Origin of the sequence: Janthinobacterium sp. 1_2014MBL_MicDiv (genome assembly GCF_001865675.1) — a bacterium.
Taxonomy (GTDB): Bacteria; Pseudomonadota; Gammaproteobacteria; order Burkholderiales; family Burkholderiaceae_D; genus Janthinobacterium.
Map to the genome: position 1 here is coordinate 3,417,214 of NZ_CP011319.1, position 57,671 is coordinate 3,474,884.

Below are 57,671 nucleotides of genomic sequence, written 5' to 3' on the forward strand. Positions count from 1 at the left end.
TTCGATGCCTTGCCGCCCAGTTTGACGCGCAGGATCTCTTCCGCACGGGCCATGTCGCCATCGGCTTCGGTCAGTGCTTTTTTGCATTCCATCATTGGTGCGTCGGTTTTGCCGCGCAATTCGCCTACCATCGCTGCTGTAATCGCTGCCATGTGTTTCTCCTGATTCGGTGAGTCGATAGTCGCGGCCGGGCTGACGCCTCGCCTGCGGTCACTATCGTTTTTTTGTTAAAAAAAAGGGGGAGCTGCTGCCACCCCTTTTCCCTTACTGCTGTGCTTACAAACGGCTATCCTGCGACAGCCTGGCCATTAAGCCTGTTCGTTCACTTCGACGAATTCGTCGCCAGCGGCTGCTTTAACCATTTCAACAACTTCGTTACCGGCAGCTGCACGGCCTTCGATGATTGCATCAGCAACACCGCGAGCGTACAACATGATGGCTTTCGAGGAGTCATCGTTACCTGGGATCACGAAGTTCACGCCTTCTGGGGAGTGGTTGGTATCGACAACGCCGATGACCGGGATACCCAGTTTAGCTGCTTCGGTGATCGCGCCTTTGTGGTAGCCGACGTCGACGACGAAGATTGCGTCAGGAATGCCGCCCATGTCCTTGATGCCGCCGATCGATTTTTGCAGCTTGATCATTTCGCGGGAGAACATCAGCGCTTCTTTTTTCGACAGCTTCTCGATCGAACCATCTTCAACCATGACTTCCATGTCTTTCAGACGCTTGATCGAGGTTTTGATCGTTTTGAAGTTGGTCAGCATGCCGCCCAACCAACGTTGATCAACGAAAGGCACGCCAGCGCGTTGTGCTTCAGCAGCGATGATTTCGCGAGCTTGACGCTTGGTGCCAACCATCAGGATGGTGCCACGGTTTGCAGCCAGTTGACGCACGTGCTTCATTGCGTCCTGGTACATCGCCATGGTTTTTTCCAGATTGATGATGTGGATCTTGTTGCGATGGCCGAAGATGAACGGTGCCATTTTTGGATTCCAAAAACGGGTTTGGTGACCAAAGTGGACACCGGCTTCCAGCATTTCGCGCATTGTTACGGACATTATTAACTCCAGGGTTGGGTCTGGAATCCGATCAGTCACCATACAGGCACCCTTGTCGACCGGATTCGCGTGTTTATATAAATTAAAGACACTGTTTTACTACATTGCTTAAAAGAGAATTCAAGCAACCCGGGATTCTACACCGAAATGCCCGCCGCATCAAGTCCGCACTGCAAATCGGGCGCCCAGGGAAAAGCCCCCGGCGCACCAGGCTGGTGCAGCGCGCGCTTTGCCGCACAAATCGCCGCCCGCCCCCAGGAAGGAGGCGGCGGATCATGGGCGCCTCGTTTATAATTTCGACATATTTGCAGACTTTTTCCGTTAACCGGGACGCGTCTGTGCTTTTCACCCGAATATCTTGCAGATTGCGAATAACATCATGTCCACCATCCGTATCAATTCCGCCGCCGACATCGAAGGCATGCGCATCGCCGGCAAGCTGGGCGCCGAAGTGCTCGACTACATCACGCCATTCGTCAAGGTCGGCGTCACGACGGGCGAGCTGGATCGCCTGTGCCATGAATACATGGTCAACGTGCAGGGCACCATCCCCGCCCCGCTTAACTATTGCCCGCCCGGCTACACGCCGTATCCGAAAGCCATCTGCACCTCCGTCAACGACGTCATCTGCCATGGCATTCCGGGCGACAAGGTGCTCAAGAGCGGCGACACCGTCAATCTCGACATCACCGTCATCAAGGACGGCTATCACGGCGACAACAGCCGCATGTTCCTCGTCGGCACGCCGACCATCCTGGCCAAGCGCCTGTCGGAAATCACGTATGAATGCATGTGGCTGGGCATAGACCAGATCAAGCCGGGCGCCCACCTGGGTGATATTGGCCATGCTATCCAGCAACATGCGGAAAAAGCCGGCTACAGCGTGGTGCGCGAATTCTGCGGCCACGGCATCGGCAAGGTCTTCCATGAAGAACCGCAAGTATTGCACTACGGCAAACCAGGCACGCTGGAACGCCTGGAAGCGGGCATGATCTTCACCGTCGAGCCGATGATCAACGCGGGCCGCCGCGAAATCCGCGAAATGAACGACGGCTGGACCATCAAGACCAAGGATCGCAGCCTGTCGGCGCAGTGGGAGCACACGGTACTGGTGACGGAAACGGGCTATGAAGTGCTGACCGTGTCGCCAGGCATGCCGCCGCCACCGGCCTTGATCCTGAACAAGGCTTAATTTTTTAATCGCACGCACCGCCACCCAGGGCCTAGATGAAAAAGCAAGTTCGGGAACAGCTGAAGCAGCAACTGAAAGCCGACCGCCAGGTCGTCATCGCCGCCTTCCACGCCGATGGCAAGCCTGAAAAACTGCTGCGCAGCCTGCGCCACAGCGTCGATGGCGTGCTGGCGCGCGCCTGGCAGGAAGCTGGCTTGCCGCCAGGCACGGCCCTGGTGGGCGTGGGTGGCTATGGCCGCGGCGAACTGTTTCCCTATTCCGACGTCGACCTGCTGATACTGCTGCAACAGGCGCCGGACCCGGCCACGCAGGAAAAGCTCGAGGAACTGGTGCAGCTGTTGTGGGACCTGGGCCTGGAAATCGGCCACAGCATCCGCACGGTCGATGAATGCCTGGTCGAGTCGAAGGCCGACATCACCGTGCAAACCAGCCTGCTCGAGGCGCGCCTCGTGTGCGGCAACGCCGAGCTGTTCGCGCAGCTGCAGCAGCGCTACGACGCGGCGATGGACCCGCAGGCGTTTTTCCAGGCCAAGACGGCGGAAATGCGCCAGCGCCATGCCAAGTATGAAGACACGGCCTTCAGCCTGGAACCGAATTGCAAGGAAAGCCCGGGCGGCCTGCGCGACTTGCAGGTGATCCTGTGGGTAGCCAAGGCGGCCGGCCTGGCCAATTCCTGGCGCACCCTGGCCACGGGCGGCCTGATCACCCTGACGGAAGCGCGCCAGCTGATGGAAAAGGAGCGCGCCTTCAAGGATATCCGCGTGCGCCTGCACCTGCACGCGGGCCGCCGCGAAGACCGCCTCGTGTTTGACGTGCAGACGGCCATCGCCGAATCGCTGGGCCTGCAAGCGACGGGCAGCGGGCCGCACATGCGCCGCGCCAGCGAATTCCTCATGCAGCGCTATTACTGGGCCGCCAAGACGGTGACCCAGCTCAACACAATCCTGCTGCAAAACATCGAAGCCCGCCTGTTTCCGCAAGACGATGTGCCCGTGCCCATCAACGCGCGCTTCAATGAGGTCAACAGCCTGATCGACATCAGCGCCGACGATACCTTCGAGCAAACCCCGTCGGCCATGCTGGAAATCTTCGTCCTGATGACGGAGCGTCCGGCCCTGAAAGGCATGACGTCGCGCGCCACGCGGGCCCTGTGGCACGAACGCTTCAAGATCGACGCCGCGTTCCGCCAGGACCCCGTCAACCGCGCCCTCTTCCTGCGCATCATGCAGGCGCCCGTCGGCATCATTCACGCGCTGCGGCGCATGAACGAAATGAGCATCCTCGGGCGCTACCTGCCGAATTTCCGCCGCATCGTGGGCCAGATGCAGCACGACCTGTTCCACGTGTACACGGTCGACCAGCACATCCTGATGGTGGTGCGCAATATGCGCCGCTTCACCATGAGCGAGCACGCGCACGAATATCCGTTCTGCAGCCAGCTGATGGCCGATTTCTCGCAATCGTGGCTGCTGTACGTGGCGGCCCTGTTCCACGACATCGCCAAGGGCCGCGGCGGCGACCATTCCAAGCTGGGCGTGGCCGACGCCACCCAGTTCTGCCAGGACCACGGCCTGTCGGCCGAGGATACGGAACTCATCGCCTTCCTGGTGGAAAATCACCTGACCATGTCGCAAGTGGCGCAAAAGCAGGACCTGTCCGACCCCGACGTCATCGCCGCCTTCGCCAAAGTGGTGAAGGACGAGCGCCACCTGACGGGCCTGTACCTGCTGACGGTGGCCGATATCCGGGGCACCAGCCCGAAAGTATGGAATGCGTGGAAGGGCAAGCTGCTGGAAGACCTGTACAAAATCACCCTGCGCGTGCTGGGCGGCGAACCGCACACGGCCGACCGCGAGCTGAAGAACCGCCAGCAGGAAGCGCTGGCCACCTTGCGCCTGTACGGCTTGCCGCCGGACGCGCACCTGAAGCTGTGGCAGCAGCTCGACGTCGCGTATTTCCTGCGCCACGACGCCTCCGACATCGCCTGGCAGACGCGCTCGCTGTATGACAAGCTCGACAGCAAGTTGCCGGTGGTAAAATGCCGGCTGGCGCCCATCGGCGAAGGCTTGCAGGTGGCCGTCTATATTCCCGACCAGCCCGACCTGTTCGCGCGCATCTGCAGCTATTTCGACCGCAAGAACTTCAGCATCCTCGACGCGAAGATCCACACGACACGCAATGGCTATGCGCTCGACACCTTCCTCGTCACCGAGCAGAACTTCGCCAAGAGCTATCGCGACATCATCAGCCTGATCGAGCACGAGCTGGGCGAACTGCTGCAGTCGCAGGCGCCGCTGCCGCCGCCGGGCAAGGGACGGCTGTCGCGCCTGTCGCGCACCTTCCCCTTCCAGCCGACCGTGGACTTGCGGCCCGACGAAAAGGGCCAGTACTACCTGCTGTCGGTGGCCGCCAACGACCGCACGGGCCTGCTGTACTCGATCGCCAATGTGCTGACCAAGTACCGCATCAACCTGCACACGGCCAAGATCATGACCCTGGGCGAACGGGTCGAAGACGTCTTCCTCGTCGACGGCCCCGCGCTCAACAATGCCCGTAACCAGATATTGCTGGAAACCGATTTACTCGATGCGCTGAAGGTCTGAAGCTTTCCGCGCAGCGCCTACTCTTATTGATTTAGTGAAACACAGACCATGACCGAAGAATTATTACGCCTGTCCAAACGCATGTCCGAACTGGGCCTGTGCTCCCGCCGCGAAGCCGATGAATGGATCGCGCGCGGCTGGGTCCGCGTAGATGGCAAAGTGGTGTCCGAACTGGGCAGCAAGGTCTATCCGAGCCAGCGCGTCACCGTAGAACGCCAGGCGGCAGCCGAGCAGTCGAAACGCGTCACCGTCCTCATCAACAAACCGGTCGGCTATGTCAGCGGCCAGGCCGAAGATGGCTACACGCCCGCCGTGGCCCTGATCAAGGCCGAGAACCGCTGGGCGGAAGACCGCAGCCCGGAACAGTTCCACCCCACGCAGCTGCGCAGCCTGGTGGCGGCCGGCCGCCTGGACATCGATTCCGTCGGCTTGCTGGTGCTGACGCAGGATGGCCGCGTGGCCAAGCAGCTGATCGGCCACGATACCGATATCGACAAGGAATACCTGGTGCGCGTCAGCTACACCAAGGGCGGCACCCTGCCCGACAGCGAATTGAAAAAGCTCAACCATGGCCTGTGGCTCGATGGCAAGCCGCTGCTGCCGGCCAAGGTGCGCTGGCAAAATGAGGATCAGCTGAGCTTTACCTTGCGCGAAGGCAAGAAACGCCAGATCCGCCGCATGTGCGAAGCCGTCGGCCTGAAAGTGCTGGGGCTGAAACGCGTGCGCATCGGCAAGGTCAAGCTGGGCGACCTGCCGACGGGCCAATGGCGTTATTTGAGCGCCGACGAACAGTTTTAATGGTAGCAGATCAAGATGGCATGCCGCGTGGCATGCCAGACTACACAAGTAGCAGGAATATAGTGGCACAAGGATAATTATTGTGATTTGCTTAGCAAATATTGCCCTGAACCTATACACTATTCCCCATTAGAACAGAAGAGATACGCCGTCGTGAACGATCCCATTCCCAATCCCCTGCGCAAAGGCGCGCCCAGCCTGGCTGACGTGGCCGAGCCGATGGCGCCCGGCACCAAGCCGCACCACATGAGCGACCCATGGGATATCGGCGAAACCCTGTGCAGCCTGGCTGATAACGGCGACGCCATTTCCATCTATCCCACGGAGGGCGAAGACGTCATCATGGCACGCATCCTGTCGGTGGACGATGACTTGCCGCAATTCGTGCTGGAACTCAACGAGGGCGCCACCCTGCCCCCGGGCGGCGCCACCTTCGTGTCGTGGGTGCAAAGCGCCAAGCTGCAATTCACCATCAATGGCGAATGGCAAGCCTATCCCGAGCGGCCCAACGTCTACCTGACGAACTTCCCCAGCCATTGCCTGGTGCTCGAGCGGCGCGAATCGACGCGCCTGGAAACGCCGCTGGGCGTGTACTACCTGGCCGCCTTCGTGCTCGAAGGGCGTCCCTACGAATTGCAGCTGTATGATTTTTCCGCCGGCGGCATCGGCATGCGCGCCCACCCGCGCGATACGGTCGGCCTGTACGTGGGGCGCAAGCTGTCGCGCGTGCGGCTGGAGCTGGGGCCGGACAAGGTCATGATCGCCGACCTGGAAATCCGCCTGTCGCGCACCTTCCGCTCCTTCCTGCTGGGCGAGCAGGTGCAGATCGGCTGCCGCTTCCTGAACTTGTCGGTCGCCATGCAGGAAGAATTGAAAATGCTGCTCGATAACATGGGCAGCGGACGCAAGGTACGCTAGGTACGCTGCACGCATGAAAAATGGCCGCCCAGCTGATACTGCGCGGCCATTTTTTGTTTAACAGCCAAAGTCACGAGGCGCCTGAAAAACGTTCAGGGCAAGGCGCATTGCCGAAGACAGTACGAATAGTACGGCGAGGCAATGCAACGCCGCCATGGACGTTTTCTCAGGCGCCGATCAATCGTCGTCGTTCGGGTCCAGGTCCGGAAACATCACTTCCGTAAATCCGAACTGCGTGAAGTCGACGATACGCATCGGATACAAAATGCCGTGCAAGTGATCCACCTCGTGCTGCACCACGCGCGCGTGGAAGCCGTCGCAGTCGCGGCTGATGGGCTGGCCGAACTGGTCGACGCCTTCATAGTGCAGCTCGCTCCAGCGCGGCACGCTGCCACGCAGGCCGGGCACGGACAGGCAGCCTTCGAAGCCCTCTTCCTTGCGTTCCGACAAGGGCGTCAGCACCGGATTGATCAGCACGGTTTCCGGCACTTGCGGCGCATCGGGATAGCGCAGGTTCTGCTTGAAGCCGTAGATCACCAGCTGCAGGTTGACGCCGATCTGCGGCGCCGCCAGGCCCGCGCCATTGGCCGCGTGCATGGTGTCGAACATGTCGGCGATCAGCGCATGCAGCTCGGGCGTATCGAATTCACGTACCGGCTCGGCCATGCGCAGCAGGCGCGGATCGCCCATCTTTAAAATTTCACGTACCGTCATTTGATATCCAGTGTCGATTGCAGTTCTTGCAGGTACAGGCGGAAGGCGGCCCCCGTTTCCGGATGCTTCATGCCCATCGCCGTCGTGGCTTTCAGGTAGCCGAGCTTGGAGCCGCAGTCATAGCGCTGCCCCGTATAACGGTAAGCCAGCACGCGCTCTTCGCGCATCAGGGCGGCGATGCCGTCCGTCAGCTGGATTTCGCCGCCGGCGCCCGTGCCCAGGTTTTCCAGGTGGTCGAAGATGCGGCTGGTCAGCACATAGCGGCCGACGACGGCCAGGGTCGATGGCGCCTCTTCCGGCGCCGGCTTTTCCACGATGGCCGACACCAGTTCCAGGTCGGGCTGGTAATGCTGGGCGCTGACGATGCCGTACTGCCGGGTTTCCGCGCGCGGCACATCCTGCACGGCCAGCAAGGAGCAATTCTCATACTGGAACACATCGGCCATCTGCGCCAGCACGGGACGCATGCCGTCTTCCACATCCATGAAGTCGTCCGCCAGCAGCACGGCGAACGGCTCGTCGCCGATCACGGGGCGCGCGCACAGCACGGCATGCCCCAGGCCCAGCGGCGCCGACTGGCGGATGTAGATGCAGTTGATGTGCTTGGGAATGACGTTTTGCACCATTTCCAGCAACTGGCGCTTGCCGGCCGCTTCCAGCTCCGTTTCCAGCTCATAAGCCGTGTCGAAATGGTCTTCGATGGCGCGCTTGTTGCGCCCCGTGATGAAGATCATTTCCGTGATGCCGGCCGCCACCGCCTCTTCCACCGCATACTGGATCAGCGGCTTGTCGACGATGGGCAGCATTTCCTTCGGTTGCGCCTTGGTCGCAGGCAAGAAGCGGCTGCCCAGGCCGGCGACAGGAAAGACTGCTTTTCTGATTTTCTTCATGGGTCTATCTGCAAAATATTGAATGTATACCGATGACCGTGGATCATGAGCGCGCTATTCCTGTGCCAGCAAGGCCAGCAGGCCGGCTTCGTCGAGCACGGCCACGCCCAGTTCCTGGGCCTTGGCCAGCTTGCTGCCGGCATCCGCACCGGCCACGACAAAGCCGGTTTTCTTCGACACGGAACCGCTGACCTTGCCGCCGGCCGCCTCGATCAAGGCGGCCGCCTCGTCGCGGCCCATGGTGGGCAAGGTGCCCGTCAGGACGAAGGTCTTGCCGTCGAGCTTGCCACCGGCGGCTGGCAGCTCGGGCAATTGTGACAGCAATTCAGTACGCAAGGCGTCCAGTTGACCAAGCAGTGCGACATTCTCTTCCGTCGCCAGCCAGGCGGCCAGCGCTTCGGCCACGGCGGCAGGCAAGCCCGCGTGGAAGCTGGCGCCCTGCGCGGCCAGGCTGGCCAGCGTCACGCCCCGCTCCACCAGCTGCTTGCTGCGCGGCTCCGTCAGTTTCGGAATGCCTAGCGCGGCCAGCAACTTCGTTTGCTCGAGTTGCGTGCGCAGCTTGGCGCTGGGCGCGTGTTCTCCCTGCGGCGTGACGCCGGCGGCCAGCAAGGCATCGAGCGCCTGCTGGTTTTTCGCTTCGGCAAAGAAATCGGCGATCGATTCAGCCACGGTGCCGCCGATATCGGGTAGCACGCGCAACAGGGCCGCCGGCGCCCGCCGCACATAGTTCAGGCTGCCGAGCCACTCGGCCAGGGTCTTCGCCGTCGATTCGCCCACATGGCGGATGCCCAGCGCAAACAGGAAGCGTTCGAGCGGCGGCCGCTTGCTCGCCTCTATGCCCGCCAGCAAGTTTTCCGCCCATTTGGTGGGAATCTTGCCTTGTTGCACCGTTTCCGGCGTGGAACCATCGCGCTCATCGGCACGCAGCTTCATTTCGAGCAATTTGTCCAGGGTCAGGCTGTACAGGTCAGCCAGGCCATGCACGTATTCGAGTTCGACCAGGGTATCGATATAACGTTCCCCCAGTCCCTCGATATCCATCGTGCGCCGGCCCGCGAAGTGGCGGAACGCTTCCTTGCGCTGGGCCGAGCAGAACAGGCCGCCCGAGCAGCGGGCGATGGCCTCGCCCTCTTCGCGCACCACGTGCGAACCGCACACGGGGCATGCTTCCAGCATCTTGAACGGCAGCGGCGCCGGTTCCGGACGCTTTTCCAGCACCACGGCCAATACTTCGGGAATGACGTCGCCGGCGCGGCGCACGATGACGGTATCGCCCACGCGCACATCCTTGCGCAGCACTTCATCTTCATTGTGCAAGGTGGCGTTGGTCACCGTCACGCCGCCGACCGACACGGGCGCCAGGCGCGCCACGGGTGTCATGGCACCCGTGCGGCCCACCTGGATGTCGATGCCCAGCACCACGGTCAATGCCTCTTCGGCGGGGAACTTGTGCGCCAGCGCAAAGCGCGGCGCGCGCGAGACAAAGCCCAGCTCCAGCTGGTCTTCCGTGCGGTTCACCTTGTAGACGACGCCGTCGATTTCATACGGCAGGGCGGGACGCCGCGTGCCGATATCGGCGTAGTAATCGAGCAAGCCCTGCGCGCCCTGCACCACCTTGCGCTCCGACGAGACGGGGATGCCCAGGGTTTCGTACCAGTCGAGCAAGGCCGAATGCGAGGCCGGCATGGCGGCGCCGTCGAGGGCGCCGATGCCATACGCATAGAAACGCAGCTTGCGCTGGGCCGTGATGCGCGAATCGAGCTGGCGCAGGCTGCCGGCCGCCGCGTTGCGCGGGTTGGCGAATTCCTTCTGGCCCGCCTCGCGCTGGCGTTCATTCAGCCGGGCAAAATCGGCCTTGAACATCATCACTTCGCCGCGCACGTCGAGCAGCGCCGGCACATTCTTGCCATGCAGGCGCAGCGGGATGCCGGAAATGGTGCGGATATTCGCCGTCACGTCCTCGCCCGTGGCGCCATCGCCGCGCGTGGCCGCCTGCACGAACAGGCCGTGCTCATAGCGCAGGTTGATGGCCAGGCCGTCGAATTTCACTTCGGCAGCATAGTCGACGTCGGCGCCGTCGAGGTCCAGGCCGTCGCGCACGCGGCGGTCGAAGTGGACGATATCGTCCTCGGAGAAACCATTATTGAGCGACAACATCGGCACCGCGTGCGTGACTTGCTCGAATTGCGGCAAGGGCGCCGCGCCCACACGCAAGGTGGGCGAATCGGGCGCGCGCAGCTCGGGGTGGGCCGCCTCCAGCGCTTGCAGTTCGACAAACAGCTTGTCGTACTCGGCGTCGGGAATGGTGGGATTGTCGAGCACGTGGTAGGCGTGCAGGTGCCGGTTGAGTTCGGCGGTGAGTGCCAGGACGCGCTGGGCGGCATTCCGCGCCGCGGCGTCCTGGTTGGTCAGATCAGTCATTGTTGCGGGATTCTTCAGCTAAATAAACGCATGGCGCGGGTGGAACCGGCGGGAATGTCGGCCGCCTCCATTTCCTGGTAAAACTCCTGTACCTGGCCGGCGATCTCGGCCAGCGCCGCATCGGACAGGGCCTGGTTGTAATCGTCGACGATGGTCGCGTCCAGGCGGCCCACCAGCGCGCGGGCGCAGGCGATCATGGCGCCGAAGCCGTCGCGCGCGGGCGCCACGCAGGGCACGTCCAGCAGCAGGGTCAAGCGGGGCGTGGTTTCCTCGGCCAGGGTGACGTTGGTCGACAGCGAGAACAGGAAACCGCCGTCGCCGTCGGGCATGACGAAGCGGCCATCGGGACGCACGTCGAAGCCTTGTTTCTCCAGCGCAAGCAACAAGGTGGAAATGGCCCACGGCGCGCCGTTGGTGTGCAGGTTCACGCCCAGCTGGGCATCGTGGCCGGCAACAAAGCGGTGCAGATTGCGCGCTTCGGCCATCACTTCCATCATGTCGGGCACTTCCGGCTCGGCGCCGATGTCGTCAGCCACGCCGCGCAGGCGCGTGACCAGTTCCGAGTATTCGAGTTCGTTCAAGGCCGTGCTGCGGCTGGCCAGCTGCACGCCGCCCTGCATCTTGGTATAGACACCGCCATGCGTGATCGGTTCCCAGTCGCCATTCACGTGCAAGCCGATGAAATGCACGGGCTTGTTGCCCACCAGGCGCAAGGTTTGCAGCACGGGCAGGATCTTGTCGCCGCGCACAGGCGCTTCCAGCGACAAGGGCAGCAGGCAGTCGATCAGCGGGTCGACCAGGCTGGTGGCCTGTTCGCTGGCCGCGCTCACTTCCTGCACGGGCGGCGCGGGTGGCGCGGCCACAGGAGCAGGCGCGGCCGGCGCGTCGCCCAGCGACGGTTCCGCATGCACCGGCGCGTCGGGCACGGCGGCCGGCGGCGGCGCGCCGAACGACGGCTCGGCCTTGGCGGACGGGGCCGCATCGAAGCGCGGTTCCTGGCGCAGCACCGGTTCCTGGGCTTCCACGGCGGGAGCGTCGCCATCGCGCATCAGCACGTCGTCATGGTCGGTGGAAAAAGCCCGCTCCACGCTTTTCTTGGCCTTGTATTCCTGCCATTTGTTGTACGAGAAAACGCCGACGATAAAGACGCCGCCGGCGCCGAACAAGGTAATTTGAAGGTCTGTCATGCTGCTTGTGCCTCGGTAGCAAAATTTGCGGCGGACTCCATGTCCACCGCCACGATGCGCGATACGCCCTGCTCCTGCATCGTCACACCGATCAATTGATGGGCCATTTCCATCGCAATCTTGTTATGCGAAATGAAAAGGAATTGGGTCTGGTCGGACATGCGCTTGACCATGCGGCAGAAGCGTTCCGTGTTCGAATCGTCCAGCGGTGCATCGACTTCGTCGAGCAGGCAGAACGGCGCCGGATTCAGGCGGAACATGGAAAACACCAATGCGGTCGCGGTCAGCGCTTTCTCACCACCCGACAACAGGTGGATGGTGGCATTTTTCTTGCCAGGCGGCTGTGCCATGACTTGTACACCGGAATCGAGAATCTCGTCGCCCGTCATGGTCAGTTTCGCCTGGCCGCCGCCAAACAGAATCGGGAACAGCTCGGAAAAGTGGTGATTGACCTTGTCGAACGTGTCTTGCAACAAGTCACGCGTTTCCTTGTCGATCTTGTGGATCGCGTCTTCCAGCGTGTTGATCGCTTCCGTCAGGTCGGCATTCTGGGCGTCGAGGAAATTCTTGCGCTCGGACGCCTGCGCCAGCTCGTCGAGCGCGGCCAGGTTGACGGCGCCCAGCGATGTGATGGCATTCGTCAGCCGCGTCACTTCGCCCTGCAAATACGATGGGCGCATGTCCGGATGCAACTTTTCCGTCAGGGCGGCCTCGTCGGCGCCCGACTCCAGCAGTTGCTGGGCAAACTGCTCCTGGTTCAGGCGCGCGGCCTGTTCCTTGAGCTGCATTTCCATGATCTTGTCGCGCTGCGGCTGCAGGCTGCGTTCCGACTGCGTGCGCGCATCTTCGGACAGGCGCAGCTGCTGCGTGATCTGGTCCAGTTCATGGCGCGCATCGGCCAGCGCCCGCTCCTGCGTCGTGCGGCGCTCGAGCAGATCCTGCAAGCCGTCGGCGGCCGCGCCGCTTTCCAGGCTGGCCAGTTCCTGCTGGCCCGCCTGCAGGCTGTCCGTCACCTGCTGCGCCTGCGTACTGGCCGTGGCGATGTTGCGGCGCAATTCCTCGATCTTCGCGCGGTGGGCTTTTTCCGCGTATTCCGTATCCTTGGCGGCCCGTTCCAGGTCGCGCAAGGCTTCGCGCGCCTCGGCCAGCCGCTGCTCCTTCTGCAGGAAGTCCGTGTGGCCGTCTTCGTGCGCTTCCTGCAAGTTGCCCAGTTCCATGTCCAGCTGTTCGAATTTCTCTTCCGATTCCAGCTTGGTCTGCATCTGTTCCGCTTCCTGCGCGGCGATCTCGGCCAGGTCCGCGCCGATCTGCGTGCTGCGCTGGTTGAAACGCGCTTCCACTTCGGACAGTTTCACCACGTCCAGTTGCAGCGTATGCACGGAAGACGTCAGCTGCTGTATGCGCAAGCGCAAGTCCGACAGGTTGCGCGTCAAGGCTGCCACGGCAGCGTCGGCCCTTACGGAACGGGCGCGCGCCTCTTCGGCCAGCAATTGCTGCGCGCGTAATTGTTTACCGATATTCTCGATTTCCTGCTGGCGGCCCAGCATGCCTTCCTGCTCCGAATCGGCCGCATAGAAGCGCACGCTGGTGGCCGTGACGACATGGCCGGCGCGCGTGACGAAATAGCCGCCCGGCGGCAATTTGCCGCGCTCGGCCAGTGCCTCGGCCGCGTCTTCCACGGCATAGGCGTTGTACAGCCAGTCCTGCAGCAGGCCGCGCAAGCCCGGATCGTTGAGTTTCAGCAAGTTCAGGAACGGTTTCAGGCCGGCGATTTCCGGCACCGGCAGCGGCGCCACCGTCGACGGCGCGTACAGGGCCAGCTTGGCCGGCGGCGCGTCCGCAAAGAAGGCCTTGGCCCAGTCGATATTCGACAGTTGCAGGGCCGACGTGCGCTCGCGCAAAATCGATTCCATGGCCGCTTCCCAGCCCGCCTCGATCTGCAGTTTTTGCCACAGGCGCGGCAAGGTGTCGAGCTCGTGCTTTTTCAGCCACGGCTGGACCTTGCCCTGGGTCTGTACGCGTTCCTGCAATTGCTTCAAAGCGGAAAGGCGCGCTTCCAGCTGGGCGTTGGCGGCTGTTTCTGCATTGACCTGCGTTTGCGCCTCGGCGCGTTCCTGCTCGAGCTTGGGCTGCTGTTCCAGCGCCTCTTCCAGGTAGAATCCCTGCTCTTCCAGCGCCTGCTGCTTTTCTTCCAGCTGCAGCTTCAGGTTTTCCAGGTGGCTGCTGTCGGGCAGGCTCAGGCTGTTCTTTTCCTGCTGCAGGCGCTCGCGGCGCGTCAACAGGCTGGCCAGGATGTTCGAGGCGTTGCGCTGGTGCGCCGATTCCAGTTCCAGCTGCTGCTGTGCCTGCATGATCCTGGCCCGCGATTCCGTGCTCTTGTTTTGCGCGGCGCGCCAGGCGGCATCGAGCTCGGGCAATTGCTCGCCCTTCTGTTCGGCCATCATTTGCGACTGTTCCACCTTCGCGGCCAGCTCTTCGAGGTGGAATTCCGCCTCTTCGATCTGTTCCTGGTATTCGCCGCCCTGCTGCGTCCACTGGTCGCGCTGGGCCGTCAGGGTGGCCAGCTGCGCCTGCAGGCGCGCGCGCGATTCGATGACGAACTTGATCTGCGCTTCCAGGCTGCCGATTTCCGCATTCGTCTGGTACAGATGGCCTTGCGCCGTGTGCAAACGGTCGCCCACGGCAAAGTGCGCCTGGCGCATCTGCTCCAGGGTCAGCTCGACATTGCGCAGCTTGGCCGTCTGCTCTTCCAGGTCCGTCTGCGCCTGTTCCACTTCGCGGAAATAGCGCGTCTGCTCGTTTTGCGCCTCGTTCTTGCGCAACAGCCAGAGCAGCTTCTGCTTTTCTTCCTGGTCCGCCTGCAAGGCGTGGAAACGCGTGGCCACGGCCGCCTGCGCTTCGAGCTTTTCCAGGTTGGCATTGAGTTCGCGCAAGATATCTTCCACGCGCAGCAAGTTTTCGCGCGTGTCCTGCAAGCGGTTTTCCGTCTCGCGGCGGCGTTCCTTGTACTTGGAAACTCCGGCCGCCTCTTCCAGGAAGACGCGCAACTCCTCGGGGCGCGATTCGATGATGCGCGAAATCATGCCCTGGCCGATGATGGCGTAGGCGCGCGGGCCGAGGCCCGTGCCGAGGAAGATGTCCTGGATGTCGCGCCGGCGCACGGGCTGGCCGTTGATGTAATAGGTGGAGGTGCCGTCGCGCGTCAAGGTGCGCTTGACGGCGATCTCGGCATACTGGCCCCACTGGCCCGACGCCTTGCCATCGTTATTGTCGAACACCAGTTCGACGGAGGCGCGCCCGGCCGGCTTGCGGTGGGTGGAACCGTTGAAAATGACGTCCTGCATCGACTCGCCGCGCAATTCGGATGCTTTCGATTCGCCCAGCACCCAGCGCACGGCGTCGATGATGTTCGACTTGCCGCAGCCATTCGGCCCGACCACGCCCACCAGCTGGCCTGGCACCTGGAAATTGGTGGGATCGACGAAAGACTTAAATCCCGACAACTTGATGGAAGAGAGACGCACGTGTTTTAGAGTTCCTGGCCTATGCTGGCGGTTGATTTATGGGTGAACCCGGTTCGTATTCAGTTTTATGGTCACCACGGCCACCGTGACCGCCATTGCGGCGATGGCAGTCCGGTCACGCACGGCTGAAAAGTGGTTCATCATACCATTTCCTGATGCTTTTCTGGCCAAAAAACAGCAGTCCCAGCCTGCGCATCACGGGGCGGGACGGCCATCTTGCGCCAGTTTCCAGTCCGCGCGCGAAAAAACGCGCTCATGGCCGGACAAGGCCATGGCCAGTTTTTGCAGCCACTGCTCGGTCGGCATCGGTTCCGCCTTGAAGCTGAGGGCGATCATCAGCACCAGGCAAGCCAGCGCCAGCGCATGGCTGACGGCGATGTTGACGGCGCCGCGGGCGCTCCACATGAAACCCAGCGCCACCGCCAGGCCCAGCACGCAGCCGCTGACGGCTTCCGACACGCTGTGCGCATGCACCACCACGCGCGAAATGGCCACCAGCACGGCGAACGCCACGCCGCAAGCGACACCCGCATGGCGCCAGCGCGGGTCGGCCCGCTGCAACAGGACATACAGCAAGACGGGAAACACGGCGCCAGCGCGCATGGCGTGGCCGCTGAAACCCGTGAAGTCGAGCGCGCTGCTGCCCACGCCCCAGCTCATGAAGGCCAGCTTCGACAGCACCACCAGGGCCAGGCCGCCGCCGTACCACAGGCTCCAGCTGAGCACCAGCTTCCACTGGCGCGACACCAGCAGCCACAGGGCGATGGCCGCACCGGCCGGCCCCATCAGGGACATGTCGGCCGTAAAAGAAATCCCGTTCCACCAAGTCATCGTGCCTGCGCTTATTCATGATCAACGCGCACTATGCCATGACATGGCCCGGTTCAGCGCGCCTTTTGATGCACTGCGGCGAAGAATTACATTCCATTACAAAATTTCCACATGAAAATAACCCTCGCCGCCATCACCGGTGCAGGCACCGGAATGCTCAGATATTCGTCAGGCGCTTGCCCTTCGGCGGCGTGAAATCGCGGATCGAGGCGATCATGCCCACGTCCAGCGCCTGGTCGGCCGTCAGGTGCAGGTCGGAATATGCGTGCACCTGCCACTGCTCTTCCGTCAGGCTGACGTGGTTGCGCAGGATGCGCTCGGTGCGCATGTCATCGGCGCGCAAGCCCTCGACGATGATGCTGAGCGCATCGGGCCGCGAGCCGGGCGACGCCGTCGCGTGCGACTTGTGCACCATGAAGCGGGCCGTGTCGCTGGCATGGCGCTGGCGCCCCGCCAGGAACAGGGTCACGGCAATCGATGCCACGGCGCCCGCATTGTAGGTGATGATGTCGAGCGGCAACTTGCTGAGGTAGTTGTACAGGCAGATGCCGTCGCTGACATAGCCGCCGTTCGACTGGATCAGGATGTGCGCGGTGGTGAGCTTGTCTTCCGTGATGTCGGCCACGGCATTGAAGACGCGCCGCACCATATCGCTGTTGACGTCGCCGGAGAGGGTGAAATACCCGTGCTGCTCGGTGTTGTTTTGCGTCTCGCTTTGTGTAGTGTTCATGGCAGGCACCCGCAAGAAAGCCAGGCTTTCATGATAGCGCATTCGCGCGCGGGCGGGCGCCCTTTTGCGCCCGCCCGGCCTGCCGCCAGCCCCGCAAACAAGCGCCTTGGCGGCGCCGGAACAACGTCTTTTCAGATTGACAGAAAGACCCTGCTGGCATATATTCCTCACACTTGATCGGGAGAGGGCAAACCAGCGTTGCCGCCGAAGGGGCACTACCCAAAAACTCTCAGGCAAAAGGACCGATCAGGCGGACTGAAGCTGTTGCTTTGGCGACATGTTTTAGCTCAACTCTGGAGAGCGACCGCGGCACATGCCGGCGGTCCACCGAAGGGGCGCACGGGGCAAGCCCCCGTAATCTCTCAGGTACAAAGGACAGGGGGGTCAGTGATCACGCCGACAAGCCGTGTTTGGCTTTGTGTGTTCTGTTAACTTCCCCTTTACCTTCGTCCCGAGGATTCAATGACGCTCAAAGCGACCCCACTCAATAACGCCCACCGTGCCCTCGGCGCCCGCATGGTCGATTTCGGCGGCTGGGACATGCCTGTCAACTACGGCTCGCAAATCGAAGAGCACCACGCCGTGCGCGGCGACGCCGGCATGTTCGACGTGTCGCATATGTGCGTGGTCGACATCGAGGGCCCGAACGTGCGCGCCTTCCTGCGCGGCTTGCTCGCCAACAACGTTGACAAACTGCAAGTGTCGGGCAAGGCGCTGTATTCGTGCATGCTGAATGCCGAAGGCACCGTCATCGATGACTTGATCGTCTACTTCTTCAACGAAAACTGGTTCCGCCTCGTCGTCAACGCGGGCACGGCTGAAAAAGACGTGGCCTGGATGCAGCAGCAAAATACGGCCACCAACAGCGGCCTGACGATCACCGAGCGCCGCGACGGCAATGCCCCCATGGCCCTGGTGGCCGTGCAAGGCCCGAACGCGCGCGCCAAGGTATGGCAAGTGCTGCCGGAAACGCAAGCCGCGTCCGACGCCATCAAGCCATTCAATGTCGTCATCGTCAAGGACACGGCGTTCGGCGAAGTCATGCTGGCGCGCACCGGCTACACGGGCGAAGACGGCTTCGAGATCGGCGTCGCCGCCACCCAGGTGGAAGCACTGTGGAACGCCCTGGCGGCAGCGGGCGTCAAGCCGGCCGGCCTGGGCGCGCGCGACACCCTGCGCCTGGAAGCGGGCATGAACCTGTACGGCCAGGACATGGATGAAAGCGTCAACCCGCTCGACGCGGGCCTGGCGTGGACCATCGACCTGGTCAGCGAGCGCGACTTCATCGGCAAGGCCGCCCTGCTGGCCCAAGGCCAGAACGCGCAATTCGTCGGACTGATCCTGCGCGAAAAAGGCGGCGTGCTGCGCGCCCACCAGAAAGTCATCATCGCCGGCAGCAACGCCACGGGCGAAATCACCAGCGGCACCTTCAGCCCGACCATGCAGGAAGCGATCGCCCTGGCGCGCGTGCCGAACGGCGTGAAGGTGGGTGACACCGTGCACGTGGAAATCCGCGGCAAGCGGCTGGCCGCTTCCGTCGTCAAGCTGCCTTTCGTGCGTAACGGTAAAATCCTGGCTGCGTAAGGTTTTATAGAGCCGCCCGCAAGACCGTACAACCATAATCAATAACGAACACTTACCATCTGGAGCCATACATGAACATTCCTGCAGACCTGAAGTACACCGCATCCCACGAATGGGTACGCCTTGAAGGCGACGGCACGATCACCGTCGGCATCACCGAATACGCGCAGGATGCACTGGGCGACATCGTCTTCGTCGAACTGCCAACCGTGGGCAACACCTACGGCGCCGGCGACGACGCCGCCGTGGTGGAATCGGTCAAGGCAGCGAGCGACATCTACGCGCCGATCGCCGGCGAAGTCGTGGCCGTCAACGACGCCGTGGTCAATTCGCCTGAATCGATCAACGCCGACGCCTACGCCAACTGGCTGTTCAAGATCAAGCCAGCCGACGTGTCGGCCCTGGACGGCTTGCTTGACGCTGCCGCCTATGGCGCCACCACCGGCGCCTGATCGCGTTTGATACACGGGCCGCGTTTGCGGCCCGTTTGCATTTTTTCTGCGCTGCGCCCGCGCGCCGCATCCCGGTTTTTCAGTCTTTTTTGGCCTCTATATCATGACCCGCACCAGCCTGACCCAACTCGAAGCACGCGATGCCTTCATCGCCCGCCACATCGGCCCCTCCCCTACCGAACAGCAAGCCATGCTGGCGACCCTCGGCTATCCATCGCGCGCCGCGCTGATCGACGCCCTGGTGCCGGCCAACATCCGCAACAAGGGCGCGCTGCCCCTGGGCGCGTACTCGCAGCCGATGCCGGAACAGGAAGCGCTGTCGCGCCTGAAAGCCATCGCCGGCAAGAACCAGGTGCTCAAATCCCTGATAGGCCAAGGGTATTACAACACCTTCACGCCCGGTGTCGTTTTGCGCAACATCTTCGAAAACCCGGCCTGGTACACGGCGTACACGCCTTACCAGCCGGAGATTTCGCAAGGCCGCCTGGAAGCCATTTTGAACTTCCAGCAAGTGATCACCGACCTCACCGGCATGGGCATCGCGAATGCCTCGATGCTGGACGAAGGCACGGCCGCCGCCGAGGCGATGACCCTGATCCAGCGCGTGGGCAAGTCGAAATCGAACGTGCTGTACGTCGCCAATGACGTGCTGCCGCAAACGCTGGAAGTGGTGCAGACGCGCGCCCAGCCGATCGGCATCGAGGTGCGCACCTTCGACCCGGCGGAAATCGAATCGCTCGACGGCTGCTTCGGCGTGCTGCTGCAATACCCGGGCGTCAACGGCGTCGTGCGCGACTACCGCGCCGGCGTGGAAAAACTGCATGCGAACGGCGCCATGGTCATCGTCGCGGCCGACCTGCTGGCCCTGACCATGCTCACGCCACCGGGCGAATGGGGCGCCGACGTCGTCGTCGGCAACAGCCAGCGCTTCGGCGTGCCGCTCGGTTTCGGCGGCCCGCACGCGGGCTACCTGTCCACGCGCGACGAATTCAAGCGCAATATGTCGGGCCGCCTGGTGGGCGTGACCGTCGATGCACAAGGCAACAAGGCCTACCGCCTGGCCCTGCAAACGCGCGAACAGCATATCCGCCGCGAAAAAGCCACCTCCAACATCTGCACGGCGCAAGTGCTGCTGGCCGTGATGGCCTCGATGTACGCCGTCTACCACGGCCCTGCCGGCCTGCTGCAGATCGCCCAGCGCGTGCACCGCTTTACGGGCGTGCTGGCGGCCAACCTGAAGACCCTGGGCTACGGCATCGCCAACGCCAGCTACTTCGACACCCTGACCGTCAACGTCGCCGATGCGGAAAAACTGCACGCGACGGCACTGAAGCACGGCGTCAACCTGCGCAAGGTCGACGCCACCCACGTCGGCCTGTCGCTGGACGAAACCACCACGCGCGCCGATATCGCGCTGCTGTGGACGGTCTTCGCCGACGGCGTCGCCAACGCGCCTGCCGCCCCGGACCTGGACGCCGTCGAAGCGGCCGTCACCAGCGCCCTGCCGGCGCAGCTGGCGCGCGAGAGCGCCTACCTGACCCACCCCGTCTTCAACAGCTACCACTCGGAACACGAGATGCTGCGCTACCTGCGCAGCCTGGCCGACAAGGACCTGGCGCTGGACCGCACCATGATCCCGCTCGGCTCGTGCACCATGAAGCTGAATGCGACGTCGGAAATGATCCCCGTCACCTGGCCCGAATTTTCCAACATTCACCCGTTCGCGCCGGATGCGCAAACCGTGGGCTACCGCGAAATGATCTCGCAGCTGGAAGAGATGCTGTGCGCCTTGACGGGCTACGCCGCCGTCTCGCTGCAGCCGAACGCCGGCTCGCAGGGCGAATACGCGGGCCTGCTGGTGATCAAGGCCTACCATGAATCGCGCGGCGAAGGTCACCGCAACATCTGCCTGATCCCGTCGTCGGCGCACGGCACCAACCCGGCGTCGGCCAATATGGTCGGCATGCAGGTGGTCGTCACCAGCTGCGACGCCAACGGCAACGTGGACCTGGCCGACCTGAAGGCGAAGGCGGAAAAGCACAGCGCCAACCTGGCCTGCGTGATGGTCACCTACCCGTCCACCCACGGCGTGTTCGAGGAAGGCATCCAGGAACTGTGCGAGATCATCCACTCGCACGGCGGCCAGGTCTACATCGACGGCGCCAACATGAACGCGCTGGTCGGCGTGGCCGCTCCCGGCTCGTTCGGCGGTGACGTCTCGCACCTGAACCTGCACAAGACCTTCTGCATCCCGCACGGCGGCGGCGGACCAGGCGTCGGCCCGATCGGCGTCGGCGCCCACCTGGCGAAATTCCTGCCGAACCAGCGTTCCTCGGGCTACCAGCGCGACGCTGCCGGCATCGGCGCCGTCAGCGCCGCACCATTCGGCTCGGCCAGCATCCTGCCGATTTCGTGGATGTACATCGCCATGATGGGCGCGGAAGGCTTGACGGCCGCCACCGAGACGGCGATCCTGGCGGCGAACTACATCGCGCGCCGCCTGGCGCCGCACTACCCTGTGCTGTACTCGGGCCACGACGGCCTGGTCGCGCACGAGTGCATCCTGGACCTGCGCCCGATCACGGACGCCACCGGCATCAGCAACGAAGACGTGGCCAAGCGCCTGATGGACTTCGGCTTCCATGCGCCGACCATGAGCTTCCCCGTGCCGGGCACCCTGATGATCGAGCCGACGGAAAGCGAATCGAAAGTGGAGATCGACCGTTTCATCGACGCCATGATCGCTATCCGCGCGGAAATCGCCAAGGTCGCCAGCGGTGAATTCGACCACGACGACAACCCGCTGAGAAACGCGCCGCACACGGCACAGGTGTTGATGTCGGACAACTGGGAACGCAAGTACAGCCGTGAAATCGCCGCCTACCCGGTCGCGTCCTTGCGCCAGCGCAAATACTGGCCGCCGGTCGGCCGCGCCGACAACGTGTATGGCGACCGCAACCTGTTCTGCGGCTGCGCGCCCATCAGTTCCTACGAAGAGGAATAAACGCCAGGCGCCCGCTTTCGCGGGCCTGTCGGCGACAAGAAGGCAGGCCATTCGGCCTGCCTTTTTTCATGCACGCATGAACATGGCTGTGTAGCCTGGATTAGCGGAACGTAATCCAAGCTCGCCACCGGCTTTGTCAACGCTGTTGTCGGATTACGCGCTGGCACGCTAATCCGACCTACTGACTGGCGAAAGCCAGGGGCATTAAAACAGAACGGCAGACCGATGGTCTGCCGTTTTTTTATTGTCGCCAGCCTGATCGTTACAGGGCCAGCAAGGCCGCGCCCGGCACGGCCATGGCGCCGGCCACGATGGTCAGGCACACGACGTCGCGCCGCTCGCAGCGGGCGCGGTGCGAACTCCACGCCGCGAACAGCAGCGCCGCCGCGATACCGCTGAGCATAATGCCGAATTCCATCATGCCATCTCTCCCCGCGCCGCGGGGGCGCCTGCCTTGGCTTCCGTTCTCATCATCATCTCATCCTTTTCATAGTGTGTAAAAATGAAGACTACCTACCGGTAGGCAGTAAGTGTACAATAAAAATGGCAGCGGCGTCCATGCCGCGCTTTTTTGACGATACAAAGGAAGAACAATGCAGCAGCAATCCCCCCTCCCCGCCGCCAGTCTCGGGCTGGCGGCCTCGCTGGCCCTGGTGGCCATCCTCGGCCCGGCCGGCATCGACATGTACCTGGCCTCGATGCCGGCCATGGCGCGCGAACTGCACACCTCGTATGCGAACGTGCAGCTGAGCCTAACCGTCTTCCTGCTGGCGCTGGGCGGCGGCCAACTGCTGTGCGGCCCCCTGACGGACATGCTGGGCCGGCGCCGTCCACTGCTGGCAGGCATTGCCGTCTACATCGTGGCGGCCGTGTGGGCGTCGCAGGCGGAGCAGCTGTCCACCCTGCTGCTGGCGCGGACGCTGCAGGGCCTGGGCGCCGCGCTGACCCTGGTGGTGGTGATGAGCATGGTGCGCGACGTCGCCGACGGCGTCAAAGCGGCGCAACTGTTTGCCCTCCTGATGACCATCGTCGGCCTGGCGCCCGTGCTGGCGCCGGCCGTCGGCGGCTTGCTCGACGCGAATTACGGCTGGCGCGCGGTGATGCTGGCCCTGGCCGCCCTGGGCGCCGTGACCCTGCTCAATAGCGCGCTGTTCCTGCCGGAAACCCTGCCGCCGGCCAGGCGCATCGCGCCGCGCGGCATGCACCGCACGTATGCGCGCATCGCGCTGGACCGCGCCTTCCTGCTGCCCGCGCTGGCCCTATCCGCCAGCTTCTTCTTCCTCTTTGCGTACATCGGCGGCGCGTCGCTCGTCTACCAGCGCGATTTCGGCCTGTCCGCCGGCAGCTTCGGCCTCGTCTTCGGCGCCACGGGCGTGGCCGTGCTGCTGGGCGCGATGGCCAGCGGCCGCCTCGTGGGCCGCCACGGCATGGCGCGCCTCGGCGTGGCCGGCAGCGCCGCCATGCTGGGCGGCGCGGGACTGGCCCTGCTGGGTGCCTGGGCCGGCTTCGGCATCGCAGCCGTCGTGCCCGGCATGTTCGTGGCCCTGTTCGGCCTGGGCATCGCGGAAGCGGCGCTGATGGCCATGGCCATGGGCTCGCAGCAGCAGGCGCTCGGCTCCACGGCCGCGCTGCTGGGAGCCATCCAGATGAGCTTGTCGTCGCTGGCGACGCCGCTGGCGGCCAGCCTGTCCGAATGGGGGCCCGTGCCATGGCTGCTGTTCTTGACCGTGGCCGGCCTGCTGGTATCATGGCTGACCCTGGCAACTGCGCGCGTCCATCCGGCACGCGCCACCGGCCTGGCGGCGCACTGACGCCTCACTGACCAACTACCCTGATGATCAAGAAACGCTCGGCTTCCGCCGATAAAATCTGTGCCGTTGCCGTTGGGCATTTTTCCGAACATGGCTACGATGCCTCGTCCCTCAGCGACATCGCCGAGCAGGCCGGCATGCGCAAGGCGTCGCTGTACTCGCACTTCGCCGGCAAGGACGCCCTCTTCCTCGATGTTTTCGCCGACGCGCTGGAAGAGGAGCACGCGTTCATGCAAGCCTGCTTCGACGACGAGGCAAACCTGAGTCCGCTAACGCCGGCCACGGGCGGCCAGCTGGCCGGCGCCCTGTATTGCGACCGCATGGCGCAGCGCTACGCGGAGTCGGCCCACCTGCGCTTCCTGCTGCGCACGGCCTACCTGCCGCCCGCCACCTTGCGCGTGCAGGTCGGCAGCGGCTTCGAGGCGCTGCTGGTGCAGCTGCTCCAGTATTACGTCGCCAGCCTGGGCCGCCTGGCGCCGGCATTGCCTGCCGCGCGCATCGAGCTGTATGCGCAAGCCTACCTGGGCATCGTCGACAGCCTGCACGTGGAGCTGATCTACGCAGGCGGCGCCGCCCTGCAGCAGCGCCACGCGGCCCTGTGGCAGATCCTGTCCGACTCGCTGGCGATGGCGGCGCGGGCGGCCTGAAGCCGCGCGGTAGAAGGCCATGCAACATCGTGCCACAGCCACATTACACTTTGGAAACCTAAGATTTCTTCAGTTGACACCCTTGCAGCGCATCCATAAGATGCCCTCATTATTCATTTACGGAGTCCCACGTGGGTACTTGTTCTAGTGACAGTAGCCGATCTTGTATCGGTGATTGCCTCGGCAGCTAAACAGCAAGCAACGCGGAACTTCCTTTCCTCCGTGCCTTGCTGAGCAAGGTGCGGTGTCTCTCGCAGCCAGTCCGGCTGCGCGCCTCTCCCCCTCTTTCCGATCGCGACCGGCTACTGACCCGGATTGCCCGCCGGCGCCATGCTTTGCCATGCGCGCTGGCGGCACGCAAGTCTTGCCTGCGGCTGCGCCGCCCGTCAACACCTCGTCGTGAAAGGAAGAGCCATGAATCTCTTCACCCGCTTATTCGAATCGTTCCTGCGCAAGCGCCACACGGCCGGCCATTTCCGCCGCCGCGCCATGCCGCTGGAAAACAGCACGGCCCGCCCCGTGCCCGACCACCTGGCGCGCCAGCTGCTGGCCGCCGCCCACGAAGACCTGGCGACGGCCCTGAACCGCCTGCATACGCGGGCCGAAGGCTTGCGCGATGCCGAGGCGCAAGTGATCGGCGCGCAAACGGGGCCGAACGAGGTCGAGCATGAAAAACCGCTGGCCTGGTACCAGCACCTGTGGCTGTGCTACAAGAATCCGTTCAACCTGCTGCTGACCGTGCTGGCCATCGTTTCCTACCTGACGGAAGATCCGAAGGCAACCATCGTCATCGGCACCATGGTGATCCTGTCGACCCTGCTGCGCTTCGTGCAGGAAGGCCGCTCGAACCGCGCCGCGGAACGCCTGAAAGCCATGGTCAGCAACACGGCCACCGTGCTGCGCAATGGCCAGCAGGGCGAGCTGCCGATCCGCCAGCTGGTGCAGGGTGACATCATCGTGCTGTCGGCCGGCGACATGATCCCCGCCGACTGCCGCTTGCTTTCCGCGAAAGACCTGTTCGTCAGCCAGGCCGCCATGACGGGCGAATCCCTGCCCGTGGAAAAGATGGCCGAGCTGGCCGACAGCGCGGGGCGCGACCCGATGGAGCTGGCCAACCTGCTGTTCATGGGCACGAATGTGATCTCGGGCGCCGCCACGGCGCTGGTCTTGGCTACCGGCAACCGCACCTATTTCGGCACCATCGCCACGCGCGTGACGGCCACCGAGCGCACGCCGACGGCCTTCGAGGCGGGCGTCAACAGCGTCAGCTGGCTGCTGATCCGCTTCGCCCTCGTGATGGCGCCGCTCGTGTTCCTGATCAACGGCTGGACCAAGGGCGACTGGATGGAAGCGTTCCTCTTCGCCCTGTCCGTGGCCGTGGGCCTGACGCCGGAAATGCTGCCGATGATCGTCACCAGCACCCTGGCCAAGGGCGCCGTGAAACTGTCGAAAAAGAAAGTCGTCGTCAAGCGCCTCGACGCCATCCAGAACTTCGGCGCCATGGACGTGCTGTGCACGGACAAGACGGGCACCTTGACGCAGGACAAGATCGTGCTCGAACGCCACACGGACGTCTTCGGCCAGCCTTCCGACGAGGTGCTGCAATTCGCCTATTTGAACAGCCACTACCAGACAGGCCTGAAAAACCTGCTCGATCGTGCCGTGCTCGACCATGTTGAACTGCAGACGGAAATGCAGCTGGCCCGCGACTATGTCAAAGTCGATGAAATCCCGTTCGATTTCGTGCGCCGCCGCATGTCCGTCGTCGTTTCCGAACGCAACGACCACCATGAGCTGATCTGCAAGGGCGCCGTCGAGGAAATCCTCGCCGCCTGCAGCCATCTGCGCCTGGGCGGCGTGAATATTCCCCTCGACGCCGCCCTGCTGGCCAAGGTGCTGGAGACCACGCACGGCTTGAATGCGGAAGGTTTAAGAGTGGTGGCCGTGGCCGTCAAGGAAGTGCCGCCGCATAAAACCGTGTATGGCGTGGCCGATGAAACGGCGCTGACACTGATCGGTTACGTCGCCTTCCTCGATCCACCCAAGGAATCGACGGCGCCCGCCCTGCGCGCGCTGGCGGAACACGGGGTGACGGTAAAAGTCTTGACGGGAGACAACCACCTGGTGACGGCGAAGATTTGCCGCGAAGTGGGCCTGGCCGTGCATGGCGTGCTGCAAGGCCCGCAGCTCGACGACATGGATGACGCCACCCTGGCCAGGGCGGCCGAGGACAACACCGTGTTTGCCAAGCTCAGCCCGCTGCACAAGGAGCGCCTCGTGCGGGCCCTGCGCGGCAATGGCCATATCGTCGGCTTCATGGGCGACGGCATCAACGATGCGCCGGCCCTGCGCGCGGCCGACATCGGCATTTCCGTCGATTCGGCCGTCGATATCGCCAAGGAAGCGGCCGACATCATCCTGCTGGAAAAGAGCCTGATGGTGCTGGAAGAAGGCGTGCTGGAAGGCCGCCGCACCTTCAGCAACATGCTCAAATACATACGCATGACGGCCAGCTCGAACTTCGGCAATGTGTTTTCCGTGCTGGTGGCCAGCGCCTTCCTGCCATTTTTACCGATGCTGCCGCTGCACTTGCTGGTGCAAAACCTGCTGTATGACGTGTCGCAGATCGCCATCCCGTTCGACAACGTCGACGCCGAACTGATCCAGCAGCCGCTGAGCTGGAACCCACGCGACATCGGCCGCTTCATGGTGTTCTTCGGCCCCATCAGCTCGATCTTCGACATCAGCACCTTCATCCTGATGTGGCATGTGTTTGGCGCGAACAGCCCGGAACAGCAGACCCTGTTCCAGTCCGGCTGGTTCGTCGTGGGCCTGCTGACGCAAACCCTGATCGTGCACCTGATCCGCACGCCCAGGCTGCCCTTCATCGACAGCATCGCGTCCGTGCCCCTGCTGGTGGCGACGACAGCCATCATGGCCGTGGGCGTGTTCCTGCCGATGGGGCCGCTGGCGAGCTATTTCAAGCTGCAGGCTTTGCCGCTGGGCTACTTCCCCTGGCTGCTGGGCATTCTCGTCTGCTACACCCTGCTGACGACGTTCATGAAACGCGTGTACCTGCGCAAATTCGGCTGGCAATAGTATGATGGGCCGCTCTTACCCCTACAAAAGGCGCGCATGAGCGGCTCTTCTCTTTCCAAGCGTAATCTCGCCCTGCTGCTGTCGGCCCTGGTGTTTCCCGGCAGCGGGCATTTCGTCATCGGCCGCAAGGCGCGCGGCTGCCTGTTCCTTGTTCCTGCCCTGGTCGCGCTGGCATTCGTATTGCGCCAGATCATGGCACGCTTGGACCAGGTCATGGCACAGATCGACAGCGGCGCCCTGCCCCTCGACGTGCAATTAATCGTGGAAAGAGTCGATGCGCTGTCCGCCAACGACGGCCCGGCCATGACGGTGGCCGTGGGCGTGCTGGTGCTGTGCTGGCTCGGCAGCCTGGTCGATACCGTGCTGTTGAAACCTTAGGATCAACGTCAAACGAGCATCAAGCCGCATCGTCCTTGACGCGGCGCGTCTTCGGTCCGCGGATGGCGGCGATGCGCGCCTCGCTGCGTTCCTGCACGCGGCCGCTGAACCAGCCCTGCACATCGGCGCCAAAGCCGGCCGGCGCCACGCTGCCGAAACCTTGCGCCAAGTCCAGCAAGCTGGTCTTGGCCAGTTCGGCGCGCATGCTTTTCTCGGCGCGCAGCATCAGTGCATGGATGCCGCACACGCCGCTCGTCATCCAGCCCGGCGGCTCGCCTGCGTACAAGGTGCAGCGGCTGCGGATCTGCTGGCAATCGAACAGCGGTTTCGGCCCTTCGATGGCATCCACCACGTCGAGCACGCTGATCTCGCCCGCGGGGCGCGCCAGCTGGTAGCCGCCGCGGATGCCTTCGGACGCCGTCACGATGCCCGCCTTCTCCAGCTTGGGAAAGATTTTCGCCAGGAAGGAGACGGAGATGCCCTGCAACTCCGCCAGATCGCGGCTGCTGGCAGGCTCGGCAAGCGGCTGGGCCAGATACAGCAGGCAATGCAAGCCATACTCGGTGCCGCTTCCATAATGTGCCATGATGCCATTCCTCCGTTGCAAAACGGGGACTTTATCACTCCACGTTAGCTGCCGCAAGGCGCGACTACAGCGACAGTTCGAACGCCGGATCGGCGGCGGCCAGCGCCGCGGCGCTGTCGGCCGGTGGATAGATCACGCGGCCATTGATGGCCACCTTCATGGCCTTGCCCTCGCTGCCCGTCAGCCACACCTTGCGCTCCCAGCCCTGCGTCACGACCGCGCCCCACGCCCCCAGGTCCAGGCAAGTCACATAGTACGGCTGGCGGTAGGGCCGCGTCGCCAGTCCCAGCAGGTCTGCCACGGCATTGTCGCCCGACGAGCGGCCAAGGAACATGGCGTGCTGACAGCTCATCAGCGTGTGATTGCCTGCGTCATCCGTGGCGGCGACGGCGGCGTCGCCCGTGGCAAAGACCTTGCCGGCGCCAGGCACGCGCAAGTCAGGCGCCACCCGCAGGCGTCCCGCGGTATCTTTCTCGCCGGGAATCTGCGCCGTCAGCGCGCTGGCCCGCACGCCCGCCGTCCACACCACGGTGTGCGCCTCGATGCGCTCGCCATCGGCGGTGCTCAAGCCGCCCGCGTCGATGGCGGCAACCGCCGAACCAAGCCGGCATTCCACGCCCAGCTCGGCCAGCGCCTGTTCGATCACGGGGCGCGGTCCCGGCCCCAGGTCGGGACCGATATCGGGTGCCCGCTCGACAATGATCACCTTGATATCGGCATCCGCGCCCAGGATGGCGCGCAGGCGCGACGGCAGTTCGGCCGCCAGCTCGATGCCCGTGAAGCCGCCGCCGGCCACGACGACGGTATTGCGCGCGGCCGATGCGGGCCGGGCGGCCAGCGCGTGCAGGTGCGCATCGAGCGCCACCGCTTCGTCGCGCTGGTCGGTGCTGAAGGCAAACTCTTGCAGGCCAGGGATATTCGGCCGGAACAGGCTGCTGCCGGCCGCCAGCACCAGGCGGTCGTAGGCCACGGTCGAACGGCTGCCATCGGCAGCCACGATGTCGACTTCGTCGCTGTCGCTGCGGATGGCTTCGACCTTGCCGGCGATGAAGCGCACACCCGTGTCGTCGAACAGTTGCTGTAACGGCGCCACCATGCCGGCGGGTGCCGGTTCGTACAGGCGCGGGCGCATCGTCAACATGGCTTCCGGCGCCACCAGCGCCACTTCGACCTCGCCGGCGGGCATATTTTCCAGCCTCAGGCGACGCACGGCCGCCAGGGCACTCCACAATCCGGCAAAGCCGGCACCAATGATCAATACGCGCTGTGTCATGTTTTTCTCCTTGAGTTGATAACGCAGACTATATCACTCCGCGTTATAGCGTGCAAGCGGGCATGCAAAAACGCGACAGCCTGCCTTGCGGTCTGTGCCGCACTCGCGTAGATTCGCGGCACGACGACGAGGGAAAGCCCCATGCAACAGGAATTGGAAACATTGCTGACAGCCGCGTTCAAGAGCGAGCGGGCACAGGCGCGCCGGCTGGCCGCGCGGGAAGGCATCGCGGACGACACGGCGTTGCAGCGGATACTGGAACAGGCAGCGGGCACCTTGGGCCTGGCCGCCCTGCTGGCGACACGGCTGCAGGCGCACGCCGCCGAAGCGCAGCGCAAGGCGCAAAAAATCAGCGACCGCCAGCAGGCGCAGGCGGCGCGGCGCGTGCAGGCGGTGCCGGCTTCGGCCTGGCGCGGCTGGTTCGATGGCTCGGCCCACCCGAACCCGGGCAAGCTGGGCATAGGCGCCCTGCTGCTGGGGCCGCATGGCGAACGCATCGAAGTGAGCCAGGCGGCCGGCCATGGCAATAGCAGCGAGGCGGAATATGCGGCCCTGACGGCCGTGCTGCAGGCGGCACTCGGCGTGCGCCCGCCCCAGCTCTTGCTGTACGGCGACAGCCAGGTGGTGATCAATGACGTGCTGGGGACGACGCCGGTCGGCGCCAGGGGGCTGGAAACGCAGCGGGCCACCGTCGTGGCCCTGCTGGAACAATTCAATGATGTAACGTTGCGCTGGATTCCGCGCCACCGCAATGGCGAGGCGGACCGGCTGTCGCAGCTGGCGATCGCCGGCTGGGTGGAGGAAGAGGCTATTCCTCCGTTGGCAGATTAAGCGGCGCGGCCGATCCGCAAGGCTTCCTTCGGCTCTTTCGCCAGCGGCCGCTTCATCCCCTTCAAGCCGCTGACGCTGGCTTGCTGGCCATTGAGCTTGAAGACGCTGACGACTTGCGCCAGGTTGTGCGCCTGATGCTGCATCGATTCGGCGGCCGCCGCCGATTCTTCCACCAAGGCTGCATTCTGCTGCGTCACGGCATCCATCTGGCCGATGGCGCGGTTGATCTCGTCGATGCCCACGCTTTGCTCGCTGCTGGCGGCCGTGATTTCCGTGATGATGTCGCTCACGCGCTGCACGCTGTCGACGATGTCGTTCATGGTCGAACCGGCCTGCGCCACCAGCATGCTGCCCGCGTTGACCTGCTCCACCGAGGCGCCGATGAGGGTCTTGATCTCTTTCGCGGCGCTGGCCGAACGCTGCGCCAGGTTGCGCACTTCGGACGCCACGACGGCAAAGCCGCGGCCCTGCTCGCCCGCGCGCGCCGCTTCCACGGCCGCGTTCAAGGCCAGGATATTCGTCTGGAAGGCGATGCCGTCGATCACGGAAATGATGTCGACGATCTTGTTCGACGAGGCATTGATCGATTCCATCGTGCCCACCACCTGCGCCACCACCTCGCCGCCCTTGACGGCCACCTGCGCCGCCGACGCCGCCAGTTGATTCGCCTGGCGCGCATTGTCCGCGTTCTGCTTCACGGTGCTGGTCAGCTCTTCCATCGACGAAGCCGTCTCTTCCAGCGAACCGGCCTGCTCTTCCGTGCGGCTCGACAGGTCCTGGTTGCCGGCGGCAATTTGCGTCGACGAGGTGGCGATGCTGTCCGTGCCGCTGCGCACTTCGCTGACGATGGTCAGCAAGCTCGTGTTCATGTCCTTCAGGGCCAGCAGCAGTTGCCCGGTTTCATCCTTGGCGCTGGCGTCGATCTGCGCCGTCAGGTCGCCATCGGCCACCTTGCGCGCCACGTCCACGGCCGTGCGCAGCGGGCGCACGATACCCATCGTCAACAACCAGGCGCACACGACGCCAAAGCCCAGCGCCAAGGCAGCCAGCACCAGCAGCAGGTTGCGGCTGGTCTTGGCCACTTCATCGATATCGCGCGCCGTGGCGTCGATGCTGGCGCGCTGGTGTTCCAGCATGTTCATGATGACTTTCTGGTACTTCGCCGAGCCCGGCACGAAGACGGCCTGAAAAGCCTTTTCCGCCTCGGCTTCCTGGCCGCCCGCCTTCAGTTTCGACACTTGCTCGCGCGCATCCAGATACACCTTGCGCTGTTCGCTGACCTGGCGGAACAATTCCGTTTCTTGCGGACCAGAAATCAGGGCTTCGATTTTCTTTTGCAGTTCGCCCGAGACGACGGACGACTGCTTCGCTTCTTCCGCGAAATACGCTCCCAGCGACGTGTCGGCGCTGCGCACGATGGCCGTGGTGCGGCGGATGCCGCTGTCGATCTTGCTGTACCAGTCGGAAATATAGCGTTCCTTGGCCAGCGGCTGCTCCATCATGTTGCGCGTGGCCGTGGCCACGTCATGCAAGCGCCACACGCTGATGCCCGTAATAAGCATGGAGAACAGCAAAATCACGGCAAAACCCAGGCCGAGGCGCACACCAATACTGACGTTTCTTAACAAATTCATGTGAATATCCTAAAAAAGCGGAACCAGACTACAAAAGAGTACAAAGGAAAGGCCGAACACGGCAGCCACTGCCGCGGGCAAGCACTGCTGCGCTTGCCCCTGATTCGAATATGCGCTTAGCCCAGGCGCAAGGCTGGCGGCGACGCCGGGCGCCGGGCGCCCTGCAAACCGCCGGCCATGGCTTGCTGGCCATTGAGCTTGAACACGCTGACGACTTGCGCCAGGTTGTGCGCCTGGTGCTGCATCGATTCGGCGGCCGCCGCCGATTCTTCCACCAAGGCTGCATTCTGCTGCGTCACGGCATCCATCTGGCCGATGGCGCGGTTGATCTCGTCGATGCCCACGCTTTGCTCGCTGCTGGCGGCCGTGATTTCCGTGATGATGTCGCTCACGCGCTGCACGCTGTCGACGATGTCGTTCATGGTCGAACCGGCCTGCGCCACCAGCATGCTGCCCGCGTTGACCTGCTCCACCGAGGCGCCGATGAGGGTCTTGATCTCTTTCGCGGCGCTGGCCGAACGCTGCGCCAGGTTGCGCACTTCGGACGCCACGACGGCAAAGCCGCGGCCCTGCTCGCCCGCGCGCGCCGCTTCCACGGCCGCGTTCAAGGCCAGGATATTCGTCTGGAAGGCGATGCCGTCGATCACGGAAATGATGTCGACGATCTTGTTCGACGAGGCATTGATCGATTCCATCGTGCCCACCACCTGCGCCACCACCTCGCCGCCCTTGACGGCCACCTGCGCCGCCGACGCCGCCAGTTGATTCGCCTGGCGCGCATTGTCCGCGTTCTGCTTCACGGTGCTGGTCAGCTCTTCCATCGACGAAGCCGTCTCTTCCAGCGAACCGGCCTGCTCTTCCGTGCGGCTCGACAGGTCCTGGTTGCCGGCGGCAATTTGCGTCGACGAGGTGGCGATGCTGTCCGTGCCGCTGCGCACTTCGCTGACGATGGTCAGCAAGCTCGTGTTCATGTCCTTCAGGGCCAGCAGCAGTTGCCCGGTTTCATCCTTGGCGCTGGCGTCGATCTGCGCCGTCAGGTCGCCATCGGCCACCTTGCGCGCCACGTCCACGGCCGTGCGCAGCGGGCGCACGATACCCATCGTCAACAACCAGGCGCACACGACGCCAAAGCCCAGCGCCAAGGCAGCCAGCACCAGCAGCAGGTTGCGGCTGGTCTTGGCCACTTCATCGATATCGCGCGCCGTGGCGTCGATGCTGGCGCGCTGGTGCTCCAGCAAGTCCAGCACCATCTTCTGGTACTTGGCGGCGGCCGGCACGAAGGTTTTTTCAAACACATCGTTGGCGGCCTCGACCTGCGATTCGCCCTTCAGCTTGTAGACCTGGTCGCGCGAACCGATATACACCTTGCGCTGCTCCAGCAAGCCCGCGAACATGGCCTTTTCCTCCGGCTTGTCGATCAGTGCCTCGATCTTCTTTTGCAGCTCGGCCGAGCTGGCCGACGAGACTTTCGATTCCTCGGCGAAATAGCCGCTAAGCGAGGTGTCGCTGCTGCGGGCGATGGCGATCGTGCGGCGCACGGCGCTGTCGATGCGGCCATACCAGTCGGAAATATAACGTTCCTTGGCCAGCGGCTGCTCCATCATGGTGCGCGTGGCCGTGGCCACGTCATGCAAGCGCCACACGCTGATGCCGGTAATAAGCATGGAAAACAGCAAAATCACGGCAAAACCGAGTCCGAGCCGGACACCGATGCTGACGTTGCGTAATACATTCATGTAACTATCCTAAAAAGCCCCAAGGCCAGCGTGGCAACAGGCTGGCGATCCCGCTCAAGAGCGGGCGCTGGCTGGCCGCTATAGCGAATCGGCATAAAAAGTGAAACTGGCGCACGGTTCGGCTGAACCGTGCGCCAGGAAATGCGCTAGCGTGCGCCTTGCAGAAAAAGCAAACAATGCTTAGGGTCAATTGTTTCTCAAAAAACCCTCCCGGCACCGGGGTGTCAGGACTTGTCGAGGGCAATGCAACGCCGTCCTGGACTTTTCCTGGCGGCCTAGGCGGCCAGTTTCTCGATCAGACCCATGTCGGCGCTGGACATCAGCTGGTCGATATCGACCAGAATCAGCATGCGCTCGTCGATGGTGCCCAGGCCGATCACGTATTCCGTGTTGATCGAACGGCCCATGTCCGGCGCCGGCTTGATTTGTTCGGGCAGCAAGGTGGTGACGTCGGAGACGCGGTCGACCACCATGCCCACCACGCGGTTGCCGATATTGAGGATGATGACGACGGTGAACTGGTCGTAGCTGGGCGTGCCCAGGTTGAACTTGATGCGCATGTCGACGATCGGCACGATGATGCCGCGCAGGTTGACCACGCCCTTGACGAACTCGGGGGCGTTGGCGATGCGCGTCGGCGTTTCATAGCTGCGGATTTCGCTGACTTTCTGGATGTCGATGCCGTACTCTTCCTGGCCCAGGGTAAAAGCCAGGTATTCGGCAGCCTTGGCAACGGCCGCGCCAGATTCGCTGGAAGTGGTGCTCATGATAATCCTTTAGTTAAATCGCCCGGGGGCGCAGGCCACGGCACGCTGCATGCATGCCGTTGACGTGACAAGAGCCAGCCGCAAGGAATGGCTCCGACTTATATGTTTTTGCAAATACTTTCCTGCAATTAGCTTATGCTTCTAATTTCCGTGCGGCAATGTTACCCCATGTAAATTTTACATGCACTAAAAAAGAGCGTCTGGCGGCGGGCTTCATTGCCAAAGAGGAAATTACGTGGCAAAAACGGCACGCTGCGCGGCCCCCATCGGATCGCCGGCACAGGCGCCGGTACTGCCCGGCCCGCCGTTTTATGCCACACTGCGGCCTTTGCCTCCCTTGTCTTTTAGAAGTCTGAACCATGCATACCTTGCTTTCCCAATGGCAGCCGCGCCTGCTGGCGCTGGCCACGGCCGGCCTCGGCGACGACAGCGCCCACGACATCAACCACCTGCACCGCGTCTGGCGCAATGCCGAACTCCTGCTGCAGGAGCATGCCGACGCAGATGCGCTCGTGGTCTTGGCCGCCTGCTATCTGCACGACCTGGTCAACCTGCCGAAAAACCATCGCGAGCGCCACCTGGCGTCGCGCCAGGCGGCCGCGCTGGCCTGCCGCCAGCTGGAGGAACTCGATTTCCCGGCGGATAAACTCGCTGCCGTCGGCCACGCCATCGAAACGCACAGCTTTTCCGCCAATCTGCCGCCGCACACCATCGAAGCGCAAATCGTGCAGGATGCCGACCGCATCGATGCGCTCGGCGCCGTGGGGCTGGCGCGCCTGTTCTATACGGCGGCGCGCATGGACAGCGCGCTGGCGCATGGCGCGGACCCGCTGGCGCAGCATCGCGAGCTTGACGACAAGGCATATGCGCTCGACCATATCGTCACCAAGCTGGACAAGCTGCCCGGCAAGATGCAGACGGCGGCGGGACGCGCCCTGGCCGAACGGCGGCTGGCCGTGCTGACGGATTTCCGCGCCACCTTTGCCGCCGAATGGGGCGCCGCTTCCGGTCCGGCTTGATGGCGATAGCCAGCATCGCGCATGCTGTCTATAATATAAGGCTCAGCTATCGCGCCACGGCAGCACCGCGTCGGCGCAACGCCAACAACTGAACCCCGCTGGCCGCACGGCTGCGCGGGGTGTGCGCCGAAAGCATGCATGTCCGATAAAACCAGCCCCGACAGCCATTCCACGTCTTCCCCCGCCGCGCCAGTACGTGCCGGCAACCTCAATTTCATCCTCGTCTGCGTCTTCATCGACATGCTGGGCATCGGCCTGGTGGTGCCCGTGCTGCCCATCCTGATCGGCGACTTTGTCGACGGCAAGGATGCGCAGGCGTTCTGGTACGGCATCATGGCGGCCGTCTTCGGCTTGCTGCAATTCATCTTCATGCCCATGCTGGGCGCCATCAGCGACCGCGTGGGGCGCCGCCCCGTACTGCTGTATTCGATGGCGGGCATGAGCGTCAACTTCCTCACCACGGGCTGGGCGCCCAACCTGGCCTGCCTGTTCATCGGCCGCGTCATCGGCGGCGTCTCGTCGGCCAGCATGTCCGTCGCGGCCGCGTATGCATCCGACGTCTCCACGCCGGACAACCGCGCCAAGAGCTTCGGCAAGATCGGCGCCGCCTTCGGCCTGGGCTTCATCTGCGGCCCCATGCTCGGTGGCCTGCTGGGCGAAATCAATCTGCACCTGCCGTTCTACGTGGCGGCGGGCCTGTCGGCAGGCAATTTCATCTATGGCTACTTCATGGTGCCCGAATCGCTGGCACGGGGACCGGGGCCGCGCGCGCCGTTCACCCTGGCCCGCATCAACCCGTTCGCGGCCCTGCTGAAACTGGCGCGCCGCACGGAAATCCGCGGCCTCGTGGTGGCTTTCGGCCTGATGACGTTTGCGCAGATGATGCTCAACACGACGTGGGTGCTGTACACGCACTTCCGCTTCGACTGGACGCCGCGCCAGAACGGCATCGCCCTGTTCTGCGTGGGACTGTGCGCGGCCGTGGTGCAGGCGGGCCTGCTGGGCATCCTCATCAAGCGCTTTGGCGAAGTGCGCCTGTCGCTGCTGGGCATGGCGTCGGGCGCCCTCACCTATCTGCTGTATGGCCTGGCCACGCAGGGCTGGATGATGTATGCGCTGATCCTGTGCAACCTGCTGGCCTTTGCCGCCGGCCCGGCCCTGCAAGGCATCATCTCGAAGTCATCCAACGCCGGCGAACAGGGAGAATTGATGGGCTCCCTGCAATCGATCAGCAGCCTGGCCATCATCATCATGCCTTTGCTAGGCAGCATGATCCTCGGCGAAGTGAGCCACCTGCCGGCGCAGGACTGGCGCATCGGCAGCACCTTCTACCTGTGCGCCATCATGCAAACCGGGGGCATCGTCGTGGCCTGGCGCTACTTCAAGGCGCAGCGCCAGACGCGACTTGCGGTTTCCACCACAAAGTAGTCAGCAGGATAATATTGCATTTGAGAAATAAATAGGCGAGAATGGGGAATCAGCCGCGCGTTACCGACGTCCGGCATTCGATGGTGAGCAAGGATGGGTATGACTGACTTTTATTCCAGCGCCTGGCGCCGAACCGTGGCCATGCTGGCGCTGGCGCTGCCATCCCTGGCTGGCGCGCAATGCTCGCGCGACATCCAGGTGCCCGTGGCGGCCATCGGCGCCAGCGTCGTGATCAATGGCGCCAGCATCGGCGGCATCTACCCCGACATGCTGCGCAGCATGGGCGCCAAGGTGGGCTGCCATTTCGTCTTCACGGCCGTGCCCCGCGCGCGCCTGGAAGCGATGTTCGAGACGGGCAAGGCGGACATGCTGATCCCCGCCAGCAGCACGCCGCGGCGCGACCAGCACGGCCTGTTCATCCCCCTGATGGGCAACCGGCCCCTGCTCATTTCGCTGCAAGGCGCGCGCGCGCCCATCAGCACCATGCAGGAATTGATGGAGCGGCGCGAATTGCGCGTGGCGCTCGTACGCGGCTACGACTATGGCACGCCGTACCAGGCGCTGGCCAAGGAACTCTCCAGCCAGGGCCGCCTGTTCTACGAGGTCGACGCGCTGTCCGTGGCACGCCTGATGCAAAGCGGCTTCATCGACGCCACCATCATGAGTCCCACCATCCTCGCCGGCGTGGCGCAAAACGATGCGCGCGTGTACGGCCTGGCCGACCGCCTGCGCCTGGAAGCGCTGCCCGAGCTGCCCTGGGGCATGAGCGGCGTCTATCTGTCGCGCAAGACCTTGACGGCCGATGACCAGGCCACCCTGCGCGAACTGCTGGAAAAGGCGGGCCGCTCGGGCACGCTGATGGATGGCTTCCAGCGCCATCACCGGCAGGAACTCTTGTCGCTGAGCATACGTCCCCGCTAGGGCCCTCGCATGTCGGGTTTGGTCGTCGCCGTCGTCCTGTTTGCCGCCCTGCTGCACGCCAGCTGGAACGCCATCGTCAAGTCGGGCAAGGATACCTTCCTCAGCACGGTGCTGGTCTCCGTCGGCGCGGCCCTGATTTCGCTGGCGGTCCTGCCGTTCGTCGCCGCTCCCGCGCCCGCCAGCTGGCCCTACCTGGCTGCCTCGGCCGTGGCCCAGCTGGCCTATTATTCGCTGCTGGCGGCCGCCTACAGGGCGGGCGACATGAGCCACGCCTACCCCCTGATGCGCGGCAGCGCGCCGCTGATCGTCGCGCTGGCCAGCTGGCCCCTGATCGGCGAGCGCCTGTCCTTCACGCAGATGGGCGCCGTCGGCTGCATCTGCGCCGGCATCTTCGCCCTGTATATTGCCTCGCGCACGCCCGCCATCGGCGGCATGCCGAAAAACACGGGGCGCGCCACGGCCTTTGCGCTGGGCAATGCCTGCGTCATCGCCAGCTACACGCTGATCGACGGCATCGGCGTGCGCCTGTCCGGCGCGCCGGCCGCCTATACCATGTGGATTTTTGTCTTGAACGGCGCCGGACTCTTGCTGTGGACGGCGGTGCGCCGCCCGGCCGACCTGCTGGCGTATGCACAAACGCAATGGCATCTGGCCGCGTTCGGAGGTTTCGGCACCCTGGCCTCGTATGGCCTGGCCCTGTGGGCCATGACGCAGGCGCCCGTGGCCGCCATCGCCGCCCTGCGCGAAACGTCGATTTTGTTCGCCATCGCCATCGCGGCCCTGTTCCTGCGCGAAAAAATCAGCCCCCGCCGCTACCTGGCCATCGGCCTGATCGCGGCGGGCGCCGTGCTGATGCGCGCAGGCTAAGGCTTACTCGTTCGGCGCGATCGGCAACTCGATGGCGCTGGCCGCCCCTGCCGCGTGGTACACGCGCTGCGTGGCCTTCCTATAATGGCCCGGGTCGGCCAGGAAGATGTTCGGCACGTAGTTTTGCGGGTTGCGGTCATACAGCGGGAACCAGCTCGACTGTATTTGCACGGCGATGCGGTGGCCGGGCAGGAAGACGTGATTCGCGTTCGGCAAGGCGAAGCGGTAGCGCTCGACCTTGCCTGCCGGTATCGGCGTCGGGTGCTCGAAGCTGTCGCGGTAGCGCCCGCGGAAGATATCCATCGCCACGCCCAGCTGGTAGCCGCCCATGGCCGGCTGCGACGGCACTTCGTCCGGATACACGTCGATCAGTTTCACCACCCAGTCGGCATCCGTGCCGCTGGTGGCGGCAAACAGGTTGACCATCGGTGCGCCGGCGATGCGCACGGCTGTTTTCAAGGGCTCGGAAACATAGCTGAGCACGTCCGTGCGGTCGGCATAGCCGCGCTGGTCGCTGACCAGCCATGGCTTCCACACGTCGCCATCGTTCAGGCGCACGGGACGGGGCACGAAGGGCACGGGCTTGGCGGGATCGGCCACGTATTCATCGAAGGCGCCTTCAGCCGCATCCGCGGCGCCCGATGGCGTCGCAAAGCCCAGCTTGTAGCCATCCTGCAGATAGATCGGCGTCAGCTTGGTGTCGCACGTCTCGCACGCCAGCGGCCACTGCTGCAGGCGCTGCCACTGGTTCGTGCCGCTCTGGTACGACACCACGGGCGCCGTGTTCGCGTCCGGCGCGCCATCCTTCAGGTATTGGTTGAGGAATGGCTGCATGACTTTGGCGCGGAACTGGCGCGCCGTGTCGCCGTCGAACTTCAAGGCGCCCAGGCTCGAGCCTTCATAATTGACGCCGCTGTGGCGCCACGGGCCGATGGCCAGGTAATTGAGGTTGTTGCGCTTGTCGCGCCCTTCCATCGCCGAGTAAGTGGCATACGGGCCATAGATGTCTTCCTGGTCCCATTGCCCCACCACGTGCATGGTGGGCACGATCAGCGGACGCTTGGCGAGGATCTTGTCGAGCGCCTGTTCCTGCCAGTAGCTGTCATAGGCCGGGTGTTCGAACAGCTTTTTCGTGTACGTCAGCTTGTCGATGCCGAACTTCTTCGCGTAGTCGCCGGCCGAGCCGATGCGCAGGTAGGCGTCGTAATCGTCATACACGCCGAGGGCCGGCGATTCGCCGCCGCCGCGCACGCTGGTCTGGCCCGCGATGTACGACAGGCTCGGCATGCGGAAGGCGCCGTTGTGGAACCAGTCGTCGCCGCGCCAGCCATCGACCATGGCGCTCATGGGGATGGCCACCTTCAGCGCCGGATGCGGGTCGACCAGGGCCATCAGCACCGTGTGGCCCTCGTAGGAAGAGCCCAGCATGCCCACCTTGCCATTCGTTTCCGGCACGTTTTTCACGAGCCAGTCGATGGTGTCCCACGCATCGGTGACATTGTCGACCTTGGTATTGTTCAGCGGGCCGCGCACGGGGCGCGTCATCACGTAATCGCCTTCGGAGCCGTACTTGCCGCGCACGTCCTGGAACACGCGGATATAGCCGTTTTCCACCAGGGTGTCGTCGCCCTGCGGCAAGGTGGCCAGCATGCTGGGGCTGGCGGCGCGCTGGGCCCGGCGTGCCGCGTTGTACGGCGTGCGCGTGAGCATGATCGGCGCTTTTTGCGCGCCTTTCGGCACGACGATCACCGTGTACAGCTTGACGCCGTCGCGCATGGGCACCATCACCACGCGCTTGACGTAATCATTCAGATCCGGCATCACCAGCTTGGCGCCGATATCGGGCGCCATCGGCGGCGTTTGCGCCAGCACGGGGGTGGCAAACACGGAATTCAAGGTGGTACTCAAAGCCAAGGCCAGACCGGTGAGCCGGACGGGGGACGCAACGCGCATACTGTTCTCCAATGGGTTCTTGCCACGTAAAAGTGGCCGAATGGCAATAGTACCCGGAAAGCAAGGCCAGCAGAAGGCAAGCTTCTGACGCGGCGCAGCAGATAAATCGGACCGCAACTTGACAGAACGCGTCCGAACTGCAACCATAACGCCATGAAATTTATTCATTCACAACACGCCCGCTTGAATTGGTGGTCCCGCTCACTCCGCGCGGCCACTGCATAGTGATGTGATTTATGATCAACGCCGCCTCGATCGGTGGCGTAACAGGCTGGAGCCTGGATCATCCCCGATGCAGGCGGCTCGAAAGGAAACTTGATGAGCTTGCCTAATACCCCCGCTACCCCAGACACCGAGAATACCCCTGCCGCGCCGCTGTCGGCCGCCGCCATCGCTTCGCAATCCGTGATCCTGACGGGCGACCGTCCTACCGGCCCCTTGCACCTGGGCCATTTCGTGGGCAGCCTGCGCGACCGCGTTGCCTACCAGAACAGCTACAAGCAATTCATCATGCTGGCCGACGCGCAGGCGCTGACGGACAATATGGACGACATCGACAAGGTGCACCGCAACGTCGTCGAAGTGGCGCTCGACTACCTGGCCGTCGGCATCGATCCGACGAAAACCACGGTCTTCATCCAGTCGCAGATCCCGGAACTGGCCGAGCTGACCTTTTATTACCTGAACATCGTCACCGTGGCACGCCTCGAGCGCAACCCTACCGTCAAGGAAGAGATCCGTTTGCGCGGCTTCGAGCGCGACATCCCGGCCGGCTTTTTGACCTATCCGGCCAGCCAGGCGGCCGACATCACGGCCTTCAAGGCGGGCGTGGTGCCCGTGGGCGAAGACCAGATTCCGATGATCGAGCAGACGAATGAAATCGTGCGCCGCTTCAACCGCATGTACAACCGCGAAGTGCTGATGGAATGCAAGGCGCTGGTGCCGGACATCGGCCGCCTGCCCGGCATCGACGGCAAGGCGAAGATGAGCAAGTCGCTGGGCAACACCATCAACCTGGGCGCGACCTCGGCCGAAATCACGGCCGCCGTGAAAAAAGTCTATACCGACCCGCTGCACCTGCGCGTGGAAGACCCGGGCCACCTGGAAGGCAATATCGCGTTTACCTATCTGGATGCCTTCGACCCGGAAAAAGCGGCGCTGGCCGAGATGAAGGCCCATTACGTGCGCGGCGGCCTGGGCGACAGCATCGTCAAGAAACGCCTGGATGTGGTCTTGCAGGAACTGCTGGCGCCGATCCGCGCGCGCCGCGAGGAATTCGCCAAGGACAAGGGACAAGTCATCCAGATGCTGAAGGAAGGCACCTTCAAGGCGCGCGAAGTGGCGGCCCGCACGGCCGATGAAGTCAAGTCGGCGCTGGGTCTGAACTACTTCTAAGCTGCGTCTCATTAACAAATAGCAATAGCAAACTGATGCGCCTTGGCGGAGTCGGGTAAAATCCCGCTTCCCCCAGGGCGCAATTCATTTGTCACCGTGGCACCAGCAATCAGTAGAGAAGACAACGCGCAATGACCGATACCGCTATCGAACGGCTGCTGCAGCAGCATTTTTCCATCGATGCGCTGCAACAGGCGCCCGCGCCCCTGCAGCAGGCGCTGCGCATGCTGGGCGGCTGGCTGGCCGCCGAACGCAGCGAAGCGTATCCGCACACGCCGTACGCCGAACTGCTGACGCAATTGGCCGACACGCGCCCGCCCGCGCACGGCATGGCGGTGGCGGACTTCCTGCAAGAGCTCGATACGACCGTGCTGGCCAATACGGCCCAGCTGAACCACCCGCAATACATCGGCCACATGACCCAGGCCTTGCCCTGGATCAGCGTGCTGGCCGAGGCGTTTACGGCCACCCTGAACCAGAACCAGGTGAAGATCGAGACGGCGTATGTGTCGACCCTGATCGAAAAGCAGATGCTCGGCTGGCTGCACCGCCAGGTGTACCAGCAACCCGATAGCGTCTACGCGCAGGCGATGGCCGCCACCAGCGGCGCGCTGGGCAATGTCGTCAATGGCGGCACCATGGGCAATTTGACGGCCCTGGCCGTGGCGCTGGAAAAACAGTTGCCCGGCACGCGCAAGCGCGGCCTGTTTGCCGCCATGCAGGATGCCGGCCATGCGGGACTGGCCGTGATCGGCTCGGCCCGCAGCCATTATTCCGTAAAGAAAGCGCTGGCGACCCTGGGACTCGGTGAAAACGCGCTGCACCTGGTGGCCGTGGACCGCGACAACCGCATCGATGTCGCCGCGCTGGAAGCGACCATTGCCGATTTAAAACTGCGCAAGATCAAGGTCGTTGCCATGATCGGCATCGCCGGCACGACGGAAACGGGCGCCATCGACCCGCTGGCCGCCATGGCCGCCATTGCCGCGCGAGAAAACATCTGGTTCCATGTGGACGCGGCCTGGGGCGGCGCCCTGCTGATCGCCGAGCAATACCGTCCGCTGTACGACGGCATCGCCCTGGCCGACTCCGTCGTCATCGACGGCCACAAGCTGCTGTGGGTGCCGATGGCGCAAAGCATGGTGCTGTTCAAGGACAGCGCCAGCCTGAACCTGCTCAAGCACAATGCCAACTACATCCTGCGCGACAATTCGGGCGACCTGGGCCAGACCTCGCTGGAAGGCTCGCGCCGCTTCGACGCCTTGAAACTGTGGACCTCGTTCAAGGTGCTGGGCGTGTCCGGCTACACGACCCTGCTGCAGCAGGCGGCCACCCTGTCCGGCCAGTTGCAGGATTTGCTGGCCGACCAGCAGGATTTCGAGCTGGTCACGCGCTCCGACACCTTCATTCTGACCTACCGCTACGTGCCCGTGCACTTGCGCCAGCGCATGGAAGCCTTGCTGGCCGGCGGCCAGGCAGACGCAGCCGCCGAACTGAACAGACAACTGAACACGCTCAACGCCAAGCTGCAAAACCGCCAGAAGGCGGAGGGCCACAGCTTCGTCTCGCGCACGGTGCTCGAATCGACGCGCTACCCTGGCCCGACCAATGTGCTGCGCGTGGTCATGACGAATGTCAAGACACGCCCCCACCACTTGCGCGCCATCCTGGCCGAACAGCGCGCCATCGGCCAGGCGCTGGTGGCGGAACTGGGCTTGCAGGATTGACCATTATCAAAAATCAATAGTCTGCGCCAGCCGGCAGTGCTAGAATTTTGACTGGAGATGGCATTCCTCCCACGCAACTCTTCGTGAACCGCCCCCGGGCTGATGATGCCTGCAGACTTTCCTGGACTTCCGGAAAAATGCAGGCGCGCACCCAGCGCCCAGACATCGCCCGCCGCCTGTCCAGGTTCCATCGACTCCAGACTGGACACGCATGATGACCCGCCGCCCTGCCTTCCTCGCCGCCCTCGCCGACTTGTTGTTGCATCTCGTTAAATGGCTGCTGATCGCATTCGCCGTGGCCGTGCTGGCCGGCACGGCGTCGGCCGCTTTCCTGTTCGCCCTCGACTGGGCGACGCGCACGCGCCTGGCGCACGCCTGGCTGCTCTGGCTGCTGCCCGTGGCCGGCTTTGCCGTCGGCTGGCTGTACTTGCGCTACGGCAGCAAGGTCGAAGGCGGCGCGAATATGCTTATCGATGAAATCCACGATCCGAAAAACATCATTCCGCTGCGCATGGCGCCGCTGGTGCTGGGCGCCACCGTCGTCTCGCATTTGTTCGGCGCCTCCGTCGGGCGCGAAGGCACGGCCGTGCAGATGGGCGGCGCGCTGGCCGACCAGTTGACGCGCCTGTTCCGTTTGAAGAATGAAGACCGCCGCATCATCCTGATGGCCGGCATCAGCGCCGGCTTTGCCTCCGTCTTCGGCACGCCGCTGGCGGGCGCCATCTTCGGCCTGGAAGTACTGGCCATCGGCCGCTTGCGCTACGAAGCCATGCTGCCCTGCCTGGCCGCGGCCGTCATCGCCGACCAGGTGGTCCTGCTGTGGGGGCCGCTTTTGCACATTGCCCACACGCATTACGCCGTACCGCCGGTCCCCGCCATCTCGGCCTGGACGCTGGGCGCCATGGTCATCGCGGGCGTGCTGTTCGGCGTGACCGGTAAAGTGTTTGCGCAAGCCACGCACGGCTTGAGCGGGCTGATGAAGCGCTGGGTCGCCTACCCTCCCCTGCGCCCGCTGGCGGGCGGCCTCGCCGTCGCCCTCGCCGTGTGGCTGCTGGGCACGGACCGCTACATCGGCCTGGGCATTCCCACCATCGTCGACGCGCTCAAGGGGCCGCTGCCGGCGCATGACTTCCTCGGCAAGATGGCGTTTACCATTGTTTCGCTCGGCACCGGCTTCAAGGGCGGCGAAGTGACGCCCCTGTTCTACATCGGGGCGACATTGGGCAATGCGCTGGGGCCGCTGCTGCACCAGCCCGTCACCCTGCTGGCCGCCATCGGCTTTGTCGCCGTGTTTGCCGGCGCAGCGAATACCCCCATCGCCTCGACCCTGATGGCCATGGAACTGTTCGGCGCGGAGATCGGCGTGTACGCAGCCATCGCCTGCGTCGTGGCCTACCTGTTTTCCGGCCATGCGGGCATTTACCGGGCGCAGCGGGGCGGCCATGCGAAGCGCACAGCCAGCAAGGAGCTTGATACATGACACAGAATATCTACGACAACGACGCCTTTTTCACGGCCTACGGCCAGCTGCCCCGCTCCGTTGGCGGACTCGACAGCGCACCCGAATGGCCGGCCCTGCGCGCCATGCTGCCGCAGCTGCAAGGAAAACAGGTGCTGGACCTCGGCTGCGGCTATGGCTGGTTTTGCCGCTGGGCACTGGATGCCGGCGCGGCGCGCGTGCTGGGCGTGGATGTCTCGGAAAAGATGCTGGCGCAGGCGCGTGCCATGGGGGAACGCGCAGCCGTCAGCTATGCCCGACTTGATATGGAACAACTGGCCTTGCCGCCGGCCAGCTACGACCTCGTCTACAGTTCGCTGGCATTCCACTACATCGAGCGCTTCGACGCCTTGCTGGCAGCCATCCGCCATGGCTTGAAACCGGGCGGCAAGCTGGTGTTTTCCATCGAGCATCCCATCTTCATGGCGCCGCGCCAGCCCGGCTGGCTGACGGATGCGCAAGGCCGCAAGAGTTGGCCCGTCGACAGTTACCAGCAGCAGGGCACGCGCGTGTCGGACTGGCTGGCGCCAGGCGTCGTCAAGCAGCACCGCACGCTGGGTACGACGCTGAATTTATTGATACAAGCCGGTTTCCAGATTGAACACGTGGAAGAATGGGGTCCCACCGACGAACAGCTGACGCAACAGCCGGCGCTGGCGGAAGAGCGCGAGCGGCCGATGCTGCTGCTCATCGGCTGCGGTCTCGGCTAAGCACGCCGTCAGCTGGCCACGTTGCGCGTAAAGCGCAAGGTGGAGGCGCCCGCATTGACGTAGGCATACGCTTGCGCGCTGCTGAAGACCAGAAAATCGCCCGTGGTCAGGTGTTTGGTCCCAGCCGCCAACTCCAGCTGCAACTGCCCTTCCAGCACATAAATCATTTCACTGAATCCGGCAGGGTCGGCTTGCGCATCGTAGCGCTCGCCCGGCGCCAGGGTCCATGACCACAGCTCCACCTGGCGGCTGGCGGGGGCCGCGCCCAGCAGCACGGCCTGGCTCGCCTGCGATGCACTTTGCCACACCAGCACGCGCAGGCTGTCGTGCGGCTGCCGCGGCGGCTGGACCAGGTCGACGAAGGCCACGTTCAGCGCGGCCGCCACGTGGTCGAGGTTGGCCAGGCTGATGTTGGTGCCGCCCGCCTCAACGCCGTTGAGCATGCGCCGGCTCAGGCCGGACAGACGGGCCAGTTCCTCCTGGCTCAGTCCGGCAGCCAGGCGCAGGCGCCGCAGATTTTTGGACAGGTGTGCCAGCACGCCACCGGCCTCGGCTTGACTGCGCAATATATTGCTCCTATGATGATGGGAAATATTTTGCTCATAGCATAGCTCCCCATGAAAACACACGCAAGTCCCCCGCCCGCCCTCGGCCTGCCCGAACTGGCCCTGATCGCCATCACCTTCATCTGGGGCGGCACCTTCCTCATCGTGCAGCACGCCGTGACGGTCAGCGGCCCGCTGGCCTTCGTTGCCGCCCGCTTCGCCGTCGCCGCCGGTATCGGCGCCCTGATTTGCCGGGGCCAGCTGCGCCAATTGACGAAGGCGGAGTTGCTGACGGGTATGGCGATTGGCGTCAGCATCTTTGGCGGCTACGCGCTGCAAACCTATGGCTTGATGCATATCACGAGCAGCAAGTCGGCCTTCATCACGGCCTTCTATGTGCCCATCGTGCCGCTGGTGCAATGGCTGGCCTTCAAGCAGCGGCCCCATCCGGCCGTGTGGGCGGCCGTGGCGCTGGCCTTTGTTGGCTTGCTGCTGCTCACCGGCACCGATGGCCTGAGCATGGGCTTTGGCAAAGGCGAGCTGATGACGGCCGTGGGCGCCATCGCCATCGCGCTGGAAATCATCCTCATCAGCCGCGTTTCGCCGCAACTGAACATCCTGCGCGTGACCATCGTGCAACTGGCCACGGCGTCGCTGATCGCCCTGCTGCTGATGCCCGTCATGGGCGAAGCGCCGCCCGCCCTCAGCCAGACCTTCCTCCTCAGCGTGCTGGCCCTGGGCTGCGCCAGCGCGCTGATCCAGTACGTGATGAACTGGGCGCAAAAGCGCATTTCCGCCACCAAGGCTACCCTGATCTATGCGGGCGAGCCCGTGTGGGCCGGCGTCATCGGCCGCATCGCCGGCGAACGCCTGCCAGCCCTGGCCATCGTCGGTGCGATCCTGATCATCGGCGCCGGCATCCTCAGCGAATGGCGGCCGAAGCGCACGCCGGACGCCGGCAAGGCCGTGCAACCCTGAATTTCATTCCACGCCGCGCCGCAGTGCCGGCTCGCCATGCAAGGCAAACGGCACGGCCCTGGCCCAGCGGTTCGAGGATAGCGAGAACGTCAGCGCGCGCACCTGGTGGTACCAGCCGGCGGGCACGTACAGCATGTCACCCGGCTCGACGATGCATTCGATCATGGTCGCCTGGCGCGCCAGCGGGAAGCGCTGGAAATCGGGCGCCTCGGGGTCGAAAGGCGAGCCGAACAGGATGGCGTTCGCCTCGCTGGGATACAGGAAGGCATCGTGGTGCGGCGGCGATAAAAAGATGCGCTTGCTGCCCCACACTTGCGCAAAGATATTGTCGTCGTAATCGCAATGCAGCGGCGTCACCGTGCCGGCCGGCCCGACCCAGAAGCGTGGCGGCCCCATCTTGTCGAAATACGCGGGCCAGTGGCACAGGCTGTTCAATTCGCGCAGCTCCAGGTTGCCCAGGTAAGGCGGCAGCGCGTGCTGTCCCTCTTCCACCAGGTCCAGGTATGCCCCCATCGACATATCCTGCATGGCGCGGTCGGGCGCGAACGCCGTGTTGATGTAGTCGCCCACGCGCGCGCGCACGGGCACGTGACTGTAGCGCTCGCGCAAGACGCCGGGCGCCAGCCCGGACAAGGGCCAGCGCTTGACCAGGCCGCTCATCAGGAAAGGCAGGCCCAGCGCGGCGCGGGCGCGGAAGGCGGCCGCGTCCAGCATGCCCAGGCGCGGCACCTCGGCGATGGCCGGCAAGTGGCGCGCGGCGCGCCGGATGGCCTCGCGCATGGCGTGGATGGACGTCACGCCGCGCACCTGCGCATCCTTGTGCTCGCGCGCGAGCTTGCGGGCAAGGGCCGCCTCGGGCGAGCTGAATTCGGCTGGCGGCCGCGGCGGCAAGGCGCGGGCCGCGCCAGGCGCCGTGGCGGACTGGGGAGGTAACTTTTTCTCTACTGACATAAGCTTCTTTACGATGGACGCGTTGCCTGGCAGACGGCAACAGAGCGCTATTCTAAGCCAGCAAGGTGCGCCTGAGCACGTCGGCCTGCTCGCCAGCCTGGCGCGCCCTGGCGCCGTATTCGCTGGCAGTGCCCGGATGCAGCCAGGCCTGGGCCTTGGCGGCCAGGTCCAGGTACAGCCTTTCCTTTTCCTGCAGTGCCCGGATGGCGGCCCAGATGGCCTCTTCCGCCTTGTCATTCTGCAACTCGCCAAGCACTTGCGCCGTGAAACTGTGGCCCGTATGGCAGCGGAAGCGCTGCGGCTGCTGGCCATGCAGTTCCCATAGGGTGCCTTGGCAGGCCGGGCAGGTAAATGTGGATGGCACGGCAATTTTTTCCAGTTGTTCCATATTCCCCACTCCCCTGGCAAAACGGTTTTCCACGGCGATCCAGTGCGGCGCCGGCTGCAGCGCCTGGGGCGGCGCCGGCTTGCCGCTGACCAGCGCCAGCAGGGCCGGAGCGATCTGGGCGACGGGCAGGCGCCAGTCCACGTCCACGTGGTCGATGGCGCTTTGCGGCATCGACGGCGCCACGGCTTCCTGCGGCTCCTGCACCAGCACCTTGCCGCCGCACGCCTTGATGGCTTGCAAGCCGGCCGTGCCATCGTCGAGGTAGCCGCTGAGGATCACGCCCACGGCCCTGGGGCCGAACGCGGCCGCCGCGCTGCGGAACAGAGGGTCGATGGCCGGGCGCGTGTGGTTTTCCTTCGGGCCGCGCGTCAGCTCGATGGTGGCCTGGCCAGCCGCGATGGCGACCAGCATATGCCGGTCCGGTGGCGCCAGCAGGATGCGCCCCGGACGCACGGGTTCGCGCCCTTCGGCAAAGCGCACGGGCAAGGAGCAAGTCTTGCCGAGGATATCGGGCAGGATGCTCTTGCGCGCGCCCACATGCGCGACGACCAGCACGGGCGCCGGCAAGGTGGCGGGCAAGGCGGCAAAGATGCAGGACAACGCTTCCATGCCGCCCGTGGAAGCTCCGATCAGTATCAACGCTTCCATGCCAGCCCCCTTTCGCGCGACGCATCTCCGCAGTCATTCTGGAACGCCCGCAGCGCCGATTCCGTGCGCCGCCTAACACAGGACGCCATGCGCCGGCGCTGCGGTTACAATGCGGCTCCCACACTGCCGTGACCGCCATGCCCTATCTGATACTTGCCGTATTTGTCCTCGCTTACCTGCTGGCCAGCCTGCTGTGGCACGTGCCCGTGCTGGTGGCGGCCGTGTACGGCGCGATGAGCGTGACTTGCTTTGCCGTCTACGCCATCGACAAGCGGGCGGCCCGCACGCAGGCGTGGCGCACGCCGGAGAAAACCTTGTGGCTGCTGGGATTGCTGTGCGGCTGGCCGGGCGCCGTGCTGGCGCAGCAGTGGTTGCGCCACAAGACGAGCAAGACCTCGTTCCAGGTCGTGTTCTGGATCACGGTCGCGCTGAACATGGGGGGATTTGCCTGGCTATGCATGCGCTATGCGCAGCCAGGCGTCTAGCAGGCAGACTTGCCACACCGCACAAAACCGTAGCGAGCGGCATGGGCTGTGCTTGAGAAGCGCAGCTGTGCGGATGCACGGGGCCGCCGAGTCACTGAGCATCGCACGCCGCAAATCGCGACGCGCTGCAGTTTTGGCGGGTGCTCTTAAACGGGCGTCTTGAAGATCGGATCGACGATGAACTGCTGCGCCTTGATGCGCAAGGTGCGCTCTTCGTCCAGTTCGGCGCGCGTTTCACCCAGTTCCTCGCGTTCCGCTTCCAGCTCCAGGCGCACGGCCGCCAGTTCCGTTTCCACGCGCGTCAGGCTTTCCAGCTTCAGCTGGGCCTGGATCAGCTCGGCACGAGCCGCTTCGGCCGCCTCTTCCAGGCGCGGGATGCCTTCGAGCTTGAATTGCGCCTTGGCCAGGTCCATGCGCGCCTGCTCGGCCGCCTCTTCCAGGCGCGGCAAGCCCTCCAGCCGCAATTGCGCCTTGGCCAGGTCCGTGCGGGCCTGGTTGGCGACCTGGCGCTCGCGTTCGAGTTCCTCGCGCAGGGTTTCCAGTTCGCCCGCCTGCAAGTCCAGCACTTCCTGCTGGCGCTCGTTTTCGCTGGCCAGGTCCATCAATTCCTGTTGATTGTCGTTCATCTCGGCTTCATGCGCACTGTGGCTGGCGCTCAATTCCTGTCCTACATAATCGAGAATGGCTTGCTGCAGCACGGGAGACAGTTCGGCCGCCGCGGCGATCTGGCGCTGCGCACCGGCCTTGCGGCGCTGCAAGAGCTTGCTGATGGTGCCCAGGCAGGCGCCATTGCCCAACCGCTCGCGCAGCGCGCGCACCGTGATGGCCAGGCCTTCGGCCGCCATCGCCTCCATTGCCGCATTGATCTGTTCCGCGCTTGCTTTTGCCATGTCGTATTCTCGTGAATGTTGCCTGGGGCCATATTACTGGGACTATCTTGCCCAGGGGCATTATCTTATGCCAGCGGCGGCAAAGCGTAAAGTATTTCTCAATAGAAATTGCAATTGCACAACGGAAGCGTGTGCAAACATGCGGCCTGGTCGCCGTCAGTCTTCCAGCAAGCCATTTTCCGTGAGCATGTCCTGCACCAGTTCCAGGCGCAGCACGGGATTGTCCTGGCTGAGCAGCAGCTGCTTTTGCATGGCCGTCAGCGACAGCAGTTCGCACCAGCGGTTCGCCACCCAGCCGCACTCGTCGAGCCGGTATGGCGGCTGCAGCGGCATTTGCTCGGGCGGGATCTTTTGTTCCTGCAAGGTGCGTATCAGCGCGCCCAGGGCGTCGGCCACGTTCTGCTGCTCTTGCGGGATGGGGATGGCCTTATCCGGCGGCAAGGTCTCGATCCGCGCCGTCCACAGGCCGTGTTTCAGCTGTTCGCTGGAAACGATGTGGAAGCGCTCCATACCCATGCATTTGATTTGCAGCAAGCCCGACAACGGCGCCGCCCAGTCGATGACGCGCGCCAGGGTGCCTACCGGCGCCAGCGTTTCCAGCTGGCCCGGCTTGCGCACTTCCGCGCCGTCCAGCAACCGCACCACGCCGAACGGCTGCTCGCCCATGATGCACTTGCGTATCATGTCCAGATAGCGCACCTCGAAGATCTGCAAAGGCAGATAGCCGTCGGGATACAGCACCGTATTGAGCGGGAACAAAGGTATCGAGGTCATAGGCGCATGATGGCACGAATGGCATATCCGTGCAGCGCGCCTTGCCCCCGATTACTTGTAGAAGCGGCGCTTCTTGGCGCGCTCGGCCGCCTTCGGCGCCAGCACTTTGACGGCCTTCTTCTGGATCGTGCCGCCGGCGGTCGTGCCCGGCACGCGATGCTCCGCCTCGTAACCGGGTTCTTCGGCGCGTTTGAGGGTTTGCCGGGTCAGCGCTTCGACGGCCGACAGCAATTCCACCTCGTCGGCGCAGACGAGGGAAATCGCCTCGCCCGAAGCGCCCGCGCGGCCCGTGCGGCCGATGCGGTGGATATAGTCTTCGGCTACGGTCGGCAAGTCGAAATTGACGACGATCGGCAATTGGTCGATGTCCAGGCCGCGGGCGGCCACGTCGGTGGCCACCAGCACCTGCACCTCGGCCGCCTTGAAGCGGGCCAGCGCGCGCAGGCGGTTCGGCTGCGTCTTGTCGCCGTGAATGGAATCGGCGCGCACGCCCTGCTCCAGCAAGGTGTTCACCAGTTGCTCGACGCCCTTGCGCGTCTTGACGAAGACCAATACCTGGCCCCAGCGCTTTTTCTTCAGCAGGTGCAAAAACAGTTCCGGCTTGCGTTTCTTGTCGCACACGATCACCGACTGTTTCACGGCCTTGACCGTGCTGTTGCGCGCGCTCACCTCCACCGAGACGGGGTCCTTCAGCATGGTTTTCGCCATGGCGCGGATGGCGTCCGAGAAGGTGGCCGAGAACAGCAGGGTCTGGCGCTGCTTGGGCATGGTCATCAGCAATAAATCCAGCTCGCGCTCGAAACCGAGGTCCAGCATGCGGTCGGCTTCGTCCAGCACCAGGGTTTGCACTTGCTCGAACTTGACGGCGCCCTGCGTCTGCAAGTCCAGCAGGCGGCCCGGCGTGGCCACCAGCACGTCGAGGCCCTTGCGCAGCTTGCTGATCTGCGGCTCGATGGGCACGCCGCCATAGGCGACAAAGCTGCGCAGCGGCAAGTTGCCGCCATAGCTGCGGAAGCTCGCATAGACTTGCTCGGCCAGTTCGCGCGTAGGCACCAGCACCAGCACGCGCACGCATTGCGGCGCCACCACGCCTTCCAGGGTCAGGCGCTGCAGCAGCGGCACGGCAAAGCCGGCCGTCTTGCCCGTGCCCGTCTGGGCGGCGGCCATCAGGTCGCGTCCGGCCAGCACGGCGGGAATCGATTGCGCCTGCACGGGCGTCGGCTTGGCATAGCCAAGCTCGTCAAGTTTGCGGACCAGGGGATCGATCAGGCCGAGGGAGGAAAACGTCATGGGAAAAGCAATCTTGGCAAATGAAAAGGTGGCGCGCACGGACGGGCCGCGCGCGCGATTGCCGAGATTATAGGCCAGCGGGCATGCCGGCCGGGGTTTCACGACGGATTTTCAGCCTGGCATCGGCATCAAAACTTCATTTCCATGGTCGCGCGCGCTTGCGGCGAGCTCGGTGAAATGCTGTTGCGCTGTATCGTGCCGCTGGCGTCCGTGTAGCTGGTGCGGCTTTCGAAGTCTTGCGCCAGCAGGTTCGATACGGCCAGGCGCAGCTGCTGCTTCGCGTTGAATTTCCACAGCGCATAAATATCGAGGTCGCGCCGCGGCGTCGTATAGGCACTCTGGCGCTCGGTGATGCGCACCGGGCCGCCATTGCGGAAGTTGAAGCTGCCGCCCGTCGTCAGCACGCCGTCCGGCGTCTTGTAGTCGAGACCGACGTTGCCGCTGACGGGCGTTTGCTGGTCGAGCCGGTTGTCCGGCCCCGGCACCTGCTCCACCTGCGACCAGTTGCGGCTGACGCTGGCGCGCACATCCAGCGCCGGCACGGGTCCGGCCAGCACGGCGCGCAGCGGGAACTTCGCTTCCAGTTCCAGTGTCTGCGTAGTCGCGCGGCCGTCGTTGACGGGCGTGGATACCCAGCGCTCATTGATATACAGCAAACCCTGGCGCGTGTAGCCATCGATGCGGCGGGCCGAGGCGCGCGCACTGAGCAAGGCGCCTTCGGCCCAGTAATGTTCGTAGGAAGCGTCGATGCCCAGCGCCAGCTCCGGCTTCAGGTTCGGATTGCCTTCGCGGTCAGGCTCGGTCTGGCTATTATTCGTCGACATCATACGGCGCGGAATCAGGCTGGAGGTGGCCGGCGCCTTGTAGGTGCGCGTCAAGGCCAGGCGCACCTGGTCGCCCTTGGTGTCAGGCAATTTCCACAAGGTTTGCAGCAGCGGGCTCCAGACGCTGCTGCGCTGCTGCACCTCGTCATACGTGTTGCCGATACTGCGCGTATCGATGCCTTCCCAGCGCACGCCCGCATACATGGACCAGCGCGGCGTGATATCCCACTCGTCCTGGGCATACAGCGCCAGGCGCTTGATGTCTGCATTGAAGTCTTCATCGACGTTGAATGGCGGGCGCCCGCCCGGCAAGGCCAGCTCGCGCTGCCAGCGCTCCTCGTCCCGCTTGCTGTAGCCGCCATCCCAACCCATCGACAAGGCATGGCCCGGGATGAGCGGCGAAGAATACTTGCCGGTGGAAGAGACGCTCTTTTCCGACGCATCCACGCGCGCGGTACGGTCCAGCGCCAGTCCCACGCCATCAATACGGCCGAGCGGGTGGTTATCGGAGGAATTATTGCTGAGGCCTACGCGCAGTCCCAGTTCCAGCCTGGCGCCGCCATCGAGCTTGCGCACCCAGGTCAGGTCCGTTCGGCCAAATACATAGTGGTTGCCGCCGTCGCTGTCGTTCGTATCGTAGTCTGGTCGCAAGCCCATGATCGTGTCGGTACGGCTGTGAGTACGGCTTTCGTTGCGTCCGAGATTCAGGAAAAATTGCGCCGTCAGATTATCGCCGCCGGGAAAAGCCCAGTTCAGGCGCGGCGACATGTTGATGCCTTCCGAACGGCCATCGCCCGTGCCCTTGCTGTTGCGCAGCAGATTTTGCTGGCCGTCCGGCAAATAGCCAAGGTCCCGTGCCGGGTTTGCATAGTGATAGTCATAGCGATAAAAGGAGGCCGCCAGCGAATAGGAAAAAATGCCGTCCTTGTCCGACAATTGCAGGTTGCCATTGCTGGAAAACGCATCGCGCCCGCCCCCCGCGCCCAGCTTGACGTCGCGCTGCGCCGTCTTCACGGCTTTCTTGAGCACCACATTGATGGTGCCGGCGATCGACTGCGTGCTGTATTCGGCGCTGGCCGCATGCAGAATCTCGATGCGTTCGATGACGTCGGGCGACAGGGTGTCGAGCGAGAAACCGGCCGGCGCCCGTTCGCCGTTGAGCAAAATCTGCGTGTAGCCGCTGCCCAGGCCGCGCATGCGGATTTCGCCGCCCGAGCGCCCGGCCGCGCCGGACACGGTGATGCCGGGCAGGCGCTTGAGCACGTCGGTGACGCTGGTGTCGCCATACTTGAGGATTTCTTCGCTGCTGACCACCATCTTGCTGGCCGTATCGTCGCGGCGCGGATCATAGCCGCCGCCCTTGACTTCGACGGTTTGCATGGCGGGAGCGGCGGACTTTTCGGCCTTCTCGGCCTTCAGCGGCGCGGCGGCGGCATCAGCGGCTGGCGCTTCGGATTGCTGGGCCTGGACATTCCAGGCAAGTAAAACGGCGGAACAAAGAATGGTAAGGCGGAGGCAACGGCGTGGCATCATGACCTGGCTAAAAAAAGTTGGCTGAATAAAAATGGCTAAAAGCTAAAAAACAGGCCGCTGTATTGTGCTGCAATTTTTTCCGAGTGGCACAGTTTCCTGAAAATATACCCTATGGCAAATTAAATTCGGCAGCAGACTGCGATATGTCCCCTTGCATACGGTACATATCATTGCGTACCACATCGCCGCTATAATGCGTTTTCGCCATTATTCCCACCACCCCGTCAAAGGCTTCCCATCGTGTCTGACCGTCTTGCCGTTTTGCCTCAATATCTGCTGCCCAAGGGAGCGTTGACCAACTTCGCCGGCCGCATCGCCGGCGCCAAGGGTGGCGCCATGACGACGCGCCTGATCCGCTGGTTCGTCGGCCGCTACAACGTCAACATGGATGAGGCGCTGGACCCGGACATCACGCACTACGCGAGCTTCAACGACTTCTTCACGCGCGCGCTGCGCCCCGACGCCCGTCCGCTGGCGCAAGCCGACTATGTCTGCCCCGTCGACGGACGCATCAGCCAGTTCGGCACGATCGACAAGGACCAGATCTTCCAGGCCAAGGGCCACAGCTTCAGCACCACGGCCCTGGTGGGCGGCGATGCGGCCCTGGCAGCGCAGTTCGAACACGGCAGCTTTGCCAATCTGTACCTGAGCCCGCGCGACTACCACCGCATCCACATGCCGTGCGACGGCCGCTTGACGCGCATGATTTATGTGCCCGGTGAATTGTTCTCCGTCAACCCGACGACGGCGCGCGGCATCCCCGGCCTGTTCGCCCGCAACGAGCGCGTCGTCTGCGTGTTCGAGACGGCCAACGGTCCGTTCGTCATGACCCTGGTGGGCGCCACCATCGTCGGCAGCATGGCCACCGTCTGGCACGGCGTCGTCAACCCGCCCCGCACGGGCCAGGTGCGCGACTGGAGCTATGCCAACGACAATGTCGTGCTGAAGCAAGGCGACGAGCTGGGCCGCTTCCTGCTCGGCTCCACCGTCGTCATGCTGTTCCCCAAGGACAGCGTGCAATTCAATGCCAACTGGCAACCGGCCGGCCCCGTGCAGCTGGGCGAAGTCATGGGCAAGCTGCCCAAGTAAATGGCGCTCGGCGCGCGCCTACACGGGCGCGTCCGTGCGATACATTTCCTCCATCAAGTCCAGGAACGCGCGCGTCTTGGCCGGCATCAGCCGCCGGCCGGGAAACACGGCCCAGCCCGTGACCAGCGGAAAACTCCATTCGGGCAAGACCCGCACCAACTCCCCCGTCGCCACGTATGCCTTGGCAAAGCGGTCCGTGCTGGCCGCGATGCCCACGCCCGTGCACGCCATGCGCACCAGCAACTCCGGAGAGTTCGCCAGCAGGCGCACGGGCAAGTCGCGCTCCCATGTCGTCTTGCCGCGAATCAAGGTCCAGTGCACGAGGCCATGCACGGCCCGTGGCAGGCTGAGCAAGTCATGGCCGTACAGGTCGTCGGGATGCTCGGGCAAGCCGTGCACGCTCGTGTATTGCGGCGACGCATACAGCGCCAGGGTGCTGAAGGCAACGCGGCGCGCGGCCAGGCTGGCGTCGTCGGGCAAGTTGCCCATGCGGATGGCCAGGTCGAAATTTTCTTCCAATAAATCCACGCGGCGCGCCGACAGGTCCAGCTCCAGCGAAATGGCCGGATAGCGGCGCACGAATTCGGCCAGCACCTGGCGCATCAGCGCGTCGCCGAAATCGGCCGGCATGGAAATGCGCAGCAAGCCGCTGGGCCCCGCCTGGCGGTGCTGCGCCAGGGCACCTGCCGCCTCCGTTTCCTCCACCACCTTGCGCGCATGCTCGAGCAGGCTGGCGCCAAACTCCGTCAGCGCCAGCTTGCGCGTGGTGCGCAGCAGCAGCCGTTCGCCCAGTTTCGCCTCCAGCTGCGACAGGCGCCGCGACAAGGTTGACTTGGGCAAGTCCACGCGCACGGCGGCGCGGCTGAAACTGCCGCATTCGACGACGCGGGCAAACAGCAGCAAGTCTCCGGGATCGATATCCATGTTTGACCTCTCAACTTTATTGTTCCACCAGTGGATTAATGTTATCCATTTTAACGGCTTCCGCATCAATTTTGGAATTGCTATAGTTCATCCATCGCAAGACACCTCACACGGAGAAACAAGATGAACATCCTGCAAATCAATTCCAGCGCCCGCAGCACCG

General features: G+C 63.9%; 48 protein-coding genes and 3 riboswitches (2 of these 51 only partly in view). Of the genes, 24 read left to right on the plus strand and 24 right to left on the minus strand.

Annotated elements, in window-relative coordinates:
• Positions 1-152, minus strand: partial view of a translation elongation factor Ts gene (gene tsf / locus YQ44_RS14720; RefSeq protein ID WP_071324026.1) — the 5' portion only. Its footprint begins 760 nt before the window's first position; only the first 152 of its 912 coding nucleotides appear in the window; it begins with the start codon at positions 150-152; the stop codon falls past the left edge of the window.
• 156 nt (positions 153-308) lie between these two features.
• Positions 309-1,061, minus strand: a complete 753-nt coding sequence (gene rpsB / locus YQ44_RS14725) for a 30S ribosomal protein S2 (protein WP_071077760.1) — start codon at positions 1,059-1,061, stop codon at positions 309-311.
• Positions 1,062-1,440: 379 nt separating this feature from the next.
• On the opposite strand from rpsB, the gene map reads away from it, so the two are divergent.
• From map to YQ44_RS14745, 4 genes are all read left to right on the plus strand, one after another.
• On the plus strand, positions 1,441-2,253 hold the full coding sequence (gene map, locus YQ44_RS14730) for a type I methionyl aminopeptidase (RefSeq protein ID WP_071324027.1): 813 nt from the start codon (positions 1,441-1,443) through the stop codon (positions 2,251-2,253).
• Between the two features lie 35 nt (positions 2,254-2,288).
• Positions 2,289-4,856, plus strand: coding sequence for a [protein-PII] uridylyltransferase (locus YQ44_RS14735; protein ID WP_071324028.1), 2,568 nt, complete (start codon positions 2,289-2,291; stop codon positions 4,854-4,856).
• Positions 4,857-4,904: 48 nt separating this feature from the next.
• Positions 4,905-5,654 carry a pseudouridine synthase gene (locus YQ44_RS14740; protein ID WP_034752263.1) on the plus strand — a complete coding sequence of 250 codons (750 nt, stop codon included), beginning with the start codon at positions 4,905-4,907 and terminating at the stop codon, positions 5,652-5,654.
• 153 nt (positions 5,655-5,807) lie between these two features.
• Positions 5,808-6,572 (plus strand): flagellar brake protein, encoded by a 765-nt coding sequence (locus YQ44_RS14745; RefSeq protein WP_083411866.1) that lies wholly within the window; start codon positions 5,808-5,810, stop codon positions 6,570-6,572.
• A gap of 177 nt (positions 6,573-6,749) precedes the next feature.
• On the opposite strand, the gene def is transcribed toward YQ44_RS14745, so the two are convergent.
• The 7 genes from def to YQ44_RS14780 all read right to left on the minus strand — a co-directional run bounded on the left by def (position 6,750) and on the right by YQ44_RS14780 (position 16,869).
• Positions 6,750-7,286, minus strand: a complete 537-nt coding sequence (gene def / locus YQ44_RS14750) for a peptide deformylase (RefSeq protein ID WP_071324029.1) — start codon at positions 7,284-7,286, stop codon at positions 6,750-6,752.
• Entirely contained in the window at positions 7,283-8,176 is an 894-nt protein-coding gene (gene galU, locus YQ44_RS14755; RefSeq protein ID WP_071324030.1) for a UTP--glucose-1-phosphate uridylyltransferase GalU, read from the minus strand. Before galU ends, def begins: the two co-directional genes overlap by 4 nt.
• Before the next feature lie 54 nt (positions 8,177-8,230).
• Entirely contained in the window at positions 8,231-10,597 is a 2,367-nt protein-coding gene (gene ligA, locus YQ44_RS14760) for an NAD-dependent DNA ligase LigA (protein ID WP_071324031.1), read from the minus strand.
• Between the two features lie 14 nt (positions 10,598-10,611).
• Positions 10,612-11,784 (minus strand): cell division protein ZipA C-terminal FtsZ-binding domain-containing protein, encoded by a 1,173-nt coding sequence (locus YQ44_RS14765; RefSeq protein WP_071324032.1) that lies wholly within the window; start codon positions 11,782-11,784, stop codon positions 10,612-10,614.
• A complete protein-coding gene (gene smc, locus YQ44_RS14770) occupies positions 11,781-15,308 on the minus strand; it encodes a chromosome segregation protein SMC (RefSeq protein WP_083411867.1) in 3,528 nt (1,175 codons plus the stop codon). The genes YQ44_RS14765 and smc overlap by 4 nt, the downstream gene beginning before the upstream one ends.
• Positions 15,309-15,503: 195 nt before the next feature.
• Positions 15,504-16,139, minus strand: a complete 636-nt coding sequence (locus YQ44_RS14775; RefSeq protein ID WP_232250902.1) for a phosphatase PAP2 family protein — start codon at positions 16,137-16,139, stop codon at positions 15,504-15,506.
• A 157-nt stretch (positions 16,140-16,296) separates the two neighbouring features.
• Entirely contained in the window at positions 16,297-16,869 is a 573-nt protein-coding gene (locus YQ44_RS14780) for an ATP-dependent Clp protease proteolytic subunit (protein WP_071324034.1), read from the minus strand.
• A 168-nt stretch (positions 16,870-17,037) separates the two neighbouring features.
• A riboswitch (glycine riboswitch) is annotated at positions 17,038-17,124 on the plus strand.
• 28 nt (positions 17,125-17,152) lie between these two features.
• Positions 17,153-17,258, plus strand: a riboswitch (glycine riboswitch).
• Between the two features lie 73 nt (positions 17,259-17,331).
• Here YQ44_RS14780 and gcvT point away from each other — a divergent pair.
• The 3 genes from gcvT (at position 17,332) to gcvP (ending at position 21,909) form a co-directional block, all read left to right on the plus strand.
• The gene (gene gcvT / locus YQ44_RS14785) at positions 17,332-18,453 is read left to right on the plus strand and encodes a glycine cleavage system aminomethyltransferase GcvT (RefSeq protein WP_071324035.1); all 1,122 of its coding nucleotides are present in this window, start codon (positions 17,332-17,334) and stop codon (positions 18,451-18,453) included.
• A 71-nt stretch (positions 18,454-18,524) separates the two neighbouring features.
• Entirely contained in the window at positions 18,525-18,905 is a 381-nt protein-coding gene (gene gcvH, locus YQ44_RS14790) for a glycine cleavage system protein GcvH (protein ID WP_071324036.1), read from the plus strand.
• A gap of 103 nt (positions 18,906-19,008) precedes the next feature.
• Positions 19,009-21,909, plus strand: a complete 2,901-nt coding sequence (gcvP, locus tag YQ44_RS14795; protein WP_071324037.1) for an aminomethyl-transferring glycine dehydrogenase — start codon at positions 19,009-19,011, stop codon at positions 21,907-21,909.
• Between the two features lie 262 nt (positions 21,910-22,171).
• Here gcvP and YQ44_RS29020 read toward each other — a convergent pair whose 3' ends face one another.
• Entirely contained in the window at positions 22,172-22,330 is a 159-nt protein-coding gene (locus YQ44_RS29020) for a hypothetical protein (protein ID WP_198043691.1), read from the minus strand.
• 172 nt (positions 22,331-22,502) lie between these two features.
• On the opposite strand from YQ44_RS29020, the gene YQ44_RS14800 reads away from it, so the two are divergent.
• The 4 genes from YQ44_RS14800 to YQ44_RS14815 all read left to right on the plus strand — a co-directional run bounded on the left by YQ44_RS14800 (position 22,503) and on the right by YQ44_RS14815 (position 27,844).
• Positions 22,503-23,720: a Bcr/CflA family efflux MFS transporter gene (locus YQ44_RS14800; RefSeq protein ID WP_071324038.1), complete on the plus strand. Its 1,218-nt coding sequence runs from the start codon at positions 22,503-22,505 to the stop codon at positions 23,718-23,720.
• A 23-nt stretch (positions 23,721-23,743) separates the two neighbouring features.
• Entirely contained in the window at positions 23,744-24,367 is a 624-nt protein-coding gene (locus YQ44_RS14805) for a TetR/AcrR family transcriptional regulator (protein ID WP_083411869.1), read from the plus strand.
• A 414-nt stretch (positions 24,368-24,781) separates the two neighbouring features.
• Positions 24,782-27,466, plus strand: a complete 2,685-nt coding sequence (gene mgtA / locus YQ44_RS14810; protein WP_071324039.1) for a magnesium-translocating P-type ATPase — start codon at positions 24,782-24,784, stop codon at positions 27,464-27,466.
• A 36-nt stretch (positions 27,467-27,502) separates the two neighbouring features.
• On the plus strand, positions 27,503-27,844 hold the full coding sequence (locus tag YQ44_RS14815; RefSeq protein WP_071324040.1) for a DUF6677 family protein: 342 nt from the start codon (positions 27,503-27,505) through the stop codon (positions 27,842-27,844).
• Positions 27,845-27,863: 19 nt separating this feature from the next.
• Here the strand turns inward: YQ44_RS14815 and YQ44_RS14820 are convergent, their stop codons facing one another.
• Positions 27,864-28,430, minus strand: a complete 567-nt coding sequence (locus tag YQ44_RS14820) for an RrF2 family transcriptional regulator (RefSeq protein ID WP_071324041.1) — start codon at positions 28,428-28,430, stop codon at positions 27,864-27,866.
• A 64-nt stretch (positions 28,431-28,494) separates the two neighbouring features.
• Positions 28,495-29,703, minus strand: a complete 1,209-nt coding sequence (locus YQ44_RS14825) for an NAD(P)/FAD-dependent oxidoreductase (RefSeq protein ID WP_071324042.1) — start codon at positions 29,701-29,703, stop codon at positions 28,495-28,497.
• 141 nt (positions 29,704-29,844) lie between these two features.
• Between YQ44_RS14825 and YQ44_RS14830 the strand changes: the two genes are divergently transcribed.
• A complete protein-coding gene (locus tag YQ44_RS14830; RefSeq protein ID WP_071324043.1) occupies positions 29,845-30,534 on the plus strand; it encodes a ribonuclease HI family protein in 690 nt (229 codons plus the stop codon).
• On the opposite strand, the gene YQ44_RS14835 is transcribed toward YQ44_RS14830, so the two are convergent.
• The 3 genes from YQ44_RS14835 to YQ44_RS14845 all read right to left on the minus strand — a co-directional run bounded on the left by YQ44_RS14835 (position 30,531) and on the right by YQ44_RS14845 (position 34,671).
• The gene (locus tag YQ44_RS14835; RefSeq protein WP_071324044.1) at positions 30,531-32,168 is read right to left on the minus strand and encodes a methyl-accepting chemotaxis protein; all 1,638 of its coding nucleotides are present in this window, start codon (positions 32,166-32,168) and stop codon (positions 30,531-30,533) included. The genes YQ44_RS14830 and YQ44_RS14835 overlap by 4 nt on opposite strands.
• Before the next feature lie 116 nt (positions 32,169-32,284).
• Positions 32,285-33,904, minus strand: a complete 1,620-nt coding sequence (locus YQ44_RS14840) for a methyl-accepting chemotaxis protein (RefSeq protein WP_071324045.1) — start codon at positions 33,902-33,904, stop codon at positions 32,285-32,287.
• 275 nt (positions 33,905-34,179) lie between these two features.
• Positions 34,180-34,671, minus strand: a complete 492-nt coding sequence (locus YQ44_RS14845) for a chemotaxis protein CheW (protein ID WP_071324046.1) — start codon at positions 34,669-34,671, stop codon at positions 34,180-34,182.
• Between the two features lie 359 nt (positions 34,672-35,030).
• Between YQ44_RS14845 and YQ44_RS14850 the strand changes: the two genes are divergently transcribed.
• The 4 genes from YQ44_RS14850 to YQ44_RS14865 all read left to right on the plus strand — a co-directional run bounded on the left by YQ44_RS14850 (position 35,031) and on the right by YQ44_RS14865 (position 38,906).
• The gene (locus YQ44_RS14850; protein ID WP_071324047.1) at positions 35,031-35,690 is read left to right on the plus strand and encodes an HD domain-containing protein; all 660 of its coding nucleotides are present in this window, start codon (positions 35,031-35,033) and stop codon (positions 35,688-35,690) included.
• Between the two features lie 138 nt (positions 35,691-35,828).
• Positions 35,829-37,118 carry a TCR/Tet family MFS transporter gene (locus tag YQ44_RS14855; protein ID WP_071324048.1) on the plus strand — a complete coding sequence of 430 codons (1,290 nt, stop codon included), beginning with the start codon at positions 35,829-35,831 and terminating at the stop codon, positions 37,116-37,118.
• A 99-nt stretch (positions 37,119-37,217) separates the two neighbouring features.
• Entirely contained in the window at positions 37,218-38,039 is an 822-nt protein-coding gene (locus YQ44_RS14860) for a substrate-binding periplasmic protein (RefSeq protein ID WP_071324049.1), read from the plus strand.
• A gap of 9 nt (positions 38,040-38,048) precedes the next feature.
• Positions 38,049-38,906 (plus strand): DMT family transporter, encoded by an 858-nt coding sequence (locus YQ44_RS14865; RefSeq protein ID WP_071324050.1) that lies wholly within the window; start codon positions 38,049-38,051, stop codon positions 38,904-38,906.
• Positions 38,907-38,909: 3 nt separating this feature from the next.
• Here the strand turns inward: YQ44_RS14865 and YQ44_RS14870 are convergent, their stop codons facing one another.
• Entirely contained in the window at positions 38,910-40,814 is a 1,905-nt protein-coding gene (locus tag YQ44_RS14870) for a CocE/NonD family hydrolase (protein WP_232250903.1), read from the minus strand.
• Positions 40,815-41,177: 363 nt separating this feature from the next.
• On the opposite strand from YQ44_RS14870, the gene trpS reads away from it, so the two are divergent.
• The 4 genes from trpS (at position 41,178) to YQ44_RS14890 (ending at position 46,189) form a co-directional block, all read left to right on the plus strand.
• Complete coding sequence (gene trpS / locus YQ44_RS14875) at positions 41,178-42,254, plus strand: tryptophan--tRNA ligase (RefSeq protein WP_232250904.1); 1,077 nt, start codon at positions 41,178-41,180, stop codon at positions 42,252-42,254.
• Between the two features lie 131 nt (positions 42,255-42,385).
• Positions 42,386-43,981 (plus strand): pyridoxal-dependent decarboxylase, encoded by a 1,596-nt coding sequence (locus YQ44_RS14880; RefSeq protein ID WP_071324052.1) that lies wholly within the window; start codon positions 42,386-42,388, stop codon positions 43,979-43,981.
• 44 nt (positions 43,982-44,025) lie between these two features.
• A riboswitch (Fluoride riboswitch) is annotated at positions 44,026-44,100 on the plus strand.
• 92 nt (positions 44,101-44,192) lie between these two features.
• Complete coding sequence (locus tag YQ44_RS14885; protein ID WP_071324053.1) at positions 44,193-45,461, plus strand: voltage-gated chloride channel family protein; 1,269 nt, start codon at positions 44,193-44,195, stop codon at positions 45,459-45,461.
• Positions 45,458-46,189 carry a class I SAM-dependent methyltransferase gene (locus tag YQ44_RS14890; protein WP_071324054.1) on the plus strand — a complete coding sequence of 244 codons (732 nt, stop codon included), beginning with the start codon at positions 45,458-45,460 and terminating at the stop codon, positions 46,187-46,189. The genes YQ44_RS14885 and YQ44_RS14890 overlap by 4 nt, the downstream gene beginning before the upstream one ends.
• 8 nt (positions 46,190-46,197) lie before the next feature.
• On the opposite strand, the gene YQ44_RS14895 is transcribed toward YQ44_RS14890, so the two are convergent.
• Entirely contained in the window at positions 46,198-46,755 is a 558-nt protein-coding gene (locus YQ44_RS14895) for a helix-turn-helix domain-containing protein (protein WP_083411870.1), read from the minus strand.
• A gap of 51 nt (positions 46,756-46,806) precedes the next feature.
• On the opposite strand from YQ44_RS14895, the gene YQ44_RS14900 reads away from it, so the two are divergent.
• Positions 46,807-47,712 (plus strand): DMT family transporter, encoded by a 906-nt coding sequence (locus YQ44_RS14900; protein ID WP_071324055.1) that lies wholly within the window; start codon positions 46,807-46,809, stop codon positions 47,710-47,712.
• A gap of 3 nt (positions 47,713-47,715) precedes the next feature.
• Here the strand turns inward: YQ44_RS14900 and YQ44_RS14905 are convergent, their stop codons facing one another.
• Both YQ44_RS14905 and YQ44_RS14910 read right to left on the minus strand, forming a co-directional pair.
• Positions 47,716-48,663, minus strand: coding sequence for a cupin-like domain-containing protein (locus YQ44_RS14905; RefSeq protein ID WP_071324056.1), 948 nt, complete (start codon positions 48,661-48,663; stop codon positions 47,716-47,718).
• A 52-nt stretch (positions 48,664-48,715) separates the two neighbouring features.
• A complete protein-coding gene (locus YQ44_RS14910) occupies positions 48,716-49,699 on the minus strand; it encodes a chemotaxis protein CheB (RefSeq protein ID WP_071324057.1) in 984 nt (327 codons plus the stop codon).
• 137 nt (positions 49,700-49,836) lie between these two features.
• Here YQ44_RS14910 and YQ44_RS14915 point away from each other — a divergent pair, with 137 nt between their 5' ends.
• Entirely contained in the window at positions 49,837-50,184 is a 348-nt protein-coding gene (locus tag YQ44_RS14915; protein ID WP_071324058.1) for a DUF1294 domain-containing protein, read from the plus strand.
• A 146-nt stretch (positions 50,185-50,330) separates the two neighbouring features.
• Here the strand turns inward: YQ44_RS14915 and YQ44_RS14920 are convergent, their stop codons facing one another.
• The 4 genes from YQ44_RS14920 to YQ44_RS14935 form a co-directional block, all read right to left on the minus strand.
• Positions 50,331-51,074 carry a DNA-binding protein gene (locus tag YQ44_RS14920; protein ID WP_071324059.1) on the minus strand — a complete coding sequence of 248 codons (744 nt, stop codon included), beginning with the start codon at positions 51,072-51,074 and terminating at the stop codon, positions 50,331-50,333.
• Positions 51,075-51,230: 156 nt separating this feature from the next.
• A complete protein-coding gene (locus YQ44_RS14925; protein ID WP_071324060.1) occupies positions 51,231-51,848 on the minus strand; it encodes an LON peptidase substrate-binding domain-containing protein in 618 nt (205 codons plus the stop codon).
• 51 nt (positions 51,849-51,899) lie between these two features.
• A complete protein-coding gene (locus YQ44_RS14930) occupies positions 51,900-53,138 on the minus strand; it encodes a DEAD/DEAH box helicase (RefSeq protein ID WP_071326518.1) in 1,239 nt (412 codons plus the stop codon).
• A gap of 128 nt (positions 53,139-53,266) precedes the next feature.
• Positions 53,267-55,342: a TonB-dependent receptor plug domain-containing protein gene (locus tag YQ44_RS14935; RefSeq protein ID WP_232250905.1), complete on the minus strand. Its 2,076-nt coding sequence runs from the start codon at positions 55,340-55,342 to the stop codon at positions 53,267-53,269.
• Between the two features lie 393 nt (positions 55,343-55,735).
• Here YQ44_RS14935 and asd point away from each other — a divergent pair, with 393 nt between their 5' ends.
• Positions 55,736-56,584, plus strand: a complete 849-nt coding sequence (asd, locus tag YQ44_RS14940; protein ID WP_071324061.1) for an archaetidylserine decarboxylase — start codon at positions 55,736-55,738, stop codon at positions 56,582-56,584.
• 18 nt (positions 56,585-56,602) lie between these two features.
• On the opposite strand, the gene YQ44_RS14945 is transcribed toward asd, so the two are convergent.
• Positions 56,603-57,508 (minus strand): LysR family transcriptional regulator, encoded by a 906-nt coding sequence (locus YQ44_RS14945; protein ID WP_071324062.1) that lies wholly within the window; start codon positions 57,506-57,508, stop codon positions 56,603-56,605.
• A gap of 123 nt (positions 57,509-57,631) precedes the next feature.
• On the opposite strand from YQ44_RS14945, the gene YQ44_RS14950 reads away from it, so the two are divergent.
• Positions 57,632-57,671, plus strand: partial view of an FMN-dependent NADH-azoreductase gene (locus YQ44_RS14950; RefSeq protein ID WP_071324063.1) — the 5' end (the start) only. The gene runs 560 nt beyond the window's last position; only the first 40 of its 600 coding nucleotides appear in the window; its start codon is at positions 57,632-57,634; the stop codon falls past the right edge of the window.

Excerpts from the sequence above, each read along its gene's own strand:
- rpsB (WP_071077760.1), bottom strand. The coding sequence starts at position 1,061 with ATGTCCGTAACAATGCGCGAAATGCTGGAAGCCGGTGTCCACTTTGGT.
- map (WP_071324027.1), top strand. The coding sequence starts at position 1,441 with ATGTCCACCATCCGTATCAATTCCGCCGCCGACATCGAAGGCATGCGC.
- YQ44_RS14735 (WP_071324028.1), top strand. The coding sequence starts at position 2,289 with ATGAAAAAGCAAGTTCGGGAACAGCTGAAGCAGCAACTGAAAGCCGAC.
- YQ44_RS14740 (WP_034752263.1), top strand. The coding sequence starts at position 4,905 with ATGACCGAAGAATTATTACGCCTGTCCAAACGCATGTCCGAACTGGGC.
- def (WP_071324029.1), bottom strand. The coding sequence starts at position 7,286 with ATGACGGTACGTGAAATTTTAAAGATGGGCGATCCGCGCCTGCTGCGC.
- galU (WP_071324030.1), bottom strand. The coding sequence starts at position 8,176 with ATGAAGAAAATCAGAAAAGCAGTCTTTCCTGTCGCCGGCCTGGGCAGC.
- ligA (WP_071324031.1), bottom strand. The coding sequence starts at position 10,597 with ATGACTGATCTGACCAACCAGGACGCCGCGGCGCGGAATGCCGCCCAG.
- YQ44_RS14765 (WP_071324032.1), bottom strand. The coding sequence starts at position 11,784 with ATGACAGACCTTCAAATTACCTTGTTCGGCGCCGGCGGCGTCTTTATC.
- YQ44_RS14775 (WP_232250902.1), bottom strand. The coding sequence starts at position 16,139 with ATGACTTGGTGGAACGGGATTTCTTTTACGGCCGACATGTCCCTGATG.
- YQ44_RS14780 (WP_071324034.1), bottom strand. The coding sequence starts at position 16,869 with ATGAACACTACACAAAGCGAGACGCAAAACAACACCGAGCAGCACGGG.
- gcvT (WP_071324035.1), top strand. The coding sequence starts at position 17,332 with ATGACGCTCAAAGCGACCCCACTCAATAACGCCCACCGTGCCCTCGGC.
- gcvH (WP_071324036.1), top strand. The coding sequence starts at position 18,525 with ATGAACATTCCTGCAGACCTGAAGTACACCGCATCCCACGAATGGGTA.
- gcvP (WP_071324037.1), top strand. The coding sequence starts at position 19,009 with ATGACCCGCACCAGCCTGACCCAACTCGAAGCACGCGATGCCTTCATC.
- YQ44_RS29020 (WP_198043691.1), bottom strand. The coding sequence starts at position 22,330 with ATGATGGAATTCGGCATTATGCTCAGCGGTATCGCGGCGGCGCTGCTG.
- YQ44_RS14800 (WP_071324038.1), top strand. The coding sequence starts at position 22,503 with ATGCAGCAGCAATCCCCCCTCCCCGCCGCCAGTCTCGGGCTGGCGGCC.
- YQ44_RS14805 (WP_083411869.1), top strand. The coding sequence starts at position 23,744 with ATGATCAAGAAACGCTCGGCTTCCGCCGATAAAATCTGTGCCGTTGCC.
- mgtA (WP_071324039.1), top strand. The coding sequence starts at position 24,782 with ATGAATCTCTTCACCCGCTTATTCGAATCGTTCCTGCGCAAGCGCCAC.
- YQ44_RS14815 (WP_071324040.1), top strand. The coding sequence starts at position 27,503 with ATGAGCGGCTCTTCTCTTTCCAAGCGTAATCTCGCCCTGCTGCTGTCG.
- YQ44_RS14820 (WP_071324041.1), bottom strand. The coding sequence starts at position 28,430 with ATGGCACATTATGGAAGCGGCACCGAGTATGGCTTGCATTGCCTGCTG.
- YQ44_RS14825 (WP_071324042.1), bottom strand. The coding sequence starts at position 29,703 with ATGACACAGCGCGTATTGATCATTGGTGCCGGCTTTGCCGGATTGTGG.
- YQ44_RS14830 (WP_071324043.1), top strand. The coding sequence starts at position 29,845 with ATGCAACAGGAATTGGAAACATTGCTGACAGCCGCGTTCAAGAGCGAG.
- YQ44_RS14835 (WP_071324044.1), bottom strand. The coding sequence starts at position 32,168 with ATGAATTTGTTAAGAAACGTCAGTATTGGTGTGCGCCTCGGCCTGGGT.
- YQ44_RS14840 (WP_071324045.1), bottom strand. The coding sequence starts at position 33,904 with ATGAATGTATTACGCAACGTCAGCATCGGTGTCCGGCTCGGACTCGGT.
- YQ44_RS14845 (WP_071324046.1), bottom strand. The coding sequence starts at position 34,671 with ATGAGCACCACTTCCAGCGAATCTGGCGCGGCCGTTGCCAAGGCTGCC.
- YQ44_RS14850 (WP_071324047.1), top strand. The coding sequence starts at position 35,031 with ATGCATACCTTGCTTTCCCAATGGCAGCCGCGCCTGCTGGCGCTGGCC.
- YQ44_RS14855 (WP_071324048.1), top strand. The coding sequence starts at position 35,829 with ATGTCCGATAAAACCAGCCCCGACAGCCATTCCACGTCTTCCCCCGCC.
- YQ44_RS14860 (WP_071324049.1), top strand. The coding sequence starts at position 37,218 with ATGACTGACTTTTATTCCAGCGCCTGGCGCCGAACCGTGGCCATGCTG.
- YQ44_RS14865 (WP_071324050.1), top strand. The coding sequence starts at position 38,049 with ATGTCGGGTTTGGTCGTCGCCGTCGTCCTGTTTGCCGCCCTGCTGCAC.
- trpS (WP_232250904.1), top strand. The coding sequence starts at position 41,178 with ATGAGCTTGCCTAATACCCCCGCTACCCCAGACACCGAGAATACCCCT.
- YQ44_RS14880 (WP_071324052.1), top strand. The coding sequence starts at position 42,386 with ATGACCGATACCGCTATCGAACGGCTGCTGCAGCAGCATTTTTCCATC.
- YQ44_RS14885 (WP_071324053.1), top strand. The coding sequence starts at position 44,193 with ATGATGACCCGCCGCCCTGCCTTCCTCGCCGCCCTCGCCGACTTGTTG.
- YQ44_RS14890 (WP_071324054.1), top strand. The coding sequence starts at position 45,458 with ATGACACAGAATATCTACGACAACGACGCCTTTTTCACGGCCTACGGC.
- YQ44_RS14900 (WP_071324055.1), top strand. The coding sequence starts at position 46,807 with ATGAAAACACACGCAAGTCCCCCGCCCGCCCTCGGCCTGCCCGAACTG.
- YQ44_RS14905 (WP_071324056.1), bottom strand. The coding sequence starts at position 48,663 with ATGTCAGTAGAGAAAAAGTTACCTCCCCAGTCCGCCACGGCGCCTGGC.
- YQ44_RS14910 (WP_071324057.1), bottom strand. The coding sequence starts at position 49,699 with ATGGAAGCGTTGATACTGATCGGAGCTTCCACGGGCGGCATGGAAGCG.
- YQ44_RS14915 (WP_071324058.1), top strand. The coding sequence starts at position 49,837 with ATGCCCTATCTGATACTTGCCGTATTTGTCCTCGCTTACCTGCTGGCC.
- YQ44_RS14920 (WP_071324059.1), bottom strand. The coding sequence starts at position 51,074 with ATGGCAAAAGCAAGCGCGGAACAGATCAATGCGGCAATGGAGGCGATG.
- YQ44_RS14925 (WP_071324060.1), bottom strand. The coding sequence starts at position 51,848 with ATGACCTCGATACCTTTGTTCCCGCTCAATACGGTGCTGTATCCCGAC.
- YQ44_RS14930 (WP_071326518.1), bottom strand. The coding sequence starts at position 53,138 with ATGACGTTTTCCTCCCTCGGCCTGATCGATCCCCTGGTCCGCAAACTT.
- YQ44_RS14935 (WP_232250905.1), bottom strand. The coding sequence starts at position 55,342 with ATGCAAACCGTCGAAGTCAAGGGCGGCGGCTATGATCCGCGCCGCGAC.
- YQ44_RS14945 (WP_071324062.1), bottom strand. The coding sequence starts at position 57,508 with ATGGATATCGATCCCGGAGACTTGCTGCTGTTTGCCCGCGTCGTCGAA.